Below are 56,416 nucleotides of genomic sequence, written 5' to 3'. Positions count from 1 at the left end.
CATCTTCGCCTCCAGCGGCCAATTCCCCCGCTGTCCCTGGAGACCGACATGACCACCCCCCACAACCCGAAAGCCGGACTCGATGCGCTGCTCACGCCCGACAACTGCGCGCTGATCCTCATCGACCATCAGCCCTTCCAGTTCGCCGGCCTGCGCAGCCACGACACCCAGACCATCATCAACAACACCGTGGGCCTGGCCAGGACCGCGAAGCTGTTCGGCGTCCCGACGCTGCTGACCACGGTGGTCGAGGAGCGCGGCGGCTACATCATCAAGCAGCTGCAGGACGTCTTCCCCGAGCAGAAGCCCATCAACCGCACGTTCATCAACACCTGGCAGGACCCCCGCGTCATCGAGTGGGTGAAGAAGACCGGCAAGAAGAAGATCGTCATGGCCGCGCTGTGGACGGAGATCTGCCTGGCGTTCCCGGCGATTCACGCGCTCGGAGAAGGCTACGAGGTCTACATCGTCACCGACGCCTCCGGCGGCGTCACCGTCGAAGCGCACGAGATGGCGATTCAGCGGATGATCCAGGCCGGCGCGGTTCCCCTCACCTGGACGGTCTTCTCCGCCGAGCTCCAGCGCGACTGGGCCCGGACCAGCACCGAGGCTGGCGTCGCCCGGCTGCTCGTCGACCACATGGGCGCCGTTGGCACCAGCTTCACGTGGGAGCAGCAGCTGCTCAACACGCCCCCTCCCAAGTGAAGGCACGGCGGCCCGGCGACAATCTCCTCGCCATCGTCCCAGCGGACTTCTAGCCTGGGCGCATGGAGCTCTTCGAAGAGTTGCTGCGGGAGTCCTCGCTTCACGGCCACGCCGGCTCGGCCTCCCAGCGGGCCGCGCTCAAGGCGAAGCTGACACCGTCCAACACCGTGAAGCAGGTGGCCGGGGACCTGAAGGTTTCCGAAGGAGAGGACCTGCACTTCGACGGCGGCCTGGTGGTGGAGGGCAACCTCGTCATCGAGGACCAGGGGCGCCTGCTCGTGGCGGGCGACCTGGTGGTGGAGGGCAACATCATCCACGAGGGCTTCGACTACTCCCTGCTCTTCGTCGGCGGCTCACTCGAGGCGGACAACCTCCTCTTCCACGGCGAGGTCGTCGTCCTCGGAGGTTTCACGCTCGAGGGCGTCGCGTGGACCTACTACAATGACTACTCCACCTACGCCGACACGCTGTCCGCCAGACTCGTCGTGGCGGATGACCGCGCGGACGCCATCGGGACGGTGCGCGCGGACCATCACCTCGCCGGCCACTCCAGTGAAATCCGTCCCGGGCTGAGCAAGCTGCTCACGAAGGGACTCGTGGATGAAGAGGGCGGGTGGTCCTACCCCGCGCTCGCGAAGAAGCTGTTGAAGAAGGAAGCACTGCTGAACGGTTGACGTACGCTGCGCCCCTTTCGAATCCACCGGATGCAGGAGGGGTCGTGCGTTCCATCGTCACCAGGTTGTCGTCACTGCTCGCGCTCGTCCTGGGCGCGAGCGCGAGCGCCCAGCAGGGTGCTCCGAGCACTCCACCCAGGCTCGTCGTCGTCCGAGCCGCGCGGATGCTCGACGTGCAGGGGGGCGCGTATGTCTCGAATCCCGTCATCCTCATCGAGAATGGCCGCATCTCCGCGATGGGCCCGGGCCTGCCGGTGCCCGCCGAAGCGGAGGTCGTCGACCTCGGCGGCGCCACGGTGCTTCCCGGATTGATCGACAGCCACACCCACCTGATGGCGCGCTGGTCCGATTCGCCCACCGGTGATGAGTACGAGAAGGACCTGCTCACCAAGTCCCAGGCCTTCCGCACCCTGGAGGGCGCGGCCAATGCCCGGGCCACGCTGCGTGCCGGCTACACCACCGTGCGTGACGTGGAGAACGAGGGGACCGGCTACGCGGACGTGGACCTGCGCAACGCCATCCGCCAGGGGCTCGTCGAGGGCCCGCGCATGCTGGTGGCGACCCGGGGCATCGCCGCCGTGGGCAGCTACCACCCGTTCGGAATCTCCTCCGACCTGAAGGACTTCCCCACGGGCGCGCAGATGATCAGCGGTGTCGAGGAAGCACGCCGCGCCGCACGGGAGCAGATCGGCCATGGCGCGGACCTCCTCAAGGTCTACGCCGACTGGCACCGCCCCACCCTCACCGTCGAGGAGCTCCGCGTCATCATCGACGAGGCGCACAAGGCCCGCCGCAAGGTCGCCGTCCACGCCACCTCGAGCGAGGGCATCCGCAATGCACTGGAGGCCGGTGCGGACTCCATCGAGCACGGGCACGAGGCGGATCGCCCCGCGCTCGAGTTGCTCAAGAAGAAGAAGGCCTGGCTCGTGCCAACGGTGGGCATCCTGGAGGCCCTCGTGGAGCGGGCGCCCAACGACGGAGCGCGGAGCCGCCTCCAGTCGAAGCTCCAGACCGTTCGGGGGGTGGTGAAGCAGGCCCACGCGTTGGGAGTGAAGATCGCCACCGGCTTCGATGCGAGCTCTCCCAGGGACCACGGACGCAACGCGCTGGAGATCGCCGCGCTCCAGCGTGCCGGGCTCCCGCCCCTCGAGGCCATCCGGGCGGCCACCTCGCGGGCCGCGGAGCTGCTCGGCCTCCAGGAGCATGTCGGCTCGCTGGAGAAGGGCCGGTACGGCGACCTCATCGCCGTCTCGGGAGACCCACTGGGCGACGTCACGGAACTTCAGCGCGTGCGCTTCGTCATGAAGGGGGGAGAGGTCGTCCTCAACGAACTGCCCGCGCAGGGGAAGCTCACTCCTCCGGGCTCTCCATGACGGGCTTGCCCCGGTGACGCCGGGGCAGACTCACCCCCGCCGCATGCCGGACGAGGCCGTGGTGCCACAACTGATGCACGGCGACCACGGCCCGTCAGGGGTGGACCCGCCCAGACCGGCCTCTGGAGGGGGCATGGCAGTTGCACACCTGCTGCGCGGAAAGGTGATTCCTCATGAGAATGTCTCCCCGTGGGTACGCACTGCTTGTCCTGGTACTGAGCGCGCGGACGCTGGCCGCTTCGGCCAGTGAGTTCGAGGGGTACGAAGCCTACGTCCAGCCGGACGTACTGCGGGTGCGGGCTTCGGCATCGGCGGACGCGAGCATCCTCACCCGGCTGCCCATCAACCATCCCGTGTGGGTCGTTGGAGCGCCCACGGCGGAGGGCTTCGTCGAAGTCCAGGTCAACAACCAGGAGGTCATCACCTCCGACAGGGATGCGCTGAAGGGCTTTGTCCGGGCCGACATGCTCGGTAAGCGTCAGACCGAGAAGATGCTGGAGGACCAGCTCGCCTCCGCTCGCACTCCCCAGGAGCAGTGGATGTGGCTCGAGCGCCTCATGGCACTCCGGGGCTCGGAGATCGACAAGGAGCGGATGCGCACACTCGCCCAGCAGTCGGGGAACAAGGAGTGGCTGGCGCAAGCGAAGCGCATGGAAGAGCCACCACCCACGGTGATTGGCGTCTGCTTCCAGGGGCGGGTGTCCATCCTCGCCCAGCTCGTGGGCAACAAGCTCGAGCCACTCGTCGAGAGCCATGACAACGCGGCGCAAAACTCGCCCAAGGTGCGGGCCGCCGAGGCCCGGCTCCGTGCGCGAGCGCTGGAGCTGACCACGCTCCGCTTCTCCCATTACAGGCCCGGCATGCTTGGCACGGGCTACCTCGTGCAGCCACGGGTGGTGACGGCGGAGGATATCCTCGAGACGGCGCGAACCCGCATCGAGCTCGGGCCCTGCCCGCAGCTCCGGGGAGAGGTCTCGGTGTTCAATGCCCACGTCTTCGTCTCCGCGCCGCTCGAGAGCAATCAGGACGCCACGTTTTCGAGCGCCGAGCTGGCCCGGTACGTCGCCCAACTCCCCTCGCCGGTGCACGAGCTTCGGGTCTTCACCCCGCCGGGCCGCTTCGTCGAGCTCAACATCGCGGGGGCGGTCTATCTCTTCCAGAAGGGAAAGCCGGAGGCCTGGGCCTGCAGTACCGGCGCATGCACGCGACGGAGGCTCACGAGCACGCAGGCTCCGGTGTGGCTGCAGCTCGCCTCCGGCCAGCAGATGCGCATCGGATCACAGACGGAGGACGTGGACAACACAGGCTGGGGCACTCCAGCCAACTCGGGCCTGTGGGTCAGCCCCGAGTTCGTCATCCACGTCTTCGACGGCAACGGTGGCCTGGTGGAGGGCAAGGTCACCCTCGATCAGTACGGCTGCTGAAGGCCTCTGGAGCCGCCCAGAATCTGGGTTCAGGGAGGCAGCCCTGTCCGCCCTCGAGGGCGACGCGTCCGTTCATCAGGCCCGGGCGATTGTCGGTTGCCGGACGCCCTGGGGACTCGCCCACGCCGCTGCGCTCACGGCAAGGGATGCTCGCTGATAGCGAGAGGCACCCCAAAGGAGGCACGGCCATGGCGTCGAAGGGCAAGTCGAAGATTTTCACGCACCTCTGGTATGCGAAAGAGGCGGAGGAGGCAGCGAGGTTCTACGCCTCCATCTTCCCGGACTCGCGCGTCGACCAGGTGACGCCACTGCACAGCGACTCACCGAGCGGTCCGCCAGGCTCCGTGAAGGTCGTGGACTTCACGCTCCTGGGCCAGCGCTTCCAGGCAATCACCGCCGGGCCCCATCACGAGTTCAATGACGCCATCTCGATCGTCGTGCAGTGCGATGATCAGGCCGAGCTGGACCGTTATTGGAACGCCCTGCTGGAGGGAGGCGGCAAGGCGCAGGCTTGCGGCTGGCTCATCGACCGGTTCGGTCTGAGGTGGCAGATCGTCCCCGCGAGCCTGGACGAGATGATGCTCGTCAAGGATGCGGCCCGGTCGAAGCGGGTCTCCGACGAGCTCATGAAGATGGTCAAGATCGACATCGCGGCGCTCGAGAAGGCCTGGCGCGCCTGAGGCGGGAGGGCCGCTCCGCGAGCCAGACTGTCGACGAGCCCACGTCGCGCGGAATGCACGTTCGCGCCCCGAGCCGGGCTGTTATGGTCCCGGCCATGCCTCAGCTCATCGTCACCGCGGTCGGTCCCGATCGCCCCGGGCTCGTCGCCGATCTCACCCAGCATGTGTATGACGTTGGCGCCAGCCTCGCCGACAGCCGCATGGTCAATCTGCGCGGCCACTTCGCCCTGCTGGCCCTCATCGAGGGCTCCCCCGAGTCGCTCACCTCGCTCCGGCGCAAGCTCGAGGGCGACGGCACCCGGATGGGGCTCCGCCTCGAGATGTATGAGGCGGACACCGCCACCACCCGTGCTCCCGGCGGAGTTCCCTACCGGCTCAAGGTCTACAGCAACGATCAGCCTGGCATCGCCGCCCGCGTGACCGCGCTCCTGCGCCAGCACTCCGTCAATGTCGAGGAGCTGGAGACGCGGATCGAGTCGGCGCCCTTCGCGGGGACGCCACTCTTCGTGCTCGAGGGCGTGGTCACCCTTCCGTCAGGCACGAGCGTCCGCAAGATGCGTGAGGAGTTGGCGACGCTCGGTGAGAAGATCGGCTGCGACATCGATCTCGACACCATCTGAAGCAAGGCGTCCCAGCAGCCCCAACCGTCAGCGCACGAGGGAGTGCAGCCAGTTGCGGCGGCCCCGGGTGCGGCGCTCGATACCCGCCTCCAGGCGGGCCTCGAGCTCCTGGAGCCGCGGCCGGAGCCCCAGCCCGAACGGGCGGATGGCGCGCACCAGGCGCAAGAGCATCAGCGCGGGGAGCTCCATGAACCAGAGCGGGCCTTCGCAGAATGCGTCCAGATAGGCGGCTGCCACGGAGCGCCAGGTAGGCGGCCGGCCCTCCATGCACACGTAGAACACCCACGCGCAGAACGGCATCCAGAGCAGAAACGATACCGCGGCGGACCCGGCAATGGCCCCGAGCAGGCCCACGTGCTCCTCGATGGGCAGGGGGTAATAGAGCCAGGCGAATGCCCCATGGATGAACAGCAACCCGCTGGCGAGGGCGCCCACGAAGCGAAGACCCAGCAGCCAGCCCCGGGCCGGCCTGGGCTTGGGCGGCGTGGGGCGCGGAGGAACCGCGGGCGGTGACTCGGACGGGTCTGGTTCGGAGGACATGGGCGGTGGGCTGCATCGCCATTCTCCCCGAATGCACGGCGAGGGTCACCCCTGACATCCTTGCCCGGTTCAACGGGACATCGTCCGTGACACCGGCGTCGCGGTCTACGCCAGGGCTGGTGCGCGACTCCTCTGGAGAAAGGGCTGGAGAGAAGGCGGCACAGGGGTTGCTAACGCATGCGGACGCTTGCCTCCAACTTCCCCGGCAAGCTGTCAGGCCAACCCCATGCGAACCCCCGAATCCCATCACATCCATGCCAGTAACCGCTGGCGTTCGAAGCTCCGCCACTGGGCGGTGAAGTGCTCGCTGCTGATTGCCGCCGTTGGCTCCATCGCGACCTCTCCGGTGAGCTCTCCCTCGTTCGTCTCGCAGTTCCAGGGCACCCCCTTCGTGCTGACCCACGAGACGCCGAAGGTGTCGCGCACGCTCGTCATCTCCATCTCGATGGGGGAGACCGAACATACGGAGAACCATGGGAGTCTGACCATCGAAGGCACCGCACGATGGAGGCCGGCGAATCCTTCCGCTCCTGGCCAGCCCTGGGTGACGGCCCGGGTCGGAAGCGGCGAAGGGCAACCCTGGAGTGCGGCGGCCGTGCTCGATACCCCGGACGCACCGGTGCCGCTCCTGGTGATGGAGTCCCTGCAAGTGAACTGCAACACGGGGGACGTGTGCGAAATCCCCGTGACGGTCGAGTTCGAGTTCCAGGACGGCGGAATCGAGGGCACCGTGGAGATGGAGTGGAAAGCGACCTCGTCCATGGAACTCTGGAACGATGACGAGCTTCCCCAGGGCTATTCCGTCACGATCACCGAGCGCGGAGAGGAGCCCACCCCATGACAGCCTTCATCTCGAAATCGCTGCCCGCCACTGTGTTGCTCCTGTCCTGTGCGGTGGCCGGATGCGACAATCGTGTGGATGTGAATAACCTTCTGGCAGAGAAGGGGCTCGACGGCTCGCCCGTGGTGCTCGGTGCCTCTTCTCCCACGGCGCGCCGCCAGATCACCGTGGATGTTCGTCCCGCGAACGAGGAGCGCGGAGACATCCAATCCCTATCACTCGACTTCTCCATCAAGCCTTCGTTGCAGGGGGTGGGCTCCGAGGAGCACGGCCGCCCCTGGTTGCGAGCGCGTGTGCTGCAAGCGAGCGATGGGCTTGTCGTGACCGAAAGCCTCTGGGTTCTTGGCGAGCCGGGCTTCGAGGGCTATTTGAACGGCATCTACATCCCCGGGTGTACCAGGAAGGAGCATTGCGAAGCGGCCTATGTGCTCGAGCTCGAGCGACAGGGCCCCCCCACCGCGGGTGAGCTCCATCTCACGTGGAGAACCCAGGCCCGGCTCATCTGGACGGACCCCGACGAGAGCACCGTCGCGATGACGCTGAGGGAAGAGTAGGCCGTGGCGGAAGACCGGAGCTTCACTCAACGCATTCTGCCTGGCGATGGTCTTCTGCATCCGCTGGTGTTCGCGTCCGTGGCGCTGCTCGTGGTGAACGACCACGTCTTCAAGCTTCACTGCCCCTCGTGGTGGACGGGGAAGCTCTCGGACGTGGCGGGCCTCGCCTTCTTTCCCCTGCTGTTGCAGGGCTTGTGGGAGGTGGTGACCACGAGACGCGAGCGTCCCTTCCTGCCGTCCGTCCCCGTGCTGCTCACCTGTGTCGTCCTCACGGGCGTGGTGTTCTCCACGATCCAGGTGTGGGACGTGGCGGGGCTCGGATGGCAGTGGGGACTTGGAAGCTTGCAGTGGCCGGTGCGCGCGCTCGGCGCGCTCTGGCGCGGCGCGCACGTTCCTCACGTGGCTCCGGTGGCCCATACCGCGGACGTGGGCGATCTCCTGACGCTTCCGGCGCTCGGACTGCCGCTGTGGCTGGGCCGGGCGCGTTGCTATCGCGGTGACGAGGAGCAAGAAGGGAGACCCTCACCCTAGCCCTCTCCCAGGGGGAGAGGGGACATCCACGGGTCCTTGGCCACACCCAAGGACTTCGTGGACATTCCACAGCGCGGCAGGACTCGCTCTGCCGCCGGGCAACCGGGCGCTCTTCTTCTCCCTCCGGCCACCCGTCTCGAATGTGTATCTAACTTGTGGACATGTCCGAGACGTTCACCCACCTGGAGGTCGCGGGCCGTCCCATGCGCATCAGCCGGCCGGACAAGGTCTTCTTCTCCGCGCGCGGTGAGACGAAGCTCGACCTCATCGAGTACTACCTGGCCGTCGGGGAGGGCATGCTTCGCGGCGTCCACGAGCGCCCGTGTGCCCTCAAGCGCTACCCGGACGGGGCCGAAGGCGCGTTCTTCTTCCAGAAGCGGGTTCCAGCCGGCGCGCCCGAATGGCTCCAGACAGCCGAGGTGACGTTTCCCAGCGGCCGCAGCGCGGACGAGCTCTGCCCGGTGGACCTGGCGCACGTCGTGTGGGCGGTGAACCTCGGCTGTCTGGACTTCAACCCGCATCCGGTACGCCGGAGCGACCTCTCGCACCCGGACGAGCTCCGCATCGACCTCGACCCGCAGCCGGGCGTGCGCTTCTCCTCCGTGCGCGAGGTGGCCCTCTGCGTGCGCGAGGTGCTCGAGGCGCATGGGCTCGTGGGATACCCGAAGACGTCCGGGTCCCGGGGCATGCACGTCTATGTCCGGATCGCACCGCACTGGGACTTCACCGAGGTCCGCCACGCCGCGCTCGCGCTCGCGCGGGAGGTGGAGCGGCGCATGCCCCGCAAGGCGACGAGCGCCTGGTGGAAGAAGGAGCGCGGCCGGCGGGTGTTCGTGGACTTCAACCAGAATGCGAAGGACCGGACCATCGCGTCTGTCTATTCCGTGCGGGCCAACCCCGAAGCGCGCGTGTCCTGCCCGCTGCGCTGGGACGAGGTCGCGGACGTGGAGCCCGAGGAGCTCACGCTCGCCACGGTGCCCCGGCGCTACGAGAAACTCGGCGACGTCTGGGAGGAGATGGATGCGCGTGCCTTCACGCTCGACAGCCTGCTCGAGCTCTTCGAGCGGCAGAAGGCCGAGGGGCTCGGTGAAGCCCCCTTCCCTCCTCACTTCGAGAAACAGAAGGACGAACCACTCCGTGCGCCGCCCCGCGAGGGCGCTCTCCGCGCGAAACCGGCGCTCGCGGCCCGTGCGAAGCGGCAGCCGCGTCGCGGCGGAAGCCGTTGAGTCCGGGAACGGCGCATTCTAATGGGCGGGGGCCGCCCCGGGCCCGGCGGCGAAGACCTCGGCGAGCTCGGCCGGGACCGAGCGCTCCAATTGCGCGTAGGTGCACGAGCGCGGCGTCCGGTCCGGGCGCCACCTTCGGAAGTGCGTGGCGTGACGGAAGCGCATGCCCTGCATGTGGTCGTACGCCACCTCGACGACGAGCTCCAGACGCACGGCCTCCCAACTCACGTCGCGCCGCGCGCTCCAGCGGCTCTGGGCCCCCGGCATCCGGACGGTGGCATCCTCCACCTCCGCCCACTCGCGCCAGGGGTGCGTCTCCATCGCCCGCTTCCGGTACGGCTCGAGCTTCTTCGCGAGCTCCACCCGTTGCTTCGCGGCGAACCCCGTGGCGACGCCCGCGTGCTGCAGCGTACCGTGCTCATCGTAGAGGCCGAGCACCAACGAGCCGATGCCCTGGCCGTCCTTGTGCCAGCGGAAGCCACCGACGACGCAGTCCGCGGTGCGCTCGTGCTTCACCTTGTACATCTCGCGCTTGCCCTCCAGGTACGGCAGGGCGAGCGGCTTGACGACGACGCCATCGAGCCCGGCGCCCTCGAAGCGGCTGAACCAGGCCTCGGCCACCTCGCGGCTGCGCGTGGCCGGCGTGAGGTGGATGGGCGCACGGACACCCGCGAACGCTTTCTCGAGCAACGTCCTGCGCTCGTGGAAGGACAGCGGCCGCAAGTCCCGCTTGTCGAGCGCGAGCAGGTCGAACGCCACGAACGAGGCGGGCGTCTCCACCGCGAGCTTCCGGATGCGTGAAGCCGCCGGGTGGATGCGCTGCAACAGCGCGTCGAAATCGAGCCCGCCGTCCTCGCCCACGATGACGATTTCACCGTCGACGACGCAGCGGCGCGGCAGGTGCGTGCGGATCGACTCGACGAGCTCGGGGAAGTAGCGCGTCATCGGCCGCTCGTTGCGGCTGCCGAGGATGACCTCGTCTCCGTCGCGGTAGACGATGGCGCGGAATCCGTCCCATTTCGGCTCGTAGAGCACCTCGCCTTCCTCCGGGAGCTCTCGCACCAGACTGGCGAGCATGGGCGACACCGGAGGCATGACGGGCAGTTTCATGAAGCAAAGCTGGGCCCGGCCAGAACGGCGATCAACCCGGAGCACGGGCGGCCCCGCCGTCGAGGCCTGCTCGCTCGGCGACCAGTCCTGGCGTCAGTACTGGACGGTCGCGGTGTAGGCGAAGTGGTCGGAGCCGTACTTCTCCAGGCGCTCGGCGGGACCGGTGCCGATGCCACGGGTGACGTAGATCTGGTCGATGGGCACGCCGTCGACCCCCGCCGTCCGCAGGTGGTTCATCCCCGGGATGTCCTGCGAGAGCTGACGGTTGAAGTCGCCCACCAGGACGACGGGCAGCTCCCGCGAGAGCAGCTCCGCGACGACCTCGCGCACCACGGCGTTGTGCGTCCGCCAGCGCTCCTGGCGCTCGGGGTGCTCACCGTTCCAGGCGCCGGAGATGTAGTGGGTGTTGATGAACGCCAGCTTCGCGCCGGTGTCCAGGTTCTTCAGCACCACCCAGTTCACGAAGCGCGAGGGCGTCACCCCGGCCTCACCTCCGTGCGTGAGCCGGGAGCCGCCTCCCGTCCTCTCGTACTTGTTCTTGCGCCACGAGATGGCGATGGAGTTGCGGGCATCGAGCCGATTCTCACCAGGACGGTAGTGGTCGTAGTACTCGAGCGCGCCGAGCTTGGAATGGCCCTCGTCGGTGTCCACCTCCTGCCAGCCGATGACGTCCGCGAGCGGCCTGATGTTCGCGCTCCCGTGAAGGGTGTTGTGGGTCGCGACGGTGGTCGTCGTGGCGGCGAGCGCCACTGTCTCCTCCGGGCTGGTGGAGGGCATGAAGCCCAGGGAGATGAGCAGGCTGAGGACGGCCGAGGACAAGAGTTTGAGCATGGTTTCTTGGGGGGGTGGGCACCGGGCTGCATCACCCGGCGCGTTGGGGGGGAGCGAAGGGAGCCGGTCACTCCGGGCTGAGGAACTTGTTGACGACCGGGTTGTCCTGGGAGTCCCAGCCCAGCACGCCCAGGTACATGCCCCGGCGGCCTCCGTCGTCGGTCTGCGCGTCGAAGTTGATCGGACAGGGGCCGCTGCCGCACAGCCAGCCGTGGAAGAAGATCCGCTGCCCGCCGTCGAGCGCCTCGGCGATGTCCGCGCCGCCGGGGCCGCACACGCCGCCGGTGTTCCCATCCGTGAGCAGGGTGTGCTGCGTGACCTCGTTGAAGGCGTTGGTGCCCACGCCGTTGGCCCGCATCCAGATGGTCTCGTAGGTGCACTTGTTGTACGGCCCGCGCGAGGCGAACAGGAAATAGTCCCCGGCGCGCTTCACCAGGACCGGGTTCTCCACGATGCGGTCCGAGCGCAGCAGCTGACGGCTGGTGGCGCCGCTGGCCACGTGGGTGCCGGCGGCGTTGAGCCGGACGATGCGCAGCGACGAGGGCAACTGCTGCGTCTTGTAGAGCAGGAAGCGCGTCCCATCGCTGTCCTTGAACCCAGACGGGTCGATGACGCCGGCGTTCGTGAGGGGGCGGCCCGGAACGGTGTCGTCCGCGGTGGGGACGTCCGCCAGTCCCGGGCATACCAGCGGTCCGCCCGCGACCGGGGTGAACGGCCCGAGCGGCGAGCTGGCGGTGGCCGCCCCGATACAGCGCTGGTTGGCGCCCAGCCCGTCCACGGGAGCGGCGAAGTAGAGCACCCACTCGTTCGCGCTGATCCGCTCCAGGTCCGGGGCCCACATGCCGCCGCCCGTGGCCCACGAGGGCTTCGAGGTGAGGGCCGGACCCTCGGCCACCCAGGGACCGGAGGCGATGTTCCCCTGGGCCGACGGGACGAGGCTTCCGGTCGACATGCCGTAGAACTGGTTGTTGTGGCTGACCACGGACGGGTCCGCGAACCCAGCTCCCGGCGCGTACACGGGCCGGGGAGCAGCGCCTGCCTGAAGGGAGACGTTGAGGCAGACGACGAAGGCGGCGGATGCGCCAAGGGAGCGACGGCGGAGTGGCGTCATGGGGGGGAGTCCTCTCGAGCGCCACTTACCAGATTTCCTGCTTAAGTCGAATAGGCTCGTCTTTCTTGTTTGATACCAGACTCACACTCAGGCCCCCCGCCCATGCCCGCTTGTGTCCGGGCGAGCGACAGCCACGGGCCCGCCTTGTAGCCGCGCGCACCACGGACGAAGCCTCGCGAGCCGGGATTCCCTCTGGAATGCCTCGAGGCAGCGCATGGCATGGACGCTGCACAACCCGGCTTCGCCACACAGTCGAAGGTTTCCACCCCCCCGAAGCACCCAAGGAACCCACATGAAGCCCTTCCTGTCCCTCATCGGCGCGCTGTTCCTGCTCATCTCCATCCCCCTGTCCAACAGCCACGCGACCCCGTCGGCCAGGTTGGAGGAGGCCAATGCCAAGCTGCGCTATGAGATGACGGAGGCCATGCTCGAGGGTGCCGCGAAGCACGGCATCCAGATCTTCAGCGATGGCATTGTCTTCGCCTCGCGCGATGACGGCATGGTGGCCAATACGGGTGTCGCCGAGTTCGAGAACATCACCTACGATCACCTCGCGCGCGGTGCCGTCGTGGGCTTCACCTACTACTCGGGCTTCAACATCGAGCCGGGCTTCTACCGCACGTATGTCGTCCTCCCCAAGGGCGCCAAGACCGGCACCGCGTACCTGCTGAACGCGGAGGGCAAGGCGGTGCAGACGGCCACTGTCACGCCTACCGCCGAGCTGTCGGCGGCGCGCAAGTTCACCGGCTCCATCGGCTGGCGCCACGTCACGGTGGACTACCACGGCAAGCATGTGTCCATCGAAGTGACGGTCCGCTGGTAACCCACCGTCCCCTCTCCGCTGCGTAGACACTGGCCGCGCCCTTCCTCCTCACGGAGGAGGGACGCGGCCTTCTGCGTTCGTGCCTGATTCCTCGTGGCACATTTGTATCAGACTGATATATAGGGCGGCAGGAGAACATCGTGGCCCGAGAGAACACCTGCCAGTTCGCCATCCTGGGGATGCTGTGCCGGGAACCCATGAGCGGTTACGGCCTGCGCCAGACCATCGAGCGGACGGTGGGGCACTTCTGGCAGGAGAGCTACGGCAACCTGTACCCGACGCTGGAGCGGATGGAGGCGGAGGGGCTGGTCGCGCTCGACCGGGAGGAGCATTCGCCGGGCGGGCGGGTGCGCAAGGTGTACCGGGTGACGGCGGACGGGCGGCGGGTGCTCTCGGAGTGGCTGCGGCGGCCCGTGGTGCCCCACGTGGAGCGCAACGAGCTGCTGCTCAAGCTCTTCTTCGGGGGCCGGGTGGGGCCGGAGGACTCGCTGGCACACGTGGAGCGCAGCCGGGCCGAGGCAGAGGGGTTGCTGGCCACGCTGCGGCTCATCGACGAGGACGTCCGCCGCTCGCGCGAGGGCCACCCGGAGCTGCCCTACTGGCACCTGTCCATTCGCGCGGGGCTGCTCGGCCTGGAGGCGCACCTGCGCTGGTGCGACGAGGCCCAGGAGACACTCCAGCGCATGGCGCACACGAAGGATTCGAAGAAGAAGGGGGTAGTGGGATGAGCGGGAGAGAAGACTCGCGGCGCGTGCAGGTGTTCCTGCCATGGCTCGCCCTGGTGGGCGGGGCCGGCATGTCGATGCTCTTGAATTCGCGGGGGTCGCTGCTGCCCGGCTGGTTGATGGGCGCCTTGTTTCTCTTCTTCGTCCGCCAGCAGCGGCCGGGGGTGGGGTTCGCCGGCATCCTCTGCGTGAACACCCTCGCCACGGGCCTGGTGAACCTGGAGGTGTTCCCCGGATCCGCCGCGGGCAGTTTCGGGATGGCCTTTGGCGGCGCGCTCTTCATGGCGCTGGTGTTCCTGGCGGACCGGCTCATCGTGGGGCCGAGGGCATCCTTCGCGGGGACGCTCTTCCTCCCGGCGGCGATGACGTGGCTGGAGCTCTTCAGCAGTCAGGGCAGCCCGTTCGGCACCTGGGGCTCGCTGGCCTACACGCAGGCGGGCGCCCCCGTGCTGGTGCAGCTCGTGTCGGTGACGGGACTGTGGGGCCTGACGTTCCTCCTGGTGTGGTTCGCCTCCGTGGCCAACTGGGCCTTCGAGCACCGGGACGAGGGGCGCCGCGTGCTGCCGGGAGTGGCGGTGTTCGCGGGCGTGCTCGGGGTCATCCTCGCGTTCGGCACGCTGCGGCTCGCGAGGGCGGGGAGCGTGGGCGAGCCCGTGCGGGTCGCGGGCATCACGGTGGCGGGGGAGGTGGCCGCGGGACGCGAGGCGGGGCTGTCCCGGCTCATCCAGGGAGGGTCCTTTGGTGACGAGGACTGGCGAGCCTTCGCCGAGGCCTCGGGTGCGGTGAACGAGGAGTTGTTGCGCCTGTCGGAGCGCGAGGCCGGGCGAGGGGCGAAGCTCATCCTCTGGTCCGAGGGCAACGCGGTGGTGCTGGCCGATCAACTGCCGGCCCTGCTCTCCCGGGGGAGCGCCCTGGCGCGCGAGCGGAGCGTGTGGCTCGGCATGGCGGTGGCGAGCATGGAGCCCTCGGCGGAGCGCATGTTGCGCAATGAGCTCATCCTGGTGGGGCCCGATGGGAACGTGGCTTGGCGCTACGTGAAGGCCCGGCCGGTCCCGGGGTGGGAAGCGGACCACTCCATCGCTGGGAGCAAGGAGGTGCCGGTGCTGCGCGACTCGAGCGTGGGGAACGTGGGAGGCGCCATCTGCTTCGATGGAGACTTCCCGGCGGATTTCGCCGGCCCCACGTCGCGTGGGCTCGAGCTGCTGCTGCTGCCAGCGAGCGACTGGCGAGCCATCAGCTCGCTGCACATGCGGCAGGCGATGTTCCGCGCGGTGGAGCAGGGCTTCAGCATGTTGCGGCAGGCGAACCAGGGCCTGTCGGGGGCGGTGGATGGCTACGGGCGCGTGTATGGCGAGCTGGACCACTTCACGACGGAGGAGCGGGTGTTGCGCGCGGAGCTGCCGGTGGGGCGGGTGCCCACGCTCTACTCGCGCATCGGCGATTCCGTGGGGCTGCTCTCGGGCCTGGTCACGCTGGGGTGGGTGGGCTGGGCCGTCGTGAGGGGGCTTGCCCGGCGGTGGCGTGCACGTGAGAGGCTTCACGCGCAGCCAAACGCATGAAGCCGGCGGCGAGTCTCACTGTGGAGGCGGAGGCACGGGCTCCTCGATGGGCTGATAGGGCAGCTCCAGCGTGAACGTGGCGCCACGCCCGGGCCCGTCACTGTGGACCGTCAGCGAGCCTCCCAGTTCCTGGGCCGCCACGGCACTCGAGTGCAGACCGAAACCGTGCCCTTCCTTCCGGGTGGTGAAGCCATACTGGAAGATGCGTGTGAGCAGCTCCTGGGAAATGCCCATGCCATTGTCCTGGATGGCGATGCGCACGCGGTCGGGCACGGGCAGCTCCAGCGTCACGCTCAGGATGCGCTGCTCCGCCGGCACCCCATCCATGGCGTACTTCGCGTTGCTGATGAGATTGACCAGGATCATCAGCACCTTGTGCTTGTCCGTCATCACGGGAGGCAGGAAGGGCACTTGCCGGACTTCCTTCACCTGGTGACGGGTGAGCGCGGCCGCGTTGATGCGCAGCGCATCGTCCACCAGTGACGCCAGCAGGACGGGCTCGCTCATCCGCGGGGTGCGGGCATGACTCTGCTGCACCTTGACGATGTCGCCGATGTGCTCCGTGTACCGGCCCACATCCTCCAGCAGGGTGGAGATCTCCTGGCGCTCCTTCAGCAGGTTCTGTCCCAGCTTGCCCAGGAAGGGCAGGACGTTGCGCCCGCGCTCGTCCTCGGTGACGAAGCGCTGGAGGTCCGCCTGGTTCTCCTCGAGCAGGGTGGCCACCTTGCTCACGTGCTCCAACCGCAGCTCGCCCATCCGGCTCCGTGCCAGCTGGGAGGAGGTGTAGACGCTGTTGAGCACATTGCCCACGTTGTGCAGCACGTTGGTGGCGATCTCCGCCATTCCCGCCTGCCGCGCCGTCTGCACGAGCTGTCCGTGGACCGTCTTCAGCTCCCGGGTGCGCTCCTCGACACGTTGCTCCAGTCCCTCGTTGGCCTGCCGCAGCTGCGCCTCCCGCTGCTGGAGCTTGTCGGCCATGAGCCGGAAGGCCCCCGCCAGTTGACCCAGCTCGTCCTCGCGCGAGGCGTCCAGCGCCACCTGGAAGTCCCCGGACGCCACCCGGTGGGTGGCCTCGGTGAACACCCGCAGCGGTTGGGAGATATGCCGCTGGAGCACCAGGTACATGATGACCAGCTCCAGCAGCAGGGACGCCAGGCCGAACAGCAGCACATAGCGCGCCGACCTCCAGGCGGAGGCGGTCACCACGCTCTTGGGCAGCACCGTGACGAAGTTCCAGTCCGGCCCCTGCAGCCGGGCCACGGCGATGTACTCGTCGTATTCAGGGAGCTCCAGGATGTCTTCGCCGGGCTGACGGTTCCGTACCTTCTCGAAGAGGCTCCGCAGGTGGGCCCTCTCCCCTTCGGAAGCGAGCCGAGGGGGAATCCCACCGGCTTGTGAAGCGGTGCCCAGGATGTCGTAGCCCATGGTGGCGCCCCGCATGTCCAGCGCGGGATGAGCGATGAGCTGGCCGTCATCCCGCACGAGCAGGTTGTAGGTGCCGGGCAGGTGGTCGTTGATGGAGCGGTCCATCAGCTGATCCAGCGAGATGTCGTGGGAGAACGACGCGGCATGGCGCCCCTCCATGTCCAGCGGGGTGCTCGCCGTGACCAGCCAGCTCTGGGTGGGGGAATACAGATAGCTGCCGGTCCAGACCGTTTGCCGCCGCGGGCTCTTCTCGGGAGTGGTGATGGTGAACAACTCGTATTCGAGCGTCGGGTCATCCGTCGGGAGATCCAGGGCCCATCTGGGCCTCTCGGGCCAGAACGTGAGGACCGGTCCCTCTACCAGGGTGACGTAGGTATCCGTGAAGCGGACGGAAAAGGCGGGCCCGTACTGCGTGATGACGTCGTGGGCGGCCAGGATGCGGCGGCGCAGCTCCGTATCGAGCTTCACGCCGGGGGGGACGAAGAGGCCCACCATCCTCAGTCCATCGAAGCCCTCGGCGCGGGAGCGGACGGTGCCATCCGGCCATGGGGTGAACAGGCTGTCGAAGCGTGGATCCGGATCCTGCTGGCTCCAGGCCTGGATGCGCTCCTCCAGGGCCTTCACGAGAAGCGCATGATTGTCCCGCGCCAGCAGGAAGATGGCCTCCTCTCGCTGGCTGCGCTCCGCCACATGCCGCGCCAGTTGCTGGATGGCGTCCTCCCGCAGCGTGTGGAACATGTGCAGGTAGCTGGCGAGCGTGGTCAGGGCGATGAGGATGCCGATGCGCACGCCCATCTGGATGAGGGTCGAGCGAGCCAGCGAAGCGGGTCGGAGAGGGGGGTCTGCCATTCGGGAATGGATCAACCGCGACCAGAGCGGGATCTTTCCCTCGCTCAGGCGCTCCAGGGTTTGTTCAGCGTCTGTCAGGCTCTTGAGGGGCGCGCAGCAGGGAGCCCGCCAGGCATCGGCCTCCCCACTCGCCGGGTGCACGAGGAGCTGACCAGGAGCCCGCCTGGCGTGGGCTCCCCTGGCAGCCGTGTGCCGATGCGCTCAGGTCTGGCGGCCGTGCGCCGACGCGGTCAGTTGCGAGGTATCGACGCGGACGAAGATCGAATCACCCACCGCGGTCAGCACATCGCCGGCATGGACCTCACAGAGGACGCGGCTCTTGCGGCCGAGCTCGCCTTCGACACGCGCACGCAAGGTCAGCTTCACCCCCATGGGCGTGGGCTTGAGGAACTTCACACCGAGGCTGCCGGTGACGCATTCGATTCGCGGCAGGCTGCCGGGTGCGCGGCCCTCGGCGCGGTAGTGGTAGGCCATCGCGGTCCAGTTCGAGTGGCAGTCGACCAGCATGGCGATGAGGCCGCCGTACACCAACTGGGGCCAACCCGTGTACTTGTCTTCGGGGGTGTGCTCGGTGATGACGTGGACACCGTCATCATGCCAGTAGCTCTGGATATGCAGGCCGTGCGGATTACTGCAGCCACAGCCGTAGCAGATGCCTTCTGGCGCGGCGATCTCCTGCAAAGATGCGATTCCCATGGATGGCCCTCGTCTGGCTCGAAGCAGGAAGAAGCTATCGGCTTTGGGCGCTCTCAGGGAGCCGCTCGAGCATCAGGCTCGGCTCGCCCTTGTACGTGCCACGCGCGAACTCGCGGAACCCGCACCTGTGCGCGACCTTGACCGAGGCCTCGTTCTTCGGGTCGATGAGGCACACCACGCGCTCCGGGCCGAACCGTTGCTCCGTCCACCGCAGCGCCCCGCTCACGGCCTCCGTGGCGAACCCCTTTCCCTGGGCCCACGGAGCCAACACCCATCCCGCCTCCTTGGCACCGCCGAGCGAGGGCTGGATGTCCCGCCGGAAGTCCGCGAGCCCCACCTCGCCGACGAACCGGCCCGTGCTCTTCTCGCGCACTACCCAATAGCCGAACCCCAGCAGCTGCCAGTGGCCCACGTTGCGCAACAGGCGGAACCACGTCTCCTCGGAAGTGGACGGCTTGCCGGTGATGTACCGGACGACCTGCGGGTCCGACCACAGCGAGTGGGACTCCTCGAAGTCCTCAAGTCTCGAGCAGCGCATCGTGAGGCGCTCGGTTTCGATGTCGGAACTGATGATGGTGGGCACGGGCTCCCCTCCTGTGCGGTTCCCGGCACCGTGACACCAGGACCGGCACGGCACAAGCCTACAGGTCCAACGACTCCTCCCCTCCGGGCCCGCACTCGGACAAGCTGTACGCCATGAAGACTGAATTCATCCTGCTCCGCCACGGTGAGACGGAGTGGAACACCCTGGGGCGTCTGCAAGGACACCGGGACAGTGCACTGAGCGCCAGGGGCCTGCGTCAAGCGGACGCACTCGCCGTGCGCCTCGCATCCGTCCCCTTCCAGGCGCTCTACTGCAGTGACCTGGGACGCGCGCGGGAGACGGCGCGCTGCATCGCCGCGCGCACGGGCCATCCCGTCCTCGAAGATGGGCGCCTGCGCGAGCGGGGCCTGGGCATCCTGGAAGGGCTCACGCGGGACGAGGCGGGCCAGCGCCACCCCGAGGTGTTCGCGGAGTACGCGGCAGGCGGGCCTGACTTCACCATCCCCGGGGGCGAGAGCGCTTCCCAGCGGCTCCGCCATGCGGTCGAGTGCCTGGAGGAGCTCGGAGCCCGCCACGTGGGAGCGCGCGTCGTGGTGGTCACCCATGGAGGCGTCCTCAGCAGCCTGTTCCGGCACTGCCTGGGGATTCCGGCTGGCGCGCCGCGCGCCTTCTCCGTGCTCAACGCCAGCTGGAGCCAGTTCGACTACCACCAGGGCGCCTTCCGGTTGGTGACCTGGGGCGACGTGAACCACCTGAGGGACACCAGCCGCGACGACACTTGAATGGAAGGATCCGCCTCCTTGAATCCACCCATCGTCATGACCCGTTCCGGTCAGGTCCGCGGCAGAGTGGACCAGGGCATCACCCGCTTCCTGGGCATTCCCTACGCCGCCCCGCCGCTCGGAGAGGCGCGATTCCAGCCTCCGCGGCCCCCCGTCCCCTGGGAGGGCGTGCGAGACGCCACCGCGCCAGGGCCCACCGCGCCGCAACTCCATGGCGCCTTTCCAGGGCTCGAGCTCACCCCAGTGGTGGGAAGCGGTTGGCGGCGTGGGGACGACTTCCTGAACGTGAATGTCGCCACACCGGACATCGCGGCCCGGGGGCTGCCGGTCCTGGTCTTCATTCACGGCGGAGGCTTCGTGGGCGGCAGCAACGACGCCACCGTGCAGGACGGCACGGGGTTCGCACGCTCGGGCGTGGTCTGCGTGGCCCTCAACTACCGGCTGGGCGTGGAGGGATTCCTCCCCATCCCGGGCGCTCCCACCAACCTGGGCCTGAGGGATCAGCTCGCCGCGCTGGGTTGGGTGCGGGAGAACATCGCGGCCTTTGGCGGAGACCCCACGAACGTGACTGTCTTTGGCGAGTCCGCGGGCGCCATGTCGGTCGCCAACCTCATGACCTCTCCCCTGGCGAAGGGCTTGTTCCGCCGGGCGATCGTCCAGAGCGGCCATGGTTCGATGGTCCGCGCACCCGGGAGCGCCGCGCGGCTGGTGCACCAACTGGCCAGGCGCCTGGGCGTCACGCCCGACGTCGAGGGCTTCCGCCGCCGCACGGTCGAGCAATGCCTCGCCGCGCTCGCCAAGGTCTCACGTCCCCTGTCCTTCCTCGACCTGCGCGACGAGCGGGGACTCGATGCCGCGTTCGGCTTGAGCCGCTTCCTTCCGGTCCATGGCGACGATGTCCTGCCCGAGCCACCACTCGAGGCGCTCGCGAAGGGTGCTGGCGCCGAAGTGGAGCTGCTGATCGGCACGAACGCCCAGGAGATGAACCTGTACTTCGTGCCAACGGGGGTGCGGCGCGGGATACCCGGCTGGCTGGCGGCGCTGATGCTCAGCCGCTCGGTGCGAGGCGCACGGGCCATCCTCGACGCCTATGGTCTGAAGAAGAAGGGCCGGCGCCCGGGCGAGGCCCTGACCGAGGCCATGCACGATCTGGTCTTCCGCTGGCCCGCGCGTCAGTTCGCGGCGGCCCACCGTGGCACCACCCACTTCTACGAGTTTGGCTGGCGCTCACCGGCGTGTGGAGGAGAGCTGGGCGCATGCCATGGACTCGAGCTGCCCTTCGTCTTCGACACGCTGGCGAGCTGCACGGGTCCGAACGGGCTGGTGGGAAGCGCTCCGCCGCAGGCGCTCGCCGATCGCATCCATCGGCTCTGGGCCGGCTTCGCGACCGACGGCAAGCTGCCCTGGCCCGAGTATGACGCCCGGACGCGGCAGGTGTGCGCGCTGGAGACGGGTGAGACGTTCACCGACGCCTCCCTGCCCGCGGAACGGTATCTGCCGCGAACTCCCTGATCGAGGGCCATGCGACGCTTCACGAGCGGCGTCAAACTCCGGGGTCGGCCGCCGGGCCGTCTCAGGCCTCTCCAACCTCGGAAGGACGTGCTTACGGGACCTCGTTCGAGAACCCCATGTAAAAGGATTCGGGCCGCTCGTTGTTGGTCAGATCAATGCGGACATAAACCTGCGTGGGCGAGGCGATGTCGTAGCTATAAATTGTATCGAGGTACCCCCGAGCGAACAGTTGTCCCTGCTTGTTCCGATTCACCTCCTCGATTCGCGAGTGCGGAGTGATCTCGCTCCCATCTACGCAGAGCCGGCCCTGGAAGGTGCTGCGTGGAAGATACCTGGGGGCTTCGAGGGGGCCGCTGTCCGGTGGATTCAGTTGCACGGCGATGCTTCGGAGTACGGTGCTCGACGTCAGCGCGGTCGAATAGATACCGAGCTGGTCCCACACGTAGACATCATCGGCGACCTCGACCTTGCGCGAGTGCGGACCGAGGAGCTGGACCCAGTCCTCCAGAGAACCGGGCAACGGGAGCACACGACCGTTGTATTGGATGCTCGTGCCCGAGATCAGCAGGGTACAGGCTCGCGGGGGCGAAACCGGGGAGTCCTTCGAGCCATCACAAGTGCAGGCGGGTCCGCCCGCCCCCGCCCACAGAGTCACCACGAGCCAGAAGAACCAGGAAGGCTTCATGCCCACCCTTGCGCCCTCTCCAAGGTGCCGCGCACTTGAGCCAGCAACTCCTCGGGTTCGCCGTACTTTTCGTGATGAGCACGAAGCTTCGCTTGGGCGTGCTCAAACTCCGTGAATTGACGGTTGATGATGGCGGCCTTCTGGAGGAGCTGGAGCTGCTTGGGGTTCGCCTTGGCCCATTGGAGGGTTGGCTTGAGGATCCACGCTCGACCGTCCTTGGCCGTGTTTTGGATGTCCTCTGGATGAACCAGGTACTTGAGCGCTTCCCGAATGACATCGTCCCGATTCCGCTGCTTCTTCCAGACCTCGATCATGACGCACCCCACATCCCGTACCGCCCCCATCGCCAGCGTGGCCGCCAGGAGATGCAGGGGGTGGTCGTCATGATCCTTGGCGAGCTGACTATGCGTCGGATGGAGAAAGGCGGGGTTCTTCAGGAACTCCTGCTGCGACTTCGTCACACTCGTTGCGTGATTCTTGGCCCGGGACGAGAGGATTGAATTGGGCAGCGCGGAAAGAAGCTTCGAAACATCATCGAGTGCCTTGCCGAGCCTGGGGTTCTCCCGTGAGAACTCCTCCATGAACGTCAAGTACCTCTCGTACATCCTCACGTACTTGGGATCGAGTTCTTCAGGGGGAATGTCCTTGGCGAGGATGAGCAGGATCTTCGCGGAGGTGGAACGTTCTCCCGCTACGTACTTCTTGCCCGCTTTCGCCGTCAGATTCTCGTTGAGGACATAGGCCAGGCTGACCTGGATGTCATTCGAGCCGAACTTGCCCGTAACAAGGGGGTACCTCGGCGTGGGCACCGGAAACTTCCGATGGGCCCAGGGATAGACATCGCCATAACCCAGCTTGATGAGCAGCAATTCCACGAAGTTGCTGTGGGCGTAGAAGTCCTCGAGTGTATGCAGCGCATGCCCGAGGCGGCGTAATCCCTCGGGCGTATTGCCAATGGAAGCGGCTGCGCACAGCTCCTGCTCGATGTAAGCGGAGGAGGTGGCCCAACTGCCTTTGCGATTGGCGATGTAGTTGAGCATGCCCGTGGCCTTATCGATGTCGACTTCGGCTTCCGTACACTTCTTGCGGAAGTCCTTGTCATCACCCGACTTGTCCTCGATGCCATGCGGATTGTCGATGTGCTCCTCGGGCCGGTACACACCAAGCTTTTGCGGCGTGACCGCGAACATGGGCACATTTCCGAACTCTTCGCGCGCCAGGACGTCCAGGACACGTGTCAGCGCGTCGCGAGTGAAGCCCTCGGAGATGTTTTTGCTTCCGGCGGGACGGATCAGCGCTGGATCGATGGCTTGCGAGTAGTCCCGGAGCCAGTTTCCAAAGTAGATCTGACGCCGCTGCTCCCGGGAGGGGAAAGAACTCTCCAGAGCGTCTTCGATGGACTCGTGACCGAAGGACTTTCCAGCCTTTCCATGCCCGCGCCCAGCCCCGAAGAACTGAACTGGACCCGCCTTCGCGTCATCAGCGCGATCCTGCTCGCTCGTGTGCCGCCGCAGGGCTCTCTTGAAGGAAGCGGTATCGGTGCTCAACCGATGGGTTCGACCGGCGCGGGTGTAGGTGGCGAAGGGGGTGGTGGGCGTTGGCGCCTGCCATTGGGTATAGAGCGTGAACGCCAGCTCAGTCCCTTCATCGCGTGGCCCATCACCCCCCTGTCGCGAGAACCCGGTGCGCAGCAGGTTGTCCACATGGTGGCCGAACTCCTCGACGAGGGCGACGAGCAACGTCGCAGCCTTGGACTTATCCCTTTCCGCCAGGGACACCAACTGGCGGTCCACCATGATGACCCGCCGAGCGTTGTCGTAACCGGCCTCATGGCCCATGAGACCCGAGGTCACCAGCTCGACCCTCGGCAGCTCCAACGTCTTGTCCAGCAGCGACCTACGCAGAGTCTGGTAGGCGGCCGTCGGCAGGTCCGAGCCAAAAACAACGCGCAGCTTCGACAGGAAGGACGTTTCGGGCCAACGCGCGGCAACGGCGCATAGAGCCTTGAAGGCAGCGTCGCTCTCCAACCGCTCCTCGGGAGTTGCGCCCGGCCCCACATGGCCTGAATGGTCCGGCCCTCGGGTTTGCCCGCCACGGGTCAACCGCGGCTCCGCGTTGCTCATCATCTGTCCCCCCATGTGTCCAAAGATGCGCACCTGAGAACGCGCACTGCCAGGGTACTGAGTTTAGCAGAGGATGTTCGAGCAAGCATCGCGCGCTCGCGCACCGGGAAGAGGCCGAGCAGCAGCGATGAGCCCGTCACCACCACCCAGCTCGGCCATCATGTACGCGATGCCGGTAATCGGGAGAGCCCGGCACAGCCTCACCGCCTCGCCTGGCGGAGGGTGTTCGCGCATCTCAAGTGCCCCCCGGAGCACCCGGAGGCGGGGTTGACTCCGCGTGGCCCTCCTCTCGCCCCGGGGTGGGAGTCGGTCCGCCGAGCCAGCCGGGTCCCGGCGATTGAAACCCGATTTCGCCGCATGGTAGGACCCCGGTAAGCGCCCGCTCCCCACCGAACATCATGGAATCTCCCGGAGGTCGACGACCTCGCCAGCGGTTGGTTCGAATCATCGCAGGTGCGCTCCTGGTTCTCGTGGCGCTCCCCGCGGTGGTGCTGGTCACGGCGGTGGCCACGCTGCACAACCTCGACCACCCCTGGCTGAAACAGCGCATCGTCTCCAGCGCGGAAGCGGCCACGGGCCTTCAGCTGGACTACCAGGCCGCCCAGGTCGCCGTGCTCTCCGGTCTGCGGCTGGAAGGGCTGGTGGTACGTACCCCGCCGCCGTTCCAAGGCGTCGCGCCCGAGCTGCTGCGCGTCGGCACGTTGGAGGCGCAATGGTCGCCCGGCTCCCTGCTGAGCGGGCCCACCCGGGTCGAGCGGGTGGCGGTGCGGGACGTGGCCTTTGTCCTGGTGGCCGACGATGCGGGTCCCACGTCCCTCTCTGGCTTGACGAGCCCGGAAGCCCCCGCGACACCGCCCGTGGAAGCACCACTCGGAGCCTCTCAGCAACTCGCCGCCCTCCTCGCTTCCGCGCCTCCCGTCGGGAAGGTCGAAGTGTCGGGCGTGTCCTTGGGTTACGTCCGTGTCCGGAACGGTGAAGTGCTCGAGCGCTGGTCCTTGCGTGGGCTCGCGGCCGAAGTCGAGGCCAGGCACCAGGACGGTGGCTGGAAGCTCTTCGCGAAGACAGGCCAGACCGGGACGCCTCTTCCCCTGGAGTTGAGCCGTGAAGGCCCGGCCATTCCGCCGGCCCAGGCGTTGCTGGAGCTGAGCCTCTCGGCGGAGGCTGGGGCATCGGCCGCTCATGCGCGGGTGGACCTCGATGTCACGCGGCAGACCTTCGATCCGCGGATCTCCATCCGCCCCCTGCTGCACGGCACGGTCTCCGCGAAGTTCGATGGCGAGAAGCGGCACATCGCCCTCGAGTTGGACCGTACCCAGCTGACCGACAGCGCCGAAGTGCAGGCCCGATTGGTGCTTCCGGATGCGGCGGATGTTCCGCCCGTCCTGACGCGGGCCCTGGTGGAGATCGATCTCGGACAACTGCTGCAACGGCTCCCCGCCGAATGGCGTCCGTTCTCGCTCGAGCGTGGCAAGGTGCATCTGGATGCCCAGGAGGTCACGCTCAGCGCCATGCCGCAGCTGGGAACCCAGGGCAGACTCGGGCTGGAGGTCGACGTCGCGGCGCTCCAGCTCGCTCGAGACGGGCTTCGGGTGGCACTCGGCGGTGGACGCGTCTCCCTGGTGGCGACCCCGGATCCCCAGAAGGGACTGGCCGCTCGACTCACCTTCGGGCTCCAGGGGCTCGAGGTCGGAGGGCCCACCGCGCTGCGTGTTCCGAAGGCCTCTGGCGAACTGAAGGGCCACCAGCTACGGCCAGACCCCTCCTCGCCCATCCGGGTCGCGGGGGACGCGGCCCTGTCCGGAATGGTGGAGGCCTTGGACGTCCGTGCCTCCGGGCTCCGTGCGACCGCTCAACGTCTGGGATTCCAGCTCCATGCGCCCCTGACGGGAGAGCCGCCCTTCGCACTGAAAGCGGACCTGCCCGTGGAGGCACTCCAGGTGGTCACGGCGGATGGACGCGAGGTGCTGAAGGGTCCCGTGCACGTGAAGCTCGGCGTGTCGGAGGCATTCCCCCGGTTGGACGAGCCGCGGCTGAGCCGGGCCCGCGCCCGTTTGGAGCTCGACGTCGGCACGATGCACGCGTCGGTGGATGCCACCAAGGGAACCGACACGGTGGCGTACACCCTGGCCGTCCAGACGCCGGACCTCGCCGCCGCCCGGCCCTTCATCCCCGAGCCGGTCGCCGCACGCCTCCCCTGGAAGCACCTGGCCGTGGACCTGACGTCCACGGGCACACTGGCGGCGCTCTTCTCCTCCTCGCCTCGGGTGGAGCACCGCACGGAGCTGCGCCTGCAGCGGCCGGGATGGGACGACGTGTCGGCCAGCAACGTCGCCGTCGTGATGCGCTCGCGAGGAGATGCCTGGCGGCACAAGGGCGACCTGGATCTTCGAATCGAAGGGCTGCGCCTGGGTGGGAACGAGGCGGGTCCCCAGCACCAGACCCTGACGCTGGAGCTAGATCGCCGGAAGCCGTCGCTCCGGCTGGGGCTCACCAGCCAGGCGGGGCTGAAGCTCGCACTCGATGCCGCACTGGCGTTCGACCGGAAGACCCGCGCGCTTCGCTGTGATGTCACCGGTGCCATTCCGCCCCTCGGTGCGCTGACACCGCTCCTGGCCAGGGCCGGGGTGCCCAAGGAACTGGAGCCCTCGCGGCTCGAGCTGAACGTCGACCTGCATGGCACGTTGCTCGGCGTGCTCACGGACATCGCCGCCGACGGCACCCCGAGCCTGAACCCCAACCCGGCACGGACCGCCCACTTCGAGGGAAAGGCGGTGGTGGACGCGCGCGGCATCCGTTGGAGGGAGGATGCCCGGTCGATCAACCTCCCCGCGCTGAATTGGCGGGTCGAGTCGCGCGCCGAAGGGCCACGGCGAAGCGTCCACAGCAATCTCACGGTGGAAAAGCTCAACGTGAGCCTGAGCGATCGCCGGCTGTCCTTCGCCGAGGTGTCCAGCGACACCACCGCCACCTTCACCGAGAAGTGGGAAGCGGGCGAGCTCGGGCTGAAACAACGCTTGAAGGTCGGAGCCCTCGAGCAGAAGCCGGCGCTGCCCTACCCGGTCCAGGCGCTGGAATGGTCGTTCTCCGCCCGCCGTGAGCCCAATGGCCTCATCCACATCCCCGACCTGCAACTGACCCATGCGGGGACGAGTACCCAGCTGAACGCCGCGGGCCGGCTCGAGCTCGGCGAAGACCGGCGCCGGCTGGCGGTCCAGGGAGAGCTGAAGCAGGACCTGTCCAAGCTCGCGCGGCCCGGCTTCCTCGAGAGCAGCGGCAACGTCACGCTCGATTTCCGGGTGGCCTCGCCCAACCTGGTGGTCTTCCGGACCCTCTCCAACGTGCTCCTCCAGGACGTGAACCTGCGGTTGCCCGAATCGGGGGTCACCCTCGAAGCGCTCGATGGCAACGTGCCGCTGACCGAGAACGTGGAGCTCATCGACGGCCAGGTGAAGCTGCTGGACGACATCGACGTGAACCCGTACTCGATGCTTCGTTTCGCCGACCAGCACCCCTTGCTCTCGCGCAGTGGATTCATCTCGGTGGGCAGCATCACCACGCCGCTCATCTCCATCTCGCCCCTGGCCGGAAACCTGTCCGTCAACCAGCACCTGTTCTCCTTGAGCCAGTTGGAGATGGGCGTCCGCGGTGGACGCATCACCGGCCAGTGCGTGTTGGACTGGCGGGGAAAACACTCCACCCTGGAGGCACGCGTGCGGGCCACCGGCGTGAAATCCTCCCGGGGCGAGCCCTTTGACGGGAATGCCGCGGTGGTCATCTCCGGCAAGGATCGCAGTGTCAACGGACGCGCGGAGATCCTGCGCATTGGCAATCGCCACCTGCTCGATCTGCTCGACCTCGAGGATCCGCACCACACGGATCCCGCCACCAACCGCGTCCGCTATGCCTTGAGCGTGGGCTACCCGGAACACGTGCGGGTGAGCTTCAACCAGGGCTTCGGCCGCATCCGCATCACCATGGGCGGTCTGGCCCGGTTTCTCAGCATCGACGAGATCCGCGGCATTCCCATGGGCCCCATCTTCGACCGAGCCATCGAATCCCTGTCCCCTCCGGAGGCCACGCCATGAAATGCCGCGGGTTGCTGCTGCTCGCCGCCCTCGCCCTTCCCGGGTGCATCCGCGCTCCAGAGATCGTCATGGTCGATCGCGCGACGGCACTCGAGGAACAGGCCTCGGGCTCGTTCAAGGACGTGGAGCGGCGTCTCGCTCGCGCGGGCATGAGCCCGACACCGGTGCCGTTCACGCCCAACCAACTGGAGGATCTCGGCATCCAACCCACGCCGTTGGTCGAGAACCTCGGCAGGACGCAGGCGGACCGCGTCGACGAATTGCTGCGGCGTCACTGTGTGGGTGAAGGAAAGGACGGGTTGCTGGTGAACACCCGGCGCCAATGCCAGGCCGGGCGCATGACGGCCGACGACGTGGCCCTGGTGGAACGGGTGAACCAGGCCCGGCTGCACCTGTGGCAGTGGATGCGGACGGTCAGGCCCGATGTGACCGAGGAGGCGGTACGCCGGAGCTGGCAACAGGTGCACGCGAAGGGGGTCATCTGCGGCGGCTGGGTGGAAGCCGATGACGGCACCTGGGGAGAAAAGAAGTGCTGACGCCCCGTGTCCGGTACTTCCTGGTCCTCGCCGTTCTCATGCTCATGGTGGGCAGCGCCTGGGCGCAGGACGATGAGAACGACGGAGGCCTGCGCACGCTCTCACGGCTCACCGTGGGCATGGGAGATCAATTCCTGGGGCAGTTGGCGCCCGATGGGAACACGCTGATCTTCGTGTCCAACCGCAACATCGCGACCGAAATCTACATCCAGGATGTGGAACAGGGCCGCGAGCGCCGCCTCTTCGACGAAGGCGCGGACGTGACCTGGCCGAGGATCAGCCCCGACGGCAAACACCTGCTCTACATTTCGTTCCGGAACCAGGCCAGCGGCCAGCTGTGCGTGCGGAAGCTGCCGGGTGGAGAAGACCGCCGCTGCCTCGAGGAGGAAACCAGCGCGCTGCAGGCGGAGTGGATGGATGCCTCGCATGTCGCGCTGGTGAGCCGGGCGACCATCCAGGGAGATCTGAGGTTGTCGCGGGTGACGATGGGGCGCGAGTTGAGCGCGAGTCCCCTGATCGAGCGCAACCTGACCAGTCCCACCCTCTCACCGGATGGGCGCTGGCTGGTGTACGTCCCGGTCGAACGCTCCGTGCGGCAGGTGGGGCCCGGTTTCGCCGCGCGCGCCTCGCCCCATCTCGAAGCCCTCCGGCTGGATCGCCCCGGCGCCACCCCCATCCCGATGGCGCTCGATCTCCCGGGCAAGACCGGACAGCCGGTGTTCGCACTCGATGGGCGCTCCCTGTACGTGGTGCAGTTCTTCACCGACTCCAATGAGGACGGGGTGATCGACGCCAGCGACAAGGGCGTGCTGTTCCGGGTGCCCTTCGCCGCCGAGCGCGACGACGCGCCCGAGCTGGCCGCCGCCTCCAGTCCGGACCAACTCACCAGTGAGACCTGGAGCTGCGAGTACCCGGCGCCCGCGGCCACGTCACTCATCGCGACCTGTTCGCGAGATCAATCGCTGGATGTGTATCAACTGCCGCTGGATGGACAGGTTCCCAGCAACTGGGACGTTCCTCGTCTCAACGAGGAATTGAAGATGGTGGGCAGGCGCGCCGATCTCCTCCTGCTCTATCGCCAGCGGCTGTTGCGCGAGGACCGGCCCAAACTCCGCCGTCTGCTGATGATGCGCCTGAGCCGGCTCCACCTGGCCTTCGAGGAGTTCGATGCGGCGGACTTCTATGCCCGCCACATGAGTTCGGTGGACGACCCCGCGACCGCGGGACTGTCGGAGCCGCTGCAGCTCCTCATCGCGCACCGGCGAGCCCTGAAGGAGCGCGAACATGGGCGCATGGCCGGTGAGCTGGAGGAGACCGAACGGCAACGCATGGCCTCGTTGAATCCCTCCGCCGCGCCCAGCCCGCCCTCTACCGTCTTCCAACACGTGGTGCGCAGCGAGCTGGCGGAGGCCGCCGGAGACTTCACACTGGCGCGTCAGGAGCTGGAAGCCGCCCAGGTGACCGACACCACGCCGCGTGGAGTGCTGGAAGCCTGGTACGAACGAGCGGACTCGCTGTACCGCACGCTCGACGAGCGGGATGCCCTGGTCGAAGCCGGCCGCCAGCTCTCCATGAACAAGGTGTTTCGTGAGGACGACCAGCTCGACTTCGCTCGCGCCGCCGTCCGAGCCATGTACCGGGGACGCCCCTACGACGAGGCGGATGCCGCCATGGCCCAGGCACTCGCCTCGGCCCCCGCCGGCTCGGCCTATGCGTTCGCCCTGGAGCTGGGCCGGCACATCAATGCGTTGCACGAGGAGCGTCCCCCTCGCGCCGTCCGGGACGCCTTGCTCGCGTTCTACCGGCAGCAGAAGGATCCCCTTCGCCGGCGAGTCCTGGTGCAAGACGCCGTCGAGCGCGCGGCGGGCCTGGGCGCCGACGGTGTGATGGAGGCGTTGGCGACGGTCTACGTGGACGACACCCCACCCGGTACCGAGATACGCCGCCAGGCCGACCGGTTGTTCCGCCGCGCGATGATGGGCCGCGCCTACCGCCGGTTGGGGAGGCAGCGCCTGGACGAGGCCCGTGCCGACTTCGATCTCGTGACCCAGCGGACGGGCTCGCTGGAAAGCGCCATCGAGTCCATGAACCTGCGTCTGCGTGCCGGCGTCAGTCCCGAGGTGGTGGAAAAGGAAGTCACCACCACCTCCCCGAAGATGGCCAAACCGCTCGCGCACTTCGTGAAGGCCTACCTGACAGCGCGCCAGTTGCCCAAGCTGGAGGACGACCGCGCTCACGCCAATGCGGTGGCGGCCGCCGTGAAGGAGCTGCGCGCCTCATGGCCGGAGCTCAAGAACCAGCGCGCGGTGCATGCCCTGTCGGGAGCCATTCATCACGAGGACTTCCTCCGCGGCCGCGCGCCCGCCGCCGCCGAGCGCGCCAACCGGCACTACCTGATCGCCCTGGACCTGGTGCGCAACAACGTCCGCTACCGGGCGATGATCCTCGGAGCGTTGGGGCAGTTGCACACGCAGGTGGGCAACTTCCACATCGCCCTGGGCTACCTCGAGCAGCGCGACAAGTTGCCCTACGTGGACAACGCGGCGGGGCTGGCGGTGTCCCTTGCCCGGGCCCGGGCGCTCCTGCATGTCGGCCGCGAGAACGAGGCTGCACAGGCGGCGGATCAAGCCCTGGCCATGGCGGACGCCGCACCGAAGCTGGCCAGGTTCGTCCCCCTGGCCATGGATCGCGCGGCGCTCTACAACCTCGCCGCGGGCCGGTTCGAGCGTGCGTTGGCGCTCTATGATCGTGAATTGCCCGCCGTGGAAGCGAGCCCCAGCGATGCGGCGGGTCTGCGCAACCGGCTGGTGGTGCGGCTGGCCCGCTGCGCCGCGGCATTGGGGGCGGGTCAGCCCCAGCGGGCATTGGAGGATCTGGACAAGGTGGATCGCGACCTGGCCACCCCGGCCGTGCAGGCCACGCTGAAGTGGGCCCACTCCACCCCCCAGCACGTTCAGCGCTCCTATCGCATCATCGCCGCGGGACTGCGCGCCAATGCGGAGATCCGGCTCGGGAACCTGGATACCGCCGCCCAGGCACTCGAACAACGGCGCGCGCTGTTCCTGGAGCAGTTCGCCGAAACGGAGCGCGATGAGGACCTCCGCTCGGTGACGCTGGCGGAGATGCGGCTGGCCGAGAATGCCGTGGATCGCCGGGACACGGCGCGGGCGGCTCGCTGGTTGGGCAGTGCGCTCGAGCACGCGGATTCCCTGATCGCTCGCACCCACGCCCCGGTCGATGCCGGCCAGTTGGATGTGCTCTGGTTCGCGGCACAGTTGCACGCGGATGGAACCACGCGGGTGCCTTTCGACGTGCCCAAGCGTCTGGGTCAGGCGCAACGCTCCCTCATCAACCAGGGAGATCCTTCCTGGCGCGCCTATCTGGCGTGGTTCGAGATCTATCTGGCGCTCAGTGCACACCCGCCCGCCGAGGAGGTCCGGGACGCACTGCTGATACCCGCGCAGCAATAGCTGGCCGGCGGCCGTGACTTCTCCAGGGGCTTGGGGTCCAATCCGCGCCCCATGCACACGCTCTCGCTCCGTGAAGACCGCTTCCTGGAAGTGCTCCGGCGTCTCATCGCCCTGACGCCGAGGTTGCAGAACAACCCGGGCGCGGGGCTGGTGCCCGAGGAGCGGCTCGCCGCGCAGGTGGTGCTGGAGACGCTGGCGCCGCACATCCAGAGCGGCTTCATCCAGGCCGAATCGCTAGCGGCCGCGGGCAAGGAGTCGCGGCCCAGTCTGGTGCTCACCGTGAAGGGCACGGGAGAGGGCGCGCTCGGCTTCGTGGGCGCGCACTTCGACGTCGTCCCCGCGGACGAGAAGGGCGAGGGCTGGGAGCGAAACCCCTTCGCGCTGTGGGAGGGTCCCGGTGGCGTCCTCTACGGGCGCGGCGTCACCGACTGTCTGGGCCACGTGGCGGTGCTGACGGATCTGCTGGCACAGCTCGCCGAGCAAGGGGTGCGCCCGCGCCGGACCCTCCAGGTGGTGCTCATCTCCAACGAGGAGGCCTCGGAGCTGCCGGGCCTGGGCCTGGGCTACGTGGCCGAGCAGGGGCGGTTGAAGGGACTCGTGGGCCAACCGGTGTATTGGCTGGACAGCGCCAACTTCGGCCCCACGCTGGGCACGGGTGGCATCTCGCAGTGGGAGTTGAAGGTATCGGGAGTGGGCGGACACTCGGGGATGCCGCAGAACTGCGTCAACGCGCTGGAGCTGTCCATGGCCGCATCGCTGGAGCTGGCCCGCTGGTTCCACGCGCGTTTCCCTCCCACGGAGGACGAGAAGAAGTACGGCTTCCTCTCCTCGTCCAGCCTCAAGGCCACCGTGGTGGAGGGCGCAAACACCAAGGAGACGAAGATTCCCTCCGACGTCACCGTGCGCGGGGACCTCCGCCTCACGCCCTTCTATGACTTGAGGACCGTGCGCGAGGAGGTGACCGGCTTCATGCGCGAGCTGGATGCCCGCCTCGAACGCGACGAGGTCATCCCTGGTTTCCCGCGCACCCGCACGGCGGCGGGCAAGCGTGGCTCACTCGATTTCCGTTTCCAGGGGGGTGGCATGGAAGGCATCGCCTGCCGCTTGGACTCGCCGGGGCTCCAGGCGCTGAAGGAGGCGATGCAGGCGGTGCGCGGCGTGGCGCCCACGCCCTTCTCGCTCACCGGCTCGCTGCCACTGGTGAAGGACCTGCAACGCCAGGGTTGCGACGTGCAGATCACCGGCTTCGGGGAGATGGCGTACTACCACGCGCCCAACGAGCAGGCCCGGCTGGAGGACTTCCGCCAGGGCTTCTCCATCCTCCGCGAGCTGCTCGTGCGGCTGTGAGCCTCTGTCAGAGGCCCGGGATGCGCCGCTGCATGCGCAGCAGGCAATAGGCCGAGAGCGTCGCGGAGTCCTTGATGTGGCCACCCTGGACGAGTGCCTCGAACTCCGGGATGGGCACCTTCTTGCAGACGAGGTCGGACTCCTCGGGGGTGAGCGTCTGGGGCCCCGGGGTGAGCTCCTCGGCCAGGAAGACGTGCATGCCCTGGTTCGAGTAGCCGTAGGCGATGAAGAGGTGGCCCAGGTACGTCATCCTCCCCGCCACGAGCCCGGTCTCTTCCTTCAACTCGCCCGCGGCCACGGTCTCGGGCGAGGCGTCCGCCTGGGTCTCCCAGGAGCCCATGGGGAACTCCAGGTAGCGCCCCTGGACCGGGTAGCGGTACTGCTCCACGAGGTAGAACGCCCCCTGCTCATGGGGGATGACGATGGAGAAGTCCGGCTTGAGGACGACGCCGTAGATGCCTGTCGAGCCGTCCTGCCGCTGGATGGAGTCCTCCCGGACCGTCATCCACTGGTTCCGGTACACGTCGCGGGAAGAAAGGGTCCGGATGGTCATGGGTTCCGCTCACGTGTCCCGGGTCGATTCGAACTGCTCGAGGGCCCACACCTGGAACTCGTGCCGGAGCCGCTTCCTGGCCTCGGCCAGGGGAAGCCACTCGAGCGAGTGGTCCACCTCGTGAGCCTCCTGCGTCTTGGGCCCCAGGCGCGCGACGAAGAACTGGCCCACCTTGTTCAGGAAGAGCTCCTCGTGACGGGCCACGAGGAACTGCGCGGCATGGCCGAGCTCGCGCACCACCTGCACCTCGTGCCCCGTCTCCTCGCGCACCTCGCGAGCCAACGCGGTGAGCGCATCCTCATGGGGATCGATTCCGCCGCCGGGGAGGAAGTAGCCCTGGGGAACGCGAATCAGCGCCACTTCACCCCGCTCATTGACGATGACGGCATAGGCGCCGGGCCGTTCGATATAGACCCTGCCCGGGACCCTCTTACCGAACTGGTGGATGGACGTTCTCGAGCCAGGGGGACGCACACCTCCTCCATAGCATGGACGGCCGCGACGGCGGCCGAGGCTCACGGTAACGTCGCCACGCATGCGTCCTCTTGTCCGTGTCCTGCTGCTCGCCGTGGGGTGCTCGGTGATGCTGGCCACTTCGATGGCCCAGCCCTATTCCCCCGCCTACTTCACCTACCCCGTCCAGCTGCCCGGTGGAGGCGCCGAGCTGCTCGAGTTCTTCATCCGGAGCGACTCGGGGAAACGCTTCGCCACCCACACGTACGCGCGGAGCTGGTCGCGCTCGGGCCGGGTGGTGGGCATCCTCTCGCCCACCGAGCTACCGCCCGAGGCGCTCACCCGGCTCTCCCCGAGTGCCTCGTATGTGGTGGGCGAGCAGTTGGAAGGGCTCGGCACGGTCGCCTTCGTGCTCTTCGCGCCGCAGGAGTTGCTCTTCGACGACAAGGATCGGGCCCAGCCGTCCCTGCTGCCCGGGCCCGGGACGGGATTCCTCACGCTGTACGCGCCGGATGGGCCGGTGGACGTGGAGCTCGGCTTTGGCGTGGGCGCCATGCAGTACCGGTGTGACTGCCGCGTCGAGGCCGATATGCGGAGCCTGTACCGTTGGCCCGAGCGTCCTCCGGGGGGCACCGCTGGTGACGGCGGCCACTGAGACAGCGGATACACGGCCCGCGCTCTTCACCCGCGTGCCGCCGGTGGCCGCCATGGTGCTGGTGGCGCTCAACGACCACGTGCTCAAGGGCGCGGGGCCGCTGCCCGGCTGGCTCACCGGGAAGCTGTCCGACTTCGCGGGCCTCTACTTCGCGCCGCTGCTCGTCGCGGAGCTGTGGATGCTCGTGAGGCCGAGCCCGCTGGCCTCCGTCACCGTGCGCCGGGTGGCGTGGGCCGCGCTGGGCTTCGGTGTCCTCTTCACCGCCATCAAGACGTTTCCCCCGGCCGACCGGTTGTACGAAGCGGTGCTCACCGCATTGCTGCGGCGTCCGGCGAACAACACCGTGGACCCGACGGACCTCGTCGCCCTGGTGATGCTGGGCGTGGCCGTGTGGGATGCCCGACGCCTGATGCAACGCGGCAGGCCCGGATAAGGGGCTCGCCGGGCGAAGCGCGCGGGAGCCCGTTAGGCATGGGCACTGTGCTGGACTCCGATGCCTCACCCGTCCGTCTCGCCCTGGTCGCCGAGGACCCGCTCGCCCGGGGTGCGCTCTCCCGCGCTCTCTCCGAGCAGGCGGGAGACATCGCAGTCATCGCCTCGGGCACCCTGGCGGAGGTGGAGTCCTCGCGCGCCGGGGACGCGCCCGATGTGGTGCTGTGGGATGTGGGCCTGCACCCCGCCGAGGTGGGTGGACGGATGGAGGCCCCCGAGCTCGGTGCCCCCGTGCTCGCGCTCGTCCCGGATGAATCCGCGGGAGAGGGTGCGCTCTCGGCGGGTGCGAGGGGGCTGCTCTTCCGGGACGTGGCTCCCGCTCCGTTGTTGGCCGCGCTCCGGGCCGTGGCCCGAGGGCTCTCCGTGTTCGACCCGGCCCTGTCCGCGCTGCGGGCCACTCCACGGGCCGGCGCCTCGGCCTCGGCCCCCGAGGGATTGACGCCCCGGGAGAGAGAGGTGCTCGCGCTGCTCGCCGAGGGGTTGTCCAACAAGGCCATCGCCGAGCGGCTCGATATCAGCGAGCACACCGCCAAGTTCCATGTGAACGCGGTGCTCGCCAAGCTCGGTGTGCAGCGGCGGACGGAAGCCGTGGTGCGGGCGGCGAGAATGGGGCTCGTGACGCTCTGACCCTCACCCCAACCCTGGTCCAACGGGTGAGGGGGACTAGCCATTCGGGTAGGTCGGGAGCTGTCCCTCTCGCCGATGTGCCGCGCGGGCGTGCCTTTTAGCTTTTACAGCGAAAGGAATCGCTCATGTCCGCCGACCTCGCCGCCCTGTCCCAATCCCTCTCTTCCATCGTCGAGCGCTTCGCGCCTGGCATCGTCCGCGTCGAGGCCCGCCGCCGCCACGGCGCCACCGGCATCGTCTGGAGCGCCGAGGGCCACATCGTCACCACCCACCACGCCATCGAGCACGAGGGCTCCATCACCGTGGGCCTCGCCGATGGCCGCACCGTCTCCGCCGAGCTCATCGGCCGCGACCCATCCACGGATGTCGCCCTCCTCAAGGCGGACCTCCCCGGCCTCACGCCCCTGGTGCCCGCCCCACTCGAGGGCCTCAAGGTCGGCCACCTCGTGCTCGCCCTCGGCCGACCCGGGCGCACCGCGCGCGCCACGCTCGGCATCGTCAGCGCCCTGGGTGACAGCTGGCGCACCTTCGCTGGAGGCCGCATCGACCGCTATCTCGAGACCGACGCGGACCTGCCTCCCGGCTTCTCGGGTGGTGCGCTCGTGGATGCGCAGGGCCGCTTCCTGGGCCTGCTCACGGCGGCCCTGTCTCGCACCGCCGCTGTCGTCATTCCCGGGGAGACGCTGGGCCGCGTTGCCCAGGCCCTCCAGCAGCACGGAGGCATCCGCCGGGGCTACCTCGGCGTGGGCGCCCACCCCGTCCGGCTGCCCAAGCACCTCGCGGAGCGCGCGGGCAGCGAGGGTGGGCTCATCTTCCTCTCCGTCGAGCCCGGGGGCCCCGCGGACCAGGCGGGCCTGGTGATGGGCGACGTGCTGGTGAGCCTCGGGGGCCAGCCGCTGCACAGCATCGAGGAGCTGCTCGGCTACCTCGGTGACGAGAAGGTGGGCACGCAGGTGCAGGCGAAGGTGCTGCGTGCCGGTGAAGTGCGTGAAGTGTCCCTCACCATCGGGAGGCGGTCTTGATTCTCCAGCAATTCTCCGACGAGCTCGAGTCGCTCGTCTCCAAGGCGGCGCCCGCGGTGGTGGCCGTACAGCACCCGCGGGGCCATGGCACGGGGCTCTTCCTCACTCCGGACGGCTATGTCCTCACCAACCGGCACGTGGTGCGCGGCCGGGGCAAGCTCAAGCTCGAGCTGCACGACGGAAGCGAGGTGCGCGCCGAGCTGGTGGGAGGGGACGGTCCCACGGACCTGGCGGTGGTGCGCGCCGAGGGGGGCGCGAAGTTCCCCACGCTGCCGCTGGCGGACCCTCATGACGTGCGCGTGGGGCAACTGGTGATGGCCATCGGCAATCCCTTCCGCCTGGAGCAGTCGGTGTCGATGGGCGTGGTGAGCGCCATCAACCGCACCCTGCCACTGCCCGACGGGGTGATTCTCGAGGGCCTGTTGCAGACGGACGCGGCCATCAACCCGGGCAACTCGGGCGGGCCGCTGCTCAACATGCGCGGGCAGGTGGTGGGCCTCAACACGCTGGTGCTGCCCTACGCGCAGGGCATCGGCTTCGCGGTGAGCGCCACCACGGCGGCCTGGGTGGCCAGTCTGCTCATCCAGCGGGGCAAGGTGGAGCGGCGCTTCCTCGGCATCGCGGCCACCGCCATCAACCTCCCGCCCCAGAGCGCGCAGGAGGCGGGCCAGCCGCGCGCGGTGCGCGTCATGAAGGTGGGCGAGGGCTCTCCCGCGGACAACGCGGGCCTCGAGGCGGACGACCTGCTGCTCGGCATCGACGAGCGGCCCGTCACCAGCGTGGACGACGTCCAGCGCCTGCTGGCACTCGCGCCCGAGCCCGAGGTACGCCTGGAGGTGTTGCGCAAGGGAAGGCGCCGCACCCTGCGCGCCCGCACCGCATCTCCAGAGCACAGCAAGGCGGCGTGAGTCCCACGGGAGCGAGTGACCGCATGGCTGCCTCCCTGCCCCCTGGCATGAGACCTCGGGGTCCCCAACTTCCCAACTCCAACCATTGGAGGAGTGAATGACACGGACCCTATTCGCTGGTGCGGCGGTGCTCACCCTATGGGCCGGGAGTGCTCTGGCGCAGGACCGGAAGGAATCCAGCGCGGACATGCGTGGGCTGAGCGTGCTGGTCGGTGGTGGTGTGGAGGGCTACACCAACCAGCTCGGACAGGACATCGATCCCGGTGTCGCCTATGGGGCGACGCTCGTCCTCAAGCCCACCAAGGTGTTGGGACTCGAGCTGGGTTACTCCGGCGCGGCGAACGAGCTCGATAGCGGGGTTCCCCTGGCGAGGACGAGCGGCCCGGACGTGTTGCGCAATGGAGGCCAGGCCGTGGCCACCGTGGGCCTCACCGCCGCACCGATCCAGCCCTACCTGCTCGCCGGAGTCGGCCTCAGCCGCTACAACGTCCGCAGTTCCGCGCTGGCCTTCCAGGATGACACCGTGGGCAACGTCCCGGTGGGTGCCGGGCTGCGCGTGCACGTCGGCAACTTCACCGCGGACGCGCGCCTCAACTACAACCTCCTCTTCGACCAGGAATTCGCCCTGAACGTCCCCTCGTCGGACATCAACCTGCCGGGGGACGAGACCTTCAGCAGCGGTGGCCGCTACACGGGCACCCTCAACTTCGGCGCCACCTGGTAATCACCCACCGCTGAACCGGGCCACCCACCTCACGCGCGGGCCTCGCCGCCATACACCGGCAGGCTCACGCGGAAGGTGGTGCCCTGGCCCGGCTCGCTCTCGACGGAGATGTCTCCGCCGTGCGCGGAGATGATGCTCTTGCACACCGACAGCCCCAGCCCGCTGCCCTCGCCCGCGGGCTTGGTGGTGAAGAAGGGCTCGAAGACGCGCTCCAGCTTGTCCTTCGGGATGCCGCTGCCCGTGTCGTGCACCTCCACCGTGACGCGATGGGTGCCGTCCACCCGGGCGGAGAGCTTGATTTCATTGCGCTCCACCGCGCCCGGGCCAATCGCGTGCGCCGCGTTGATGAGCAGGTTGAGGAACACCTGGCACAGGCGCGCGCTGTTGCCATGCACCGGCGGCACGTTCTCCACCGCCTGCACCAGCCGGGCGCGGCCGCGAATCTCGTGCGCCGCCATCTTCGCCGCGCTGCGCACCACCTTCACCAGGTCCACCGGGCCCATCTCCCGGTCATCCGGGTGGGACAGCATCCGGAGGTCCCGGACGATGAGGCGCACCCGCTCGGCACCCTCGCGCGCATCCGCGAGTGCCTCCAGCAGCTCCCGCCGTTCCACCGGCGTGGGCGCCGCCTCCATCTCCGTCACCACCTGCTGCGCGTAGTTGAGGTTGCTGAGCACGAAGGCCAGCGGGTTGTTCAGCTCATGCCCCACCCCCGCCGCCAGCTGGCCCACGGTGGCGAGCCGGTCCGCGAAGAGCAACTGGGACTGGGCCGCCTGCAACTGCTGGAGGCTGTCGGTGAGCCGGGCATTGGACTGCTCCAGCTCGGCGGTGCGCTGCCGCACGGTCTGCTCCAACAGCGCGTTGTAGCGCTCCCGCTCCTGCGCCGCGGCCCGGAGCTGGGTGGCCATGCGGTTGATGGCCCGGGCCATCAAGTCATACTCGTCACGCTCGCCCTTCACCGGCAGCTCGGTGTCCAGGTCTCCCTCGCCCATGCGTTGCGCGCGCTCCAGCAGCGTCCCCAACGCGCGGCGCATGTTCAGGTAGATGATGGACGCCATCGACAGCACGAGCACCAGGGCCACCAGCGGCACGGCCACGCCCACCACCCGGCCAATCCCGAGTGACTGCTGGCCCCGGCGTTTGTGCTCGTCCAGGTCCGCGCGCGACTGGTCCCAGGCCCCCTTCAGATGCGGCGCCACCTTCTCGCCAAAGGCCTGGAGCGACTCATGCACCAGCGTGGCCGCCTCCCCTCCCCCGGGCGCCAGCCGCACCCGCTCCTCCGAGCCCCGCAGCCAGCGTTGGAGTGCCCGCTGGAGCTGCTCGATGCGCGCGAGCTCCCCCTCCATCGGCCCTCCTCCCTCGTGCTCCTCCCGCACCAGCTCCTCCAGGCGCTCGAACCCCGCCGCGAAGCGCTTCTCCTGCGCCTCGAGCACCGCCTGGGTGTCGCCCCCCGTCTCCCGCGTGTGCAGCAGCGTGGACAGGTAGCCGAAGGACTCGTCCGTCATCCGGCCATAGATTTCCGTCTGCGACTGGATGGCGAGCATCTGCGCCAGGCCCCGCTCTCCCCGGCTCGCCGTGACGAACAGCACACCGCCCACCAGCGCGACGAGTCCCACCGCCACCGCAGCGAAGAGCAGCACCCGGCTGCGCAATGTCATCTCGATTGGCTTCATCCAGGAACTCAGGACCAACTGTCTAGCACTGGAATCTCCCCCAGGCCCGTCCGCGCGCCGGAACCACGGGGGGTGGAATGTTCTCCGCTCCTGGAGTATCCCCGCCACCCGGATGAGCGCCCAGCCCCCCCTGAGGTGCCATCCCCGGACCCCCGCACAAAACGGCCCCGCTGGCTGTGAACGGCTTCACACCCCCGCAGTGAGTCGATTCACAGCCCTGGACCCCCCCGGGCGGTATGAATGCTCTCGGGAACAGGGACTCGAAGCCCCGTTGTCGCCGAACGCCGCGCCCGAGGTGCGAGCGGAGTGATGTCTGTGCGAGGCCGCCGAAGGCCGCCATGTCCTGAGGGGGGGATGGCCGCCGTTACCTCGCTGGGGGGACTCCGCCCCGCTCCGCTTCGGGAAGAGCGCGTGAGGGCATCGTCCATGTCCCGAGGGATGGGGGGCCGCGCTGGGGGGCGCGGCCTCCGCCCATGTTTTCCGGGAGTCGAGTCCGCGCCGGGGGGCGCGGGCTCCTCCCACCTGTAGTCCTTCAGTCCACGTCGCGGCGCAGGCGCTCGGGGTCCACGATGGTGATCTGCCCGTTCTCGTACGTGAGCAGCCCCTCGCGGTTGTAGAAGCGCAGCCACTTGTTGGCGCTCTCTCGCGTCACCCCGCACAGGTTGGCCAGCTCCGCCTGCGTCAGCTTGGGGATGACGATGCCGCCCTCGGAAGCCGGCTGCCCCTGCGTCCGGGCCAGGTCCAACAGCACCCGCGCCAGCCGCGCCCGCGCATCCAGGAAGGCCGAGTCGTGCACCAGCTGGGTGACGCGCCGCACCATCCGGCTGAGCACCGCCAGCAACCCCATGGCCACCTGCGGGCGCTCGCTCAGGAAGCGCCGGAAGTCCTCCTGGTGGAGGCTCAGCAGGTGCGTCTCGTCGCGCGCCACCGCGTCCGTCGAGCGCGGCTCCCCATCCAGCAGCGCCAGCTCGCCGAAGGCATCGCCCCGGCCCAGCAGCGCCAGGATGACCTCCTTGCCTTCCGAGGAGCTCAGGCGGATGGCCACCTCGCCCCGGCGCACCATGAAGAGGGCCGTGCCCACATCCCCCTGGTGGAAGATGACCTCGTTCTTGCTGTAGCGCCGCTGCTGCAACAGCCCCGACAGGTGCGTCAGATCCTCCTGCGCGAGGTGCTCGAACATGGGAATCTGAGCCAGCAGCGACTCGTAAGACATGGGGGATGACTCCGGACGGTGAAGCGGGCGATCACCGGAAGTCTCCACCTCCTCGGGCCCGGGGCCAAACGTTATCGGCTTCACCCCGCGTGCGAATGCTCCCCCGCCTACACACCCTTCAGGTCGCGCCTCCGGCACCAGACCTCCGTTGACCCGCCAGCTCTCTTGCGGAATGATGCGCCGATGGTGTAACGCCGAGTTCAGCACGCGCGGATGCCCTGTCGTGTTGCTCGGAGCTCGACGAGCCCATGACCGCAGAGGCTCCCTCTTCCACTCCAGCCGCGCGCCCCCTGTGCCCACGTTGTGGGACGGTGGTGCCCCTCCCGGGCCCGGGCACCCAGATCGTCCGCTGTACGGGATGCGGTGCCGCCCTCCAGGTGAGCGTGCGTCCGGCGGAGCCCGCGGTGCCACCCCGTGCGCCCGCGCCCTCGTCCGGTGAGGGAGGAGCCCGCCCCCGCCGCCGTCCCATGGTGGAGGTCTCCGGCCCCCGCCGCGCCGAGGTACAGCCCAGGGTCACCTTCACCGTGGAACTGTCGCAGTCGGAGATCGACACGGAGCCCCTCGAGGCGGACACGGCCCGGCCGGCTCCGGCGCAGGCCCCGGCTCCAGCTCCGGCGCAGGCTCCGGTGGCCTCCACCCTTCCCCTCCCCGAGACCCCCTGGTTCGCCGAGGACATCGAGCGGCTTCCAGAGGCGAACGTGGAGCTCGGGAAGCTCGCGTTGGAAAACTTCGAGCCCTTCCCCTCGCTGCCCCAGCGAGCGCCCGTCTCCCATTTGCAGGGTAAATGAGATCAATCCAGCAGGCTGGTGCACTGACGACCGAGCCCGCAACCCCATGAAGCCCGGCCGGAGGTGGTGGGGTATCATGACCCCGCGCGTGGTTCGATGACGGCACGCCTCGAGGAGGGAGTGGAGGAAGCGCGATGAGGAACGCAACCAGCACGGAGCCATCGGCGGACTCCTCGGCGGACCTCCAGCTGGTGAGGCAGGGCTGCGTCGAGCTGGGACGCCAGGCCGAGAGCATCGCCGAGCTGGTGGTCCCCCTGCTGCGCCAGGCGACCCAGGAGCTCGCCCGGCTGGAGGCACAGCGCGACGAGCTGCGCCGGACGGGTGCGCCCCAGCAGGGCGTACTGCCCAGGTTGCTCGAGCGCATCGACGAGCATGCCCAGGGCGTCAAGCGCCTGGAGCGCGCCAGCCGCGGCCTCCGGGAGCTCATGACGGCGGTCGGCGGCCTGAGCGAGCAGTTCCAGGGCGCGCTGGCGCGCCGCGAGCAGGAGCAACAGGAGCAGGAGGCCATCACCCGCGAGGAGAAGCGGATGTGGCTGCAGGAGCTCAACAGCCTGCGCGAGCAGGTCCGCGGCCAGGGAGACCCCACGGCGGCCGCCCCCGCCCAACAGGAAGAGCTGCAGCGGCTGCGCGCCGAGAACGAGGCGATGCCCAAGCTGCGCGCCGAGCGCGACCGGCTCGCCCACCGCGTGGCCGAACTCGAGAAGAACCTCGCCACCCGGGAGCAGACGCTCACGGCCAAGGAGCAGACCATCGAGGATCTGCGCAGGATGATCGTCCTGCTCACGGGGGACGCGGCCTCCACCTCGGCGCCGTCCTCCCCCACCTCGCCCAAGCCCGTCCCGGCGCCCGCCAGCGTGGTCAACCTCTCCACCAAGGTTCCACCTCCGCCGGCCATGGCACCGGTCCCGCCCAAGCCCAGGCCGGCCGAACCCAGGCAGGCCGAACCCAAGCCGGCCGATACCATGTTCGGCAACAGCACCATGCAGCTGGCCCACAGCATGCTGGAGACGCTGGGCGAGGAGATCGAGGCCTCACCCCTCACCCCGCCTCCGGTGTCCAGCCAGCCCCTGGCTCCCGAGCGCCGGGTGCCGAGCATGGAAATCATGCTCGAGCCGCTCGACGATCTGGAGGCGCCGCCTCGCCCGTCGCTGCCGCCCCCCGTGCCGATGGTGCCGCCCGTGCCGGCCCTGTCCCCCGCGGCGGCCAAGGCCGCGGCCCTCATGCCCAAGGCGAGCGCACGCGTCCCGCCCACGGGCCCCGCGCTGACGCCCGCGCCCATCCCCGGTATGGCGCCCCTTCCCGCCGCCGTGCGCCCCGGCACGCTCGTCATCAGCGAGGACATGTTCGACGAGATGCTCATCGAGGACTCCGGTAAGAAATGAGCACGCCGTCCGGCAACCTCGCGCTGCCCGCCCGCTTCGGCCGGTATGTGCTCGTCAACCACCTGGGCCGCGGTGGCATGGCGGACATCTACCGCGGCGTGGCGCTCGGCGCCGGCGGCTTCGCCAAGCAGGTGGTCGTCAAGCGCGTGCTCCCGGAGGCCACCCAGCAGGAGTCCGCCGTACAGATGTTCATCGAGGAGGCGAGGCTGTCGGCGCTCCTCCAGCACATGAACATCGCGCAGATCTTCGACTTCGGAGAGCAGCGCGGCGAGTACTTCATCGCCATGGAGTTCATCCATGGCCGCGACCTGTATGACTTGATGAAGCGGGTGGCGGCCCGGGGACAGGGCATCCCCGTGCACCTGGCGTGCTACATCGCCATGGAGGTGCTCAAGGGACTGGACTACGCGCACCGCGCGCGCTCGGCGGCGGGCGAGCCGCTCCACCTAGTGCACCGCGACGTCAACCCCACCAACATCATCATCTCCTTCGAGGGAGAGGTGAAGCTGCTGGACTTCGGCGTGGCGCTGGTGGGCAGCTCCGGCGGAGACATCGCCACCAACGTGCGCGGCAAGCCGGGCTACATCCCCCCCGAGCAGCTCGCCCGCAAGAAGCCGGACGGGCGCGGCGACATCTTCGCCCTCGGCATCACCCTCTACGAGATGCTGTCGCGGCGCCACGCCTTCAAGCCCGGGGCGATCATGGACGTGCTCAAGCAGACGGTGGCCCTCAAGGCCCGGCCCCTGCGCCTGCAGGACGCCGCCCCCTTCCTGCCCGAGCCGCTGTGCACCGTCGTCAACCGGTGCACCCTCGCCAACCCGGACGAGCGCTTCCAGACAGCCGCCGACGCGCTCGACGCACTGGACGAGTTCCTGTTGTCCGCCGGCCTGCGCGTGTCCCAGCGCGACCTGGCCGCGCTGATGGCCAGCTACTACGAGCCGGAGGTGCGCGCGCCCCCCGTGCAGCCGCCCATCCCCCCGGCCCTCCTGGCCCAGGAGCCGGCCCCCGCGCAGCCCGCGGCCCCCACCTACGCGGTGCGCGAGCCGGGCGGCGGCCTCTCCCTCACGAAGCTGGGCGAGGACGACGTGCGGCTGCTCTTCGCCTCCGGGAAGCTGTCGCCCCAGGCCCAGGTGTCCCAGTCCGGCGGCCCCTTCCTCCCTCCCTCCGCCTTCCCCGGCCTCAGCGCCACGGCGGCCGCGGCCCAGGAGCGCCACGAGGCCCGGCTCGCCAAGGCCAGGCCGCCCCGCTACGCCGGCAACGTGGGCCGCGTGGCACCCCTGCGCGTCATGGCCCGGTTGATGCTCGCCAAGTCCACCGGCCGGCTCCACTTCGAGCAGAACCGCGCCCACAAGGACCTCTTCCTCAAGGCGGGGCAGATCATCGCCGTGCGCTCCAGCCTCGCCACGGACCGCTTCGGCGCCTTCCTGCTCCAGACGGGCAAGCTGTCCGTGGAGCAGTGGCAGCGCGCCGTGGAGCACACCCGCCCCTTCTCCGGACGGCTCCTGGACGCGCTGCTCGCCGCCCGCGCCCTCTCTCCCACCGAGCTGGCCGACTGGACGCGCGAGCACCGGCGCACCGTGGCCCTCAGCCTGCTCGGCTGGACGGGCGGCCGCTACGCCTTCTTCGAGGGCGAGTCCCCCATCACCGACGGCACCGAGGAGCGCCTGGGCGGCCTCGCCCTGCTCAACGAGGGCCTGCGCGAGCACTATCCCCTGGAGCGGCTGGTGCGCGAACAGGAGTCCCTTCGCCACAAGCCCCTCCACCGCAACCCGGATCCCCCCGTCTCGGCCGGTGACCTGGCGCTCTCGGCCACCGAGCTGCGCGCCTCCTCACTCCTCAACAAGCCGGGAAATACCCTCACCGCCGCGCTTGCGGAACTCAAGCGTCCGGAGGATGAAGTAGCCTTGCGCCGTGTGGCGCTGCTCTTCACGGAGGTAGGGCTCCTGGCGGCTTGAGGCGCGCGGGGGGGACGGTGGTATGGGACTCGTTCTCGGAATCGATCTGGGCACGACGAATAGCTGCATGGCCGTGGCCGACTCCGCCACGGGCCACGCCCGCGTCCTGCCCAACCGCGAGGGCGAGCGCACCACTCCGTCCGTCATCGGCTTCGATGCCTCGGGCAAGGTGACCGTGGGCAGCGCCGCCCGCCGCCAGGCCGTGCTCCACCCGCGCGACACCGTCTTCGGCGTGAAGCGCCTCATCGGCCGGCGTTTCTCGGACCCCGCCGTGCAGCAGCTGCGCCGCCTGCTGCCCTTTGAGCTGGTGGCCGACCCCTCCGGCAACGCCGCGGTGCGCGTACACGGCCAGGTGATGACCCCCTCCGAGGTCTCCACCCACGTGCTGCGCTACCTCAAGGAGAGCGCCGAGGCCCAACTGGGCCAGAGCGTGGAGGGCGCCGTCATCACCGTGCCCGCCTACTTCGACGAGGTGCAGCGCCAGGAGACGAAGGCCGCCGGCCAGCGCGCCGGCCTCACCGTGCACCGGCTCCTCAACGAGCCCACCGCGGCCATGCTCGCCTGCCGCTTCGACGAGTCGCGCCCGGAGAACATCGCCGTCTTCGACCTGGGCGGCGGTACCTTCGACATCTCCCTCCTCCACGTGGAGGACGAGGTGGTGCAGGTGCTCGCCACCAGCGGCGACAACTTCCTGGGCGGCGACAACATCGACGAGCTCGTGGTGGACGCGCTGCGCCGCATCTTCCTCAAGCAGACCGGCGTGGACCTGGCCCACAACCCCGAGGCCCTCTGGCGCCTCAAGGACGCCGCCGAGTCCACCAAGCGCGCCCTCTCCGAGCTGGAGCAGACGGCCATCGACCTGCCCTTCCTCGGCACCGGCGCCGAGGGGCCCCTGCACCTGTCCCTCCCCTCCTTCTCGCGCACCCTCCTGGAGAACCTGGCCAACCGCGAGCTGGAGCGGCTGCGCGCCCCCTGCGAGCAGGCCCTCCAGGACGCCGGCCTCCAACTGGAGGACATCCACCGCGTCGTCCTCGTGGGCGGCATGACGCGCATGCCCGCGGTGCGCGTCCGCGCGGAAAAACTCCTGGGCCGGCCCGGCGAGCGCTCCGTCAACCCCGACGAGGCCGTGGCCCTCGGCGCCGCGCTCGAGGCGGACATCATCGCCGGCACCTCTCCCGAGCTGCCCCGCGTGCTGCTGCTGGACGTGCTCTCGCGCAGCCTCGGCATCCGCACCGAGGGCGGCCGCTTCAGCGTCCTCATCCCCCGCAACACCACCATCCCCGCACGCGAGACGAAGGTCTTCGCCACCACCCTCGACCAGCAGACCCACGTGGACCTCGAGGTGTACCAGGGCGAGGCCCCCTCCGTGGACGGCAACCGCTACCTCGGCGAGCTGCAACTGGCCGGCCTTCCCGCCGCCGCCGCCGGCACCGTGCGCGTGGAGGTGGACTTCAACATCGACGCGGATGGCATCCTCCAGGTCACCGCCCGCGAGCCCGCCACCGGCCGCAAGGCCGAGGTGACGCTGCGCCCGCCCACCGCCGCCTCGCCCTGAGGAGGGTGCTCCCATGTCCCAGGACCCCTCTCACGACAGGAATCCCTTCGAGGTGCTCGGGCTGCAAGGCACCGAGGACCTGCCCGCCATCCGCAAGGCCTTCTTGCGCATCGCCGCGCAGTCCCACCCGGACCGGCTCCGCATGAAGTCTCCCGAGGAGAAGGCCCAGGCGCTGGAGCTCTTCCTCGGCGCCAAGAAGGCCTTCGAGGTGCTCTCCCAGCCGGACAAGCGGCGCGAGTGGAGCGAGCGCATGGCCCGGACGAAGCCGCGCACCCCGGCCGCCCCGGTGACGCCGCCCCCCGAGGCCCCTGCCGCCCCGGCCCCGCTCCGCCCCGCCTTCACGCCCGCGCACGGCGTGCCCGTCGCGCCCCGCCCCGCCTTCACCCCGGCCCACGGCGTGCCCGTCGCCACGCCTCCCCCGGGTGCCCCCTCCGGGACCCGGCCCTCCTCCGGCGTACAGCCCGCGGCGGCGGCGCTCCAGCTCTACAAGCTGGGCATGGTCGCCCTGGAGTCCTTCGACTACGCCAAGGCGCTGGACCTCTTCTCCAAGGCCGCCAGGCTGGCCCCCACGCCCCGCCACCAGGCCATGGAGCTGGTGTGCCGCGGCCACCAGTACCTCAGTACCCGCTTCTTCGACCGCGCCCGCGAGAGCTTCGAGCGCGCCCTCCAGCTCCTGCCCGAGTGCCGCGAGGCCCGCGTGGGCCTGGAGCTGCTCGACAAGCAATCCGGCCGCTACCTCAAGGGACGCTAGCGCCCTCCCCGGCGTCTCCCCCGGCGGCTGACGCACCACGTCGCTCCAAGCGAGGAGAAGTCAGCATTTTCCGGGATTCCGGTGGCTTCACCGGGCGGAGGACACCCCCTACCGCCTGGGTCATCTTTGTGAACTCAAGGTGAAAATAGAGCCCCCGGTTGGAAAGGCCCCTCAAATGTTGATAGACGGCCGCCCGGCAGTGGCCGCCGTTCGCCAGGCAACGATCGTCGTGTCGCGAGCCCAACCCCTCACTCTCCCCCAGGGAGGCCCTCGTGCAGCAGACGAACCAGAAGTGGGCGCCTCCGAGTGGTTGGACTCCTCGCACTGCCCCCATGCAGGTCTCGCGAGGTTCCATGAATCCTGTACGTCCATCCCACCTCAGACTGATAGCCGTCTTCATCACGACCCTCCTCGCGTCCGGGGCAATGGCGCAGGGAGTCACGGGCTCCGCGGTGACCGGAACCGTGACCACCCAGGACGGTGAGCCGCTGCCGACCGCCGTGGTCCAGCTGCGCAATGACTCCACCGGCACCACCTTCACCGCGGTGACCGGCACGTCGGGCAACTACCTGCTCGACAACATCCCCCCGGGCGGACCGTACACCCTCACGGCCAACATGGAGGGCTTCTACCCGGCGACCCGCAAGGGGATGCAGCTCGTGCTGGGGCAGCGCTTCAACATCGACCTGAAGCTGCGCCAGTTCGAGGAGTTCCAGGAGGAGATGGTCGTCACCGCCCAGGCGACCGACGATCTCCAGGATCAGGGCCGCACCGGCCCCTCGATGACCATGGAGTCCGAGCAGATGACCAGTCTGCCGCTCGCGGGCCGCAACTTCACGGACCTCATCTCGACCACGCCGCAGGTGAGCGGCAACGCGATGGCCGGCCAGAACAACCGCTTCAACAACATCCAGGTCGACGGCGCGGCCTACAATGACATCTTCGGCCTGTCGGGCTCCGGCACGCCGGGCGGCCAGGCCGGCGCCAAGCCCATCTCCATCGAGGCCATCCAGAGCTTCGTGGTGCAGGTGTCCCCGTTCGACGTGCGCTACGGCAACTTCGCCGGCGGCATGGTGAACGCCATCACCAAGAGCGGCACCAACGAGTTCCACGGCTCGCTCTTCGGCTACACGCAGAACAAGAGCCTCGCCGGCAAACAGGATGATCCCACGTTCCTGGGCTACAACATCTGGCAGTTCGGCGGCAGCCTCGGCGGCCCCATCATCAAGGACAAGGTGCACTTCTTCATCGCCACCGACCTGCAGGAGCGCAACTCGGCGTTCGGCAACCAGTTCCAGATCGGCGGCGTGAACCCGGAGGAAGACCGGGCCCGCGCGGGCTTCACCCAGGCCGAGGCCGAGCGGTTCAGCAGCATCCTCACCAACAAGTACGGCGTCTCCAACCCGGGCACGGCCCTGGCCACGCAGCTGCGCAACCCGGACCGCAACGTCTTCGCCAAAATCAGCACGGGCGTCATCCCCAACAGCTACCTGGAGTTCTCCTACAACTTCGTGGGCGCCCTGCAGGACTCGCTGACCCGCGCGCCCACCTCGCCGACCATTCCCAACCGCCTGCGCGACGGCTACCAGCTGTCCAACGCCGGCTACGCCCAGACGGTCAACACCCATACCGCCCGGGCGAAGCTGACCTCGACCTTCCTCGATGGCAAGCTCTCCAACGAGTTCCTGGCGGGCTTCTCCATCCTCCGCGACGCCCGCGATCCCTCCACGGACGTCCCGCTCATCCTGGTCAAGGCCGGCACGCTCGGCGCGAACGACTCGTGGCTGGCGTCGGGCGCCGAGCGCTTCTCCCAGCTCAACGAGCTGGACCAGGACATCTTCCAGATCCAGGACAGCCTCACCCTGGCGCTGGGTGACCATCAGATCACCGCCGGCACCAGCACCGAGTTCTTCCGGCTGCGCAACGCCTTCCTCCAGGCGGCCACCGGCGTGTGGGCCTTCAACAGCCTGGACGACTTCGAGGCCGGCATCCCGGCCGCCTTCCAGCGCCGCTTCGGCGTCAGCCCCCTGCAGGAGCCGGGCACGGCCGCCTTCACCGTGGTGCAGCCGGGCTTCTACCTGCAGGACAACTGGACGCCGTTCAAGAACCTGACGCTCACGCCCGGCATCCGTATCGACGTGCCGTTCCTGTCCGCCGCCAACACCAACGAGCGGCTCGTGAACAACGAGGCGCTCCCCATCGACACGGGCAAGGTGCCCAGCGGCAACATCCTCTGGTCGCCCCGCCTGGGTGTGAACTGGGACGTGGAGGGCAACTCCAACACCATCGTGCGCGGTGGCGTGGGTGTCTTCTCGGGCCGGCCGCCCTACGTGTGGGTGTCCAACGCGTACAGCATCAACGGGCTCTCCCAGGTGGAGCTGACCTGCTCGGGGGCGAGGATTCCGGCGTTCACCGCCGACCCCAACGCCCAGCCCTTCGACTGCGATGGCGGCACCAATCCGCCCACGGCGCCCACCAACCAGGGTGAGATCGACTACTTCGACCCGGGCACCAAGTACCCGCAGAACTTCCGCGTGGCGCTCGGCGCGGACCGCCGCCTGCCCTGGGGCCTCATCGCCACCGCCGACCTGCTCTACACGCAGGACGTCAACGGCTGGTACACCACCGACGAGAACCTGGTGAACCAGGGCCAGAACGGCGAGGGCCGCTCGCTGTACGGCTCCTTCGCCGCGTCGGGCTTCCGGGCCAACCCCATCCGCCGTGACTCGACCAACCTCGTCCAGGCCATCCGGGTGTTCAACAAGAACGGCGGGCGCGTCGCCAACGCGACCCTGCAGCTGCGCAAGGAGATCCAGGACATCCTGGATGTGAGCGTGGCCTACAGCTACACGGACTCGAAGGATCTCATCTCGATGACGAGCGCCCAGGCCCTCTCCAACTTCCAGTTCGCTCCCGTGGACGGAAGCCTCGAGGAGCGCAACCTCCGGCCGTCGGCGTTCGACCGCACCCACCGCGTCACCCTCACCGCCACCAGCAATCTGCCCCTCGGCTTCAACGCGGGCATCATCTACACGGGCCAGTCCGGTCTGCCCTACAGCTGGACCGTCAACGGTGACGTGAACGCGGACGGCATCAACGGCAACGACCTGGCGTTCATCCCGGCGGACCCCAGCCAGATCAGCCTCCAGGATCCCTCGCATTACGAGGCCCTGAACAACTTCATCAACAGCCAGCAGTGCCTGAGGGAGGCCAAGGGCAGCATCATCCAGCGCGGCGCGTGCCGTAACCCGTGGCAGAACTTCTTCAACGTCCGGCTCGGCTGGACGTCGCCGGAGTTCGTGAAGGGCCAGCGGCTGGAGCTGCAGGGGGACATCTTCAACGTCCTGAACCTGCTCAACCCGGAGTGGGGCCTCTTCGAGCAGGAGGCGCAGTTCGAGAACCACGGCTCGTCGTTCCTGCGCGCGGTGGGCTACGACGCGGTGAACAACCGCCCCGTCTACAGCTTCACCGAGCCCACGGCGGTGCGGACCACGGTGTACAGCCCCACGCTGTCGCGGTGGCGCATCCAGCTGGGCGCGCGGTACGTGTTCTAACCAGCGCCAGCTGACACGGTGTTGAACCCGGGGCCCTCCGCGAGCAATCGCGGGGGGCCCTTGGTTTTTTGTATAGGTGCCCGTCATGCCCCTGCGATTGAACGCCCTGCTGCTGTCCCTCGTGCTGTCCCTCGCGTGCGCCGCGCCCGGCACGGCCCTGCGTGCCTCTGGCTCCGAGCGTCCCGGACTGGAGTTGGTGGAGAGCAGCCCGGTGGAGACGACGCTGGACCACGCGGACATTCCAGACGCCTGGCAGGTGTGGCCGGAGATGGTGAAGGGGGCCACGCGGACGCTGGACGTGGCGCAGTTCTACGTGAGCAACGCGCCGGGCAGCCGGCTGGAGCCGGTGATTCAAGCCATCGAGGTGGCGGCGGACCGGGGCGTGAAGGTGCGGGTGCTCGCGGAGGAGAAGTTCTACGCGCAGTACCCGGAGACGCTGGAGCGGCTGGCGAAACGGCCAGGTATCGAGGTGCGCCGGCTGGACACGGCGAAGGTATTCGGGGGCGGCGTGCTGCACGCGAAGTACTTCGTGGTGGACGGGCGCGAGGCGTACCTGGGCAGCCAGAACTTCGACTGGCGCGCGCTGGAGCACATCCAGGAGCTGGGGCTGCGCATCCGCGTGCCCGAGGTGGTGCGCTCCATGGCGGACATCTTCGAGCAGGACTGGGCGCTGGCCGTGGGAGCCGCGGCGCCCAGGACGGCGGCGGTGAGCGGCCCGTTCCCGGCGAGCTACGCGGGGAGCACGGTGCATGTGACGCCGGCGCACAGCCCCGAGGGCCACCTGCCGGACCCGGCCACGTGGGACCTGCCGAAGCTGGTGAAGCTCATCGACGGGGCGAAGCGCTCGGTGCGGGTGCAACTGCTCACGTACAAGGCGAAGAGCCGTGACGGCGGCCCCTTCCCCGAGCTGGAGGACGCCTTGAAGCGGGCGGCGGCGCGCGGGGTGGAGGTGCGGCTGCTGGTGGCGGACTGGGGCAAGCGCAAGGGCACGATCGAGGGCCTGCAGGCGCTGCACGCCCCGCCGGGGCTGACGGTGAAGCTGGTCACCATTCCGCGGTGGTCCGGCGGCTTCATCCCGTTCGCGCGTGTGGTGCACGCCAAGTACATGGTGGTGGATGGGGAGCAGGCGTGGGTGGGCACGAGCAACTGGGAGCGGGACTACTTCACGCAGAGCCGAAACGTGGGCGTCATCGTGGAGGGTGAGGCGTTCGCGAACCAGCTCGAGCGCTTCTTCCAGGACACGTGGACGAGCCCCTACGCCACCGAGGTGGACCCGAAGGCGACGTACACGGCACCCAACATCAGCGGCACCCCGTGAATTTCCCCTCTCCCCTCGGGAGAGGGACGGGGTGAGGGTATCTCGTCCCTCGAGTTGAACCCCGAGCCCGTCTACCGGTGAATCACCGTCCGCCCGAGAGCCCGGCGAGCCGCGACTCCGCCCACTCGACCTGCTCGCCGTCACCGCCCGAGTCCAGGAACGCGGCCTTGTGCGCCAGGAAGCCCGTGAGTGCCTCGCGCAACGCCTCAGGGCGCTCCAGCTCCTCGGCGCACTCGGCGCGCCGGTAGTAGCTCTCCGCCCTGAGCACCTCGTCCTGCTCGCCAATGAGCCCCTGCGCGAGCCGCGCGTCGGCCTCCTCGAACCGCCCGAGGCCGAACAGACACTCCCCGTGCAGATAGTGGAGCTGAGACACCGGGATGCCGGCACCGTCCACGCCCAGCTCCTCGGCGCGGCGCAGATCGGCGAGTGCCTCCTCGAATGCCTCCTGCTCGAAGAGGCGCAGCATGCCGCGCCGGTACCAGGCCAGCGAGAACTCCGGCTTGAGCGAGATGACCCGGCCGAGCAGCGCCTCGGCGCCCAGGGCATCACCCGATTCCTCCCGCTCCTCGGCGGAGCGGAGCAGCTCTTCAATGGGAACGTTCTGGGATGACTGCATGAGAAGAAGGTAGGGAGCCTGGCGGCCCGGCGCCACCTCCGCCCCTCAGATGCGGGACGCGGCGACGGGCAGGTTCTTCAGGCGCTCCAGCTCCTCGCGGGACAGGGGATCCTCTCCGCGCAGGAACCGCTCCAGGTGGCTCAGGGAGTCGACACCGAAGAAGAGCTCCCCATCCACCACGATGGTGGGGACACCGAAGCCGTCCAGCGCGAGCAGCTCCTCCGTGTTGCGGCGCACCTGATCCTTCACCGCGGGCGTCTGCGAGGCCGCGAGCAGCGCCTGAGCATCGAACCCCACCGAGGCCACGACCTCGCCCACCCGCTCCGGCTGTAGCAGCCCGCCGCCTCCGCCCCACGCCGCCGCATACAGCGCGGAAACGAGCCGGTGCCGGGCCTCCCCATCCTGCACGGCCGCCGTCACCCGGAGCGCGAGCAGCGGGTTGAACGGATGCGCCGCGGGCATGACGAAGGGCACCCCGAGCTCGTGGGCGATCCGCCGCGTGTGCTTGTAGATGTAGAACCGCTTCTGCTTCACCTCCGCGGGCCCCGTCGTCCCGAGCGTGTTGAGCACCCCGGCGAAGAGCACGGGCAGCAGCTCCACGGTACGGCCATGACGCGCGGCCAGAGCCGGGAGCTGCGTCCACGCGAGATACGAGTACGGCGACACGTAGTCGAAGAAGAAGCGGAGCGGAGCACGGTTCATACCGCCGACTCTATGCCGCTCCGGCCGTCCTCTCGCGAACATTGCCAAAACACAGCATCAATCCAATAAATCTGGAATACGTGCCATTCTTGAATTCCAAGAAGAGCAATGTTACACGTGGTTCAACCCCATTCCCCCCTGAGGTGACATGAGGAAGCTCTACCTGGCAGTCACCACCCTGGTGCTGGCGGCGACCAGTGCCACGGCGGCGGACCGCATGAATCCCGCGGATGCCCGGCGCGTGCAGTCGGCCCGGGAGAAGCTCGTCCCCGCCATCGAGAAGGAGTTCGGCCCCAAGGCCCGGCTCATCCACCTGTATGGCCACGGCGCCAACACGCTGGCCGGCATCATGGCCGAGCCGCCCTCGGAGGCCACGGGAGACATCCCGCTGCTGGCCATCGTGGGCTGGAACGAGCGCACGGGCGCCATGCGCGTGGTGGACCGCGAGTTCAAGTACCGCGAGGCGCGCTCCGTGGGCACGCAGGTGGCACTGCTCGAGGCCAACGGAGACCTGCGTCTGCGCGAGGCCAACGGACGCACGCGGCTGCTCGCCCAACGCGTCGGGGGAGACCTCTTCCCCACGCCCAAGGGAGACGCGCTGCTCGCCACGCTGACGCGCACGGGCAACGAGGCGCACGAGACGTCCATCGGCATCGTGGACCTCACCGGCCGCGTGAAGGAGATCGCCGATGGCCCCGGCGTGGACGCCATGCCCAGCATCTCGCCGGACGGCAAGACGGTGGTGTTCGTCTCCGGCCGCACCACGGTGGCCTCCTTCTTCCGCACCACCGTGGACGGCGCCGAGCCCGTGCAGCTCACCAACAAGGGCCTCTCGGCCTGGCTGTTGAGCCAGGGCGAGCCCGCTGACTTCGTCCCTCCGCCCGTCTCCAACTACGCCATGGAGTGGGTGGACGACGACACGCTCCGCTACAACGCCGGCGGCGGCGAGTTCTGGAAGCTCAACGTCCGCACCGGCGAGGCGTCGCCGGACCTGGGAGGTGGAAAGTGAATCGCACGCTGAAGACCCTCGGCGCCACGCTGGCCGGCGCGCTGCTCGCGCTCCCGCTGGCCTCGCAGGCCGGGACGCTGTTCCGCTTCCCCATGTCCATGCTCTCCGACCAGTGCGCCAACGGCGGCTGCGTGGTGAGCGCGTACATGGACCACGCTGGCAGGGACTACGCCTGCGGCACCGTCCGCTACAGCGGCCACACGGGCACCGACTACGCCCTCGCGGGCGGCTTCACCAAGATGGACTACGGCGTGTGGGTCATCTCCGCCGCGGGCGGCACGCTGGAGTCCTCCGTCGACGGCTACTACGACCGCTGCAACTACTGGAACCAGAACGACCCGTACGCCGCCTGTGGCCTGTACACGGCCAACTACATGATCATGCGGCACGCGGATGGACGGAAGAGCAAGTACTGGCACCTGAAGAAGGGCACCCAGCAGTACGCCCGCGGCGCCTCCATCCCCTGCGGCAACTGGATCGCCCGCGTGGGCTCGTCCGGCGCCTCCACCGGTCCGCACCTGCACTTCGAGTTCTGGGATCCGACCTGGGGAACCGATGACCCCTACGCCGGCTCGTGCGGCGGCCCCATCTCGCTGTGGACCTCGCAGGGCGCGTACCGCGGTCTGCCGGGCATCACCTGCCAGTAGTCACGGGCAGGGCGCGCAGGGTGTCCACCACCCTGCGCAGGTCCTCCTCGAAGTAAGCCCGAGCCTCGGCGCGGCTCCGCTCGTCCGGCATCCGCAGCAGCGCCGAGGGGTGGAACGTCGCCATCCACGCCTTCGCCCAGGGCGTCTCGAACACCTGCCCCCGGCTCAGGTTGATGCGGAAGCCGGGCCCCAGGAACGCCTGCGCCGCCGTGGCGCCCAGGCAGACGATCATCCGGGGCCTCACCGCCGCCACCTCCGCCTCCAGCCACGCCTTGCACGCGAGCACCTCGCGCCGCCCCGGCTTCGCGTGCAGCCGCTGCTTCTCCTCTCCCGTCCACCCGAAATGCTTCACCGCGTTGGTGACGTAGAGCTCCTCGCGCCGCAGCCCCACCCGCTCCAGCACCTCGTCGAGCAACTGCCCCGCCGGGCCGATGAAGG

Annotated in this window: 50 protein-coding genes (1 of these 50 only partly in view); 34 read left to right on the top strand and 16 right to left on the bottom strand. The window is 68.7% G+C overall.

Annotated features, from left to right (window positions below):
• The first annotated feature begins 48 nt into the window (after positions 1-48).
• From BO221_RS39795 to BO221_RS39770, 6 genes are all read left to right on the top strand, one after another.
• Positions 49-705, top strand: a complete 657-nt coding sequence (locus BO221_RS39795) for a hydrolase (RefSeq protein ID WP_073566142.1) — start codon at positions 49-51, stop codon at positions 703-705.
• A gap of 62 nt (positions 706-767) precedes the next feature.
• A complete protein-coding gene (locus tag BO221_RS39790) occupies positions 768-1,379 on the top strand; it encodes a hypothetical protein (RefSeq protein ID WP_073566141.1) in 612 nt (203 codons plus the stop codon).
• A gap of 44 nt (positions 1,380-1,423) precedes the next feature.
• Positions 1,424-2,752: an amidohydrolase family protein gene (locus BO221_RS39785; protein ID WP_083682148.1), complete on the top strand. Its 1,329-nt coding sequence runs from the start codon at positions 1,424-1,426 to the stop codon at positions 2,750-2,752.
• A gap of 173 nt (positions 2,753-2,925) precedes the next feature.
• A complete protein-coding gene (locus BO221_RS39780; protein WP_143195955.1) occupies positions 2,926-4,176 on the top strand; it encodes a hypothetical protein in 1,251 nt (416 codons plus the stop codon).
• Between the two features lie 188 nt (positions 4,177-4,364).
• A complete protein-coding gene (locus tag BO221_RS39775; RefSeq protein ID WP_073566139.1) occupies positions 4,365-4,856 on the top strand; it encodes a VOC family protein in 492 nt (163 codons plus the stop codon).
• A 95-nt stretch (positions 4,857-4,951) separates the two neighbouring features.
• On the top strand, positions 4,952-5,476 hold the full coding sequence (locus BO221_RS39770) for a glycine cleavage system protein R (protein ID WP_158079996.1): 525 nt from the start codon (positions 4,952-4,954) through the stop codon (positions 5,474-5,476).
• Positions 5,477-5,503: 27 nt separating this feature from the next.
• On the opposite strand, the gene BO221_RS39765 is transcribed toward BO221_RS39770, so the two are convergent.
• Positions 5,504-6,016, bottom strand: coding sequence for a hypothetical protein (locus BO221_RS39765; RefSeq protein WP_073566137.1), 513 nt, complete (start codon positions 6,014-6,016; stop codon positions 5,504-5,506).
• Between the two features lie 226 nt (positions 6,017-6,242).
• Here BO221_RS39765 and BO221_RS39760 point away from each other — a divergent pair, with 226 nt between their 5' ends.
• From BO221_RS39760 to ligD, 4 genes are all read left to right on the top strand, one after another.
• On the top strand, positions 6,243-6,857 hold the full coding sequence (locus BO221_RS39760; protein WP_143195954.1) for a hypothetical protein: 615 nt from the start codon (positions 6,243-6,245) through the stop codon (positions 6,855-6,857).
• The gene (locus BO221_RS39755) at positions 6,854-7,411 is read left to right on the top strand and encodes a hypothetical protein (RefSeq protein WP_073566135.1); all 558 of its coding nucleotides are present in this window, start codon (positions 6,854-6,856) and stop codon (positions 7,409-7,411) included. Before BO221_RS39760 ends, BO221_RS39755 begins: the two co-directional genes overlap by 4 nt.
• A 3-nt stretch (positions 7,412-7,414) precedes the next feature.
• Entirely contained in the window at positions 7,415-7,942 is a 528-nt protein-coding gene (locus BO221_RS39750) for a hypothetical protein (protein ID WP_073566134.1), read from the top strand.
• Positions 7,943-8,103: 161 nt separating this feature from the next.
• Complete coding sequence (gene ligD / locus BO221_RS39745; RefSeq protein ID WP_073566133.1) at positions 8,104-9,168, top strand: non-homologous end-joining DNA ligase; 1,065 nt, start codon at positions 8,104-8,106, stop codon at positions 9,166-9,168.
• A gap of 18 nt (positions 9,169-9,186) precedes the next feature.
• Here the strand turns inward: ligD and BO221_RS39740 are convergent, their stop codons facing one another.
• From BO221_RS39740 to BO221_RS39730, 3 genes are all read right to left on the bottom strand, one after another.
• Complete coding sequence (locus BO221_RS39740; protein ID WP_198956280.1) at positions 9,187-10,278, bottom strand: ATP-dependent DNA ligase; 1,092 nt, start codon at positions 10,276-10,278, stop codon at positions 9,187-9,189.
• A 93-nt stretch (positions 10,279-10,371) separates the two neighbouring features.
• Positions 10,372-11,109: an endonuclease/exonuclease/phosphatase family protein gene (locus BO221_RS39735; RefSeq protein WP_073566131.1), complete on the bottom strand. Its 738-nt coding sequence runs from the start codon at positions 11,107-11,109 to the stop codon at positions 10,372-10,374.
• A gap of 67 nt (positions 11,110-11,176) precedes the next feature.
• The gene (locus BO221_RS39730) at positions 11,177-12,220 is read right to left on the bottom strand and encodes a glycoside hydrolase family 43 protein (RefSeq protein WP_073566130.1); all 1,044 of its coding nucleotides are present in this window, start codon (positions 12,218-12,220) and stop codon (positions 11,177-11,179) included.
• A 292-nt stretch (positions 12,221-12,512) separates the two neighbouring features.
• Here BO221_RS39730 and BO221_RS39725 point away from each other — a divergent pair, with 292 nt between their 5' ends.
• The 3 genes from BO221_RS39725 (at position 12,513) to BO221_RS39715 (ending at position 15,327) form a co-directional block, all read left to right on the top strand.
• Entirely contained in the window at positions 12,513-13,043 is a 531-nt protein-coding gene (locus BO221_RS39725; protein ID WP_073566129.1) for a hypothetical protein, read from the top strand.
• 140 nt (positions 13,044-13,183) lie between these two features.
• Positions 13,184-13,771, top strand: coding sequence for a PadR family transcriptional regulator (locus tag BO221_RS57465; RefSeq protein WP_073566128.1), 588 nt, complete (start codon positions 13,184-13,186; stop codon positions 13,769-13,771).
• Positions 13,768-15,327 carry a nitrilase-related carbon-nitrogen hydrolase gene (locus BO221_RS39715; protein WP_073566127.1) on the top strand — a complete coding sequence of 520 codons (1,560 nt, stop codon included), beginning with the start codon at positions 13,768-13,770 and terminating at the stop codon, positions 15,325-15,327. Before BO221_RS57465 ends, BO221_RS39715 begins: the two co-directional genes overlap by 4 nt.
• Before the next feature lie 15 nt (positions 15,328-15,342).
• Here BO221_RS39715 and BO221_RS39710 read toward each other — a convergent pair whose 3' ends face one another.
• The 3 genes from BO221_RS39710 to BO221_RS39700 form a co-directional block, all read right to left on the bottom strand.
• Positions 15,343-17,601: a PAS domain-containing sensor histidine kinase gene (locus tag BO221_RS39710; protein WP_073566126.1), complete on the bottom strand. Its 2,259-nt coding sequence runs from the start codon at positions 17,599-17,601 to the stop codon at positions 15,343-15,345.
• Positions 17,602-17,802: 201 nt separating this feature from the next.
• A complete protein-coding gene (locus BO221_RS39705) occupies positions 17,803-18,297 on the bottom strand; it encodes a PaaI family thioesterase (protein ID WP_073566125.1) in 495 nt (164 codons plus the stop codon).
• Positions 18,298-18,331: 34 nt separating this feature from the next.
• Positions 18,332-18,880: a GNAT family N-acetyltransferase gene (locus BO221_RS39700; RefSeq protein WP_233166468.1), complete on the bottom strand. Its 549-nt coding sequence runs from the start codon at positions 18,878-18,880 to the stop codon at positions 18,332-18,334.
• Positions 18,881-18,993: 113 nt separating this feature from the next.
• Between BO221_RS39700 and BO221_RS39695 the strand changes: the two genes are divergently transcribed.
• Positions 18,994-19,623, top strand: a complete 630-nt coding sequence (locus BO221_RS39695) for a histidine phosphatase family protein (protein WP_073566124.1) — start codon at positions 18,994-18,996, stop codon at positions 19,621-19,623.
• A gap of 18 nt (positions 19,624-19,641) precedes the next feature.
• Positions 19,642-21,135: a carboxylesterase/lipase family protein gene (locus BO221_RS39690; RefSeq protein WP_198956279.1), complete on the top strand. Its 1,494-nt coding sequence runs from the start codon at positions 19,642-19,644 to the stop codon at positions 21,133-21,135.
• A gap of 91 nt (positions 21,136-21,226) precedes the next feature.
• Here the strand turns inward: BO221_RS39690 and BO221_RS39685 are convergent, their stop codons facing one another.
• Complete coding sequence (locus BO221_RS39685; protein ID WP_143195953.1) at positions 21,227-21,820, bottom strand: hypothetical protein; 594 nt, start codon at positions 21,818-21,820, stop codon at positions 21,227-21,229.
• Positions 21,817-23,946 carry an HET-C-related protein gene (locus BO221_RS39680; protein ID WP_158079995.1) on the bottom strand — a complete coding sequence of 710 codons (2,130 nt, stop codon included), beginning with the start codon at positions 23,944-23,946 and terminating at the stop codon, positions 21,817-21,819. The genes BO221_RS39685 and BO221_RS39680 overlap by 4 nt, the downstream gene beginning before the upstream one ends.
• Positions 23,947-24,341: 395 nt before the next feature.
• On the opposite strand from BO221_RS39680, the gene BO221_RS39675 reads away from it, so the two are divergent.
• The 4 genes from BO221_RS39675 to BO221_RS39660 are packed head-to-tail and all read left to right on the top strand — an operon-like array spanning position 24,342 to position 33,381.
• Positions 24,342-28,028, top strand: coding sequence for a hypothetical protein (locus tag BO221_RS39675; protein WP_073566120.1), 3,687 nt, complete (start codon positions 24,342-24,344; stop codon positions 28,026-28,028).
• Entirely contained in the window at positions 28,025-28,564 is a 540-nt protein-coding gene (locus tag BO221_RS39670; protein ID WP_073566119.1) for a DUF1318 domain-containing protein, read from the top strand. Before BO221_RS39675 ends, BO221_RS39670 begins: the two co-directional genes overlap by 4 nt.
• Entirely contained in the window at positions 28,558-32,034 is a 3,477-nt protein-coding gene (locus BO221_RS39665; protein WP_073566118.1) for a PD40 domain-containing protein, read from the top strand. Before BO221_RS39670 ends, BO221_RS39665 begins: the two co-directional genes overlap by 7 nt.
• A gap of 51 nt (positions 32,035-32,085) precedes the next feature.
• Complete coding sequence (locus tag BO221_RS39660; protein WP_073566117.1) at positions 32,086-33,381, top strand: M20/M25/M40 family metallo-hydrolase; 1,296 nt, start codon at positions 32,086-32,088, stop codon at positions 33,379-33,381.
• 7 nt (positions 33,382-33,388) lie between these two features.
• Here the strand turns inward: BO221_RS39660 and BO221_RS39655 are convergent, their stop codons facing one another.
• Both BO221_RS39655 and BO221_RS39650 read right to left on the bottom strand, forming a co-directional pair.
• Positions 33,389-33,934, bottom strand: a complete 546-nt coding sequence (locus BO221_RS39655) for an NUDIX hydrolase (protein ID WP_073566116.1) — start codon at positions 33,932-33,934, stop codon at positions 33,389-33,391.
• Between the two features lie 9 nt (positions 33,935-33,943).
• Positions 33,944-34,408 carry an NUDIX domain-containing protein gene (locus tag BO221_RS39650; protein ID WP_073566115.1) on the bottom strand — a complete coding sequence of 155 codons (465 nt, stop codon included), beginning with the start codon at positions 34,406-34,408 and terminating at the stop codon, positions 33,944-33,946.
• A gap of 61 nt (positions 34,409-34,469) precedes the next feature.
• Between BO221_RS39650 and BO221_RS39645 the strand changes: the two genes are divergently transcribed.
• From BO221_RS39645 to BO221_RS39620, 6 genes are all read left to right on the top strand, one after another.
• Positions 34,470-35,042 (top strand): hypothetical protein, encoded by a 573-nt coding sequence (locus BO221_RS39645; RefSeq protein ID WP_073566114.1) that lies wholly within the window; start codon positions 34,470-34,472, stop codon positions 35,040-35,042.
• The gene (locus BO221_RS39640; RefSeq protein WP_233166467.1) at positions 35,026-35,475 is read left to right on the top strand and encodes a hypothetical protein; all 450 of its coding nucleotides are present in this window, start codon (positions 35,026-35,028) and stop codon (positions 35,473-35,475) included. The genes BO221_RS39645 and BO221_RS39640 overlap by 17 nt, the downstream gene beginning before the upstream one ends.
• Before the next feature lie 47 nt (positions 35,476-35,522).
• Positions 35,523-36,161 carry a response regulator transcription factor gene (locus BO221_RS39635; protein ID WP_083682210.1) on the top strand — a complete coding sequence of 213 codons (639 nt, stop codon included), beginning with the start codon at positions 35,523-35,525 and terminating at the stop codon, positions 36,159-36,161.
• A 125-nt stretch (positions 36,162-36,286) separates the two neighbouring features.
• Positions 36,287-37,183 carry a S1C family serine protease gene (locus tag BO221_RS39630; RefSeq protein WP_073566112.1) on the top strand — a complete coding sequence of 299 codons (897 nt, stop codon included), beginning with the start codon at positions 36,287-36,289 and terminating at the stop codon, positions 37,181-37,183.
• Positions 37,180-38,091 (top strand): S1C family serine protease, encoded by a 912-nt coding sequence (locus BO221_RS39625; protein ID WP_073566111.1) that lies wholly within the window; start codon positions 37,180-37,182, stop codon positions 38,089-38,091. The genes BO221_RS39630 and BO221_RS39625 overlap by 4 nt, the downstream gene beginning before the upstream one ends.
• A 97-nt stretch (positions 38,092-38,188) precedes the next feature.
• Positions 38,189-38,815, top strand: a complete 627-nt coding sequence (locus tag BO221_RS39620; protein ID WP_073566110.1) for an outer membrane beta-barrel protein — start codon at positions 38,189-38,191, stop codon at positions 38,813-38,815.
• A gap of 29 nt (positions 38,816-38,844) precedes the next feature.
• On the opposite strand, the gene BO221_RS56700 is transcribed toward BO221_RS39620, so the two are convergent.
• Both BO221_RS56700 and BO221_RS39610 read right to left on the bottom strand, forming a co-directional pair.
• Positions 38,845-40,488, bottom strand: a complete 1,644-nt coding sequence (locus BO221_RS56700) for an ATP-binding protein (protein ID WP_233166466.1) — start codon at positions 40,486-40,488, stop codon at positions 38,845-38,847.
• A gap of 532 nt (positions 40,489-41,020) precedes the next feature.
• Positions 41,021-41,701: a Crp/Fnr family transcriptional regulator gene (locus BO221_RS39610; RefSeq protein ID WP_073566108.1), complete on the bottom strand. Its 681-nt coding sequence runs from the start codon at positions 41,699-41,701 to the stop codon at positions 41,021-41,023.
• 311 nt (positions 41,702-42,012) lie between these two features.
• Here BO221_RS39610 and BO221_RS39605 point away from each other — a divergent pair, with 311 nt between their 5' ends.
• The 7 genes from BO221_RS39605 to BO221_RS39575 all read left to right on the top strand — a co-directional run bounded on the left by BO221_RS39605 (position 42,013) and on the right by BO221_RS39575 (position 53,004).
• Positions 42,013-42,489 carry a hypothetical protein gene (locus tag BO221_RS39605; RefSeq protein ID WP_143195952.1) on the top strand — a complete coding sequence of 159 codons (477 nt, stop codon included), beginning with the start codon at positions 42,013-42,015 and terminating at the stop codon, positions 42,487-42,489.
• A 134-nt stretch (positions 42,490-42,623) separates the two neighbouring features.
• Positions 42,624-43,871: a hypothetical protein gene (locus BO221_RS39600; protein ID WP_073566106.1), complete on the top strand. Its 1,248-nt coding sequence runs from the start codon at positions 42,624-42,626 to the stop codon at positions 43,869-43,871.
• Entirely contained in the window at positions 43,868-45,826 is a 1,959-nt protein-coding gene (locus BO221_RS39595) for a serine/threonine-protein kinase (RefSeq protein WP_073566105.1), read from the top strand. Before BO221_RS39600 ends, BO221_RS39595 begins: the two co-directional genes overlap by 4 nt.
• Positions 45,827-45,848: 22 nt before the next feature.
• Positions 45,849-47,381, top strand: a complete 1,533-nt coding sequence (locus tag BO221_RS39590) for an Hsp70 family protein (protein ID WP_073566104.1) — start codon at positions 45,849-45,851, stop codon at positions 47,379-47,381.
• 13 nt (positions 47,382-47,394) lie between these two features.
• Positions 47,395-48,132: a tetratricopeptide repeat protein gene (locus tag BO221_RS39585; protein ID WP_073566103.1), complete on the top strand. Its 738-nt coding sequence runs from the start codon at positions 47,395-47,397 to the stop codon at positions 48,130-48,132.
• Between the two features lie 452 nt (positions 48,133-48,584).
• The gene (locus BO221_RS39580; protein WP_158079994.1) at positions 48,585-51,686 is read left to right on the top strand and encodes a TonB-dependent receptor; all 3,102 of its coding nucleotides are present in this window, start codon (positions 48,585-48,587) and stop codon (positions 51,684-51,686) included.
• Between the two features lie 85 nt (positions 51,687-51,771).
• Positions 51,772-53,004: a phosphatidylserine/phosphatidylglycerophosphate/cardiolipin synthase family protein gene (locus tag BO221_RS39575; protein ID WP_083682138.1), complete on the top strand. Its 1,233-nt coding sequence runs from the start codon at positions 51,772-51,774 to the stop codon at positions 53,002-53,004.
• Positions 53,005-53,086: 82 nt separating this feature from the next.
• Here the strand turns inward: BO221_RS39575 and BO221_RS39570 are convergent, their stop codons facing one another.
• Together BO221_RS39570 and BO221_RS39565 are read right to left on the bottom strand one after the other, a co-directional pair.
• A complete protein-coding gene (locus BO221_RS39570) occupies positions 53,087-53,620 on the bottom strand; it encodes a hypothetical protein (protein ID WP_143195950.1) in 534 nt (177 codons plus the stop codon).
• A 45-nt stretch (positions 53,621-53,665) separates the two neighbouring features.
• Positions 53,666-54,322, bottom strand: a complete 657-nt coding sequence (locus BO221_RS39565) for a 2-hydroxychromene-2-carboxylate isomerase (protein WP_073566100.1) — start codon at positions 54,320-54,322, stop codon at positions 53,666-53,668.
• 148 nt (positions 54,323-54,470) lie between these two features.
• Here BO221_RS39565 and BO221_RS39560 point away from each other — a divergent pair, with 148 nt between their 5' ends.
• Positions 54,471-55,331: a hypothetical protein gene (locus tag BO221_RS39560; protein ID WP_233166465.1), complete on the top strand. Its 861-nt coding sequence runs from the start codon at positions 54,471-54,473 to the stop codon at positions 55,329-55,331.
• Positions 55,328-55,978, top strand: a complete 651-nt coding sequence (locus BO221_RS39555; protein ID WP_233166464.1) for a M23 family metallopeptidase — start codon at positions 55,328-55,330, stop codon at positions 55,976-55,978. Before BO221_RS39560 ends, BO221_RS39555 begins: the two co-directional genes overlap by 4 nt.
• On the opposite strand, the gene BO221_RS39550 is transcribed toward BO221_RS39555, so the two are convergent.
• Positions 55,965-56,416: the final stretch of a UdgX family uracil-DNA binding protein gene (locus tag BO221_RS39550; protein WP_073566099.1), read on the bottom strand. The gene runs 967 nt beyond the window's last position; only the last 452 of its 1,419 coding nucleotides appear in the window; its start codon lies beyond the right edge, outside the window — the gene reads right to left on this strand; its stop codon occupies positions 55,965-55,967. The genes BO221_RS39555 and BO221_RS39550 overlap by 14 nt on opposite strands.

The sequence above is a fragment of the Archangium sp. Cb G35 genome (assembly GCF_001896145.1).
Classification (GTDB): Bacteria; Myxococcota; Myxococcia; order Myxococcales; family Myxococcaceae; genus Archangium; species Archangium violaceum.
Note: the sequence above shows the minus strand (reverse complement) of the source record. Positions and strands in the feature narration are given on the sequence as shown.

What these genes read in the sequence shown, in the direction of transcription:
- BO221_RS39795 (WP_073566142.1), top strand. Translation starts at nt 49, where the DNA reads ATGACCACCCCCCACAACCCGAAAGCCGGACTCGATGCGCTGCTCACG.
- BO221_RS39790 (WP_073566141.1), top strand. Translation starts at nt 768, where the DNA reads ATGGAGCTCTTCGAAGAGTTGCTGCGGGAGTCCTCGCTTCACGGCCAC.
- BO221_RS39780 (WP_143195955.1), top strand. Translation starts at nt 2,926, where the DNA reads ATGAGAATGTCTCCCCGTGGGTACGCACTGCTTGTCCTGGTACTGAGC.
- BO221_RS39775 (WP_073566139.1), top strand. Translation starts at nt 4,365, where the DNA reads ATGGCGTCGAAGGGCAAGTCGAAGATTTTCACGCACCTCTGGTATGCG.
- BO221_RS39770 (WP_158079996.1), top strand. Translation starts at nt 4,952, where the DNA reads ATGCCTCAGCTCATCGTCACCGCGGTCGGTCCCGATCGCCCCGGGCTC.
- BO221_RS39765 (WP_073566137.1), bottom strand. Translation starts at nt 6,016, where the DNA reads ATGTCCTCCGAACCAGACCCGTCCGAGTCACCGCCCGCGGTTCCTCCG.
- BO221_RS39760 (WP_143195954.1), top strand. Translation starts at nt 6,243, where the DNA reads ATGCGAACCCCCGAATCCCATCACATCCATGCCAGTAACCGCTGGCGT.
- BO221_RS39755 (WP_073566135.1), top strand. Translation starts at nt 6,854, where the DNA reads ATGACAGCCTTCATCTCGAAATCGCTGCCCGCCACTGTGTTGCTCCTG.
- ligD (WP_073566133.1), top strand. Translation starts at nt 8,104, where the DNA reads ATGTCCGAGACGTTCACCCACCTGGAGGTCGCGGGCCGTCCCATGCGC.
- BO221_RS39740 (WP_198956280.1), bottom strand. Translation starts at nt 10,278, where the DNA reads ATGAAACTGCCCGTCATGCCTCCGGTGTCGCCCATGCTCGCCAGTCTG.
- BO221_RS39735 (WP_073566131.1), bottom strand. Translation starts at nt 11,109, where the DNA reads ATGCTCAAACTCTTGTCCTCGGCCGTCCTCAGCCTGCTCATCTCCCTG.
- BO221_RS39730 (WP_073566130.1), bottom strand. Translation starts at nt 12,220, where the DNA reads ATGACGCCACTCCGCCGTCGCTCCCTTGGCGCATCCGCCGCCTTCGTC.
- BO221_RS39725 (WP_073566129.1), top strand. Translation starts at nt 12,513, where the DNA reads ATGAAGCCCTTCCTGTCCCTCATCGGCGCGCTGTTCCTGCTCATCTCC.
- BO221_RS39715 (WP_073566127.1), top strand. Translation starts at nt 13,768, where the DNA reads ATGAGCGGGAGAGAAGACTCGCGGCGCGTGCAGGTGTTCCTGCCATGG.
- BO221_RS39710 (WP_073566126.1), bottom strand. Translation starts at nt 17,601, where the DNA reads ATGGCAGACCCCCCTCTCCGACCCGCTTCGCTGGCTCGCTCGACCCTC.
- BO221_RS39705 (WP_073566125.1), bottom strand. Translation starts at nt 18,297, where the DNA reads ATGGGAATCGCATCTTTGCAGGAGATCGCCGCGCCAGAAGGCATCTGC.
- BO221_RS39695 (WP_073566124.1), top strand. Translation starts at nt 18,994, where the DNA reads ATGAAGACTGAATTCATCCTGCTCCGCCACGGTGAGACGGAGTGGAAC.
- BO221_RS39685 (WP_143195953.1), bottom strand. Translation starts at nt 21,820, where the DNA reads ATGAAGCCTTCCTGGTTCTTCTGGCTCGTGGTGACTCTGTGGGCGGGG.
- BO221_RS39680 (WP_158079995.1), bottom strand. Translation starts at nt 23,946, where the DNA reads ATGATGAGCAACGCGGAGCCGCGGTTGACCCGTGGCGGGCAAACCCGA.
- BO221_RS39675 (WP_073566120.1), top strand. Translation starts at nt 24,342, where the DNA reads ATGGAATCTCCCGGAGGTCGACGACCTCGCCAGCGGTTGGTTCGAATC.
- BO221_RS39670 (WP_073566119.1), top strand. Translation starts at nt 28,025, where the DNA reads ATGAAATGCCGCGGGTTGCTGCTGCTCGCCGCCCTCGCCCTTCCCGGG.
- BO221_RS39660 (WP_073566117.1), top strand. Translation starts at nt 32,086, where the DNA reads ATGCACACGCTCTCGCTCCGTGAAGACCGCTTCCTGGAAGTGCTCCGG.
- BO221_RS39655 (WP_073566116.1), bottom strand. Translation starts at nt 33,934, where the DNA reads ATGACCATCCGGACCCTTTCTTCCCGCGACGTGTACCGGAACCAGTGG.
- BO221_RS39645 (WP_073566114.1), top strand. Translation starts at nt 34,470, where the DNA reads ATGCGTCCTCTTGTCCGTGTCCTGCTGCTCGCCGTGGGGTGCTCGGTG.
- BO221_RS39630 (WP_073566112.1), top strand. Translation starts at nt 36,287, where the DNA reads ATGTCCGCCGACCTCGCCGCCCTGTCCCAATCCCTCTCTTCCATCGTC.
- BO221_RS39620 (WP_073566110.1), top strand. Translation starts at nt 38,189, where the DNA reads ATGACACGGACCCTATTCGCTGGTGCGGCGGTGCTCACCCTATGGGCC.
- BO221_RS56700 (WP_233166466.1), bottom strand. Translation starts at nt 40,488, where the DNA reads ATGAAGCCAATCGAGATGACATTGCGCAGCCGGGTGCTGCTCTTCGCT.
- BO221_RS39610 (WP_073566108.1), bottom strand. Translation starts at nt 41,701, where the DNA reads ATGTCTTACGAGTCGCTGCTGGCTCAGATTCCCATGTTCGAGCACCTC.
- BO221_RS39600 (WP_073566106.1), top strand. Translation starts at nt 42,624, where the DNA reads ATGAGGAACGCAACCAGCACGGAGCCATCGGCGGACTCCTCGGCGGAC.
- BO221_RS39595 (WP_073566105.1), top strand. Translation starts at nt 43,868, where the DNA reads ATGAGCACGCCGTCCGGCAACCTCGCGCTGCCCGCCCGCTTCGGCCGG.
- BO221_RS39590 (WP_073566104.1), top strand. Translation starts at nt 45,849, where the DNA reads ATGGGACTCGTTCTCGGAATCGATCTGGGCACGACGAATAGCTGCATG.
- BO221_RS39585 (WP_073566103.1), top strand. Translation starts at nt 47,395, where the DNA reads ATGTCCCAGGACCCCTCTCACGACAGGAATCCCTTCGAGGTGCTCGGG.
- BO221_RS39575 (WP_083682138.1), top strand. Translation starts at nt 51,772, where the DNA reads ATGCCCCTGCGATTGAACGCCCTGCTGCTGTCCCTCGTGCTGTCCCTC.
- BO221_RS39570 (WP_143195950.1), bottom strand. Translation starts at nt 53,620, where the DNA reads ATGCAGTCATCCCAGAACGTTCCCATTGAAGAGCTGCTCCGCTCCGCC.
- BO221_RS39565 (WP_073566100.1), bottom strand. Translation starts at nt 54,322, where the DNA reads ATGAACCGTGCTCCGCTCCGCTTCTTCTTCGACTACGTGTCGCCGTAC.
- BO221_RS39560 (WP_233166465.1), top strand. Translation starts at nt 54,471, where the DNA reads ATGAGGAAGCTCTACCTGGCAGTCACCACCCTGGTGCTGGCGGCGACC.